This is a genomic window from uncultured Shewanella sp. (assembly GCF_947501665.1).
Taxonomy (GTDB): Bacteria; Pseudomonadota; Gammaproteobacteria; order Enterobacterales; family Shewanellaceae; genus Shewanella.
In genome coordinates, this window is sequence record NZ_CANMWS010000030.1 from 1 (window position 1) to 57,671 (window position 57,671).

General features: G+C 39.9%; 54 protein-coding genes and 1 pseudogene (1 of these 55 running past the window's edge). 42 read left to right on the forward strand and 13 right to left on the reverse strand.

Annotated elements, in window-relative coordinates; all coding sequences use genetic code 11:
- Both Q0976_RS19650 and Q0976_RS19655 read left to right on the forward strand, forming a co-directional pair.
- On the forward strand, positions 1-193 hold a 193-nt coding region (locus Q0976_RS19650), incomplete at its 5' end, for a hypothetical protein (protein WP_299495590.1).
- An 88-nt stretch (positions 194-281) separates the two neighbouring features.
- On the forward strand, positions 282-1,187 hold the full coding sequence (locus tag Q0976_RS19655; protein ID WP_299495591.1) for a hypothetical protein: 906 nt from the start codon (positions 282-284) through the stop codon (positions 1,185-1,187).
- Between the two features lie 63 nt (positions 1,188-1,250).
- Here Q0976_RS19655 and glaH read toward each other — a convergent pair whose 3' ends face one another.
- On the reverse strand, positions 1,251-2,168 hold the full coding sequence (glaH, locus tag Q0976_RS19660) for a glutarate dioxygenase GlaH (RefSeq protein WP_299495593.1): 918 nt from the start codon (positions 2,166-2,168) through the stop codon (positions 1,251-1,253).
- An 88-nt stretch (positions 2,169-2,256) separates the two neighbouring features.
- Entirely contained in the window at positions 2,257-3,327 is a 1,071-nt protein-coding gene (locus Q0976_RS19665; protein WP_299495595.1) for a porin, read from the reverse strand.
- Between the two features lie 219 nt (positions 3,328-3,546).
- Here Q0976_RS19665 and gdhA point away from each other — a divergent pair, with 219 nt between their 5' ends.
- Positions 3,547-4,887, forward strand: coding sequence for an NADP-specific glutamate dehydrogenase (gene gdhA, locus Q0976_RS19670; protein ID WP_299495596.1), 1,341 nt, complete (start codon positions 3,547-3,549; stop codon positions 4,885-4,887).
- 70 nt (positions 4,888-4,957) lie between these two features.
- On the opposite strand, the gene Q0976_RS19675 is transcribed toward gdhA, so the two are convergent.
- Positions 4,958-6,274 carry an NAD(P)/FAD-dependent oxidoreductase gene (locus tag Q0976_RS19675; protein ID WP_299495598.1) on the reverse strand — a complete coding sequence of 439 codons (1,317 nt, stop codon included), beginning with the start codon at positions 6,272-6,274 and terminating at the stop codon, positions 4,958-4,960.
- Positions 6,275-6,953: 679 nt separating this feature from the next.
- On the opposite strand from Q0976_RS19675, the gene eat reads away from it, so the two are divergent.
- The 5 genes from eat (at position 6,954) to Q0976_RS19700 (ending at position 13,218) form a co-directional block, all read left to right on the forward strand.
- Positions 6,954-8,402: an ethanolamine permease gene (eat, locus tag Q0976_RS19680; RefSeq protein ID WP_299495600.1), complete on the forward strand. Its 1,449-nt coding sequence runs from the start codon at positions 6,954-6,956 to the stop codon at positions 8,400-8,402.
- Between the two features lie 26 nt (positions 8,403-8,428).
- On the forward strand, positions 8,429-9,799 hold the full coding sequence (locus Q0976_RS19685; protein ID WP_299495602.1) for a glutamine synthetase: 1,371 nt from the start codon (positions 8,429-8,431) through the stop codon (positions 9,797-9,799).
- A gap of 44 nt (positions 9,800-9,843) precedes the next feature.
- The gene (locus Q0976_RS19690; RefSeq protein ID WP_299495604.1) at positions 9,844-11,271 is read left to right on the forward strand and encodes an aldehyde dehydrogenase family protein; all 1,428 of its coding nucleotides are present in this window, start codon (positions 9,844-9,846) and stop codon (positions 11,269-11,271) included.
- Positions 11,272-12,438 carry an iron-containing alcohol dehydrogenase gene (locus tag Q0976_RS19695; protein WP_299495606.1) on the forward strand — a complete coding sequence of 389 codons (1,167 nt, stop codon included), beginning with the start codon at positions 11,272-11,274 and terminating at the stop codon, positions 12,436-12,438.
- A gap of 66 nt (positions 12,439-12,504) precedes the next feature.
- On the forward strand, positions 12,505-13,218 hold the full coding sequence (locus tag Q0976_RS19700; RefSeq protein WP_299495607.1) for a GMP synthase: 714 nt from the start codon (positions 12,505-12,507) through the stop codon (positions 13,216-13,218).
- Between the two features lie 25 nt (positions 13,219-13,243).
- On the opposite strand, the gene Q0976_RS19705 is transcribed toward Q0976_RS19700, so the two are convergent.
- From Q0976_RS19705 to Q0976_RS19720, 4 genes are all read right to left on the reverse strand, one after another.
- A complete protein-coding gene (locus Q0976_RS19705; protein WP_299495609.1) occupies positions 13,244-13,639 on the reverse strand; it encodes a hypothetical protein in 396 nt (131 codons plus the stop codon).
- A gap of 189 nt (positions 13,640-13,828) precedes the next feature.
- The gene (locus Q0976_RS19710; RefSeq protein ID WP_299495611.1) at positions 13,829-16,450 is read right to left on the reverse strand and encodes an MlaD family protein; all 2,622 of its coding nucleotides are present in this window, start codon (positions 16,448-16,450) and stop codon (positions 13,829-13,831) included.
- The gene (locus tag Q0976_RS19715; protein WP_299495612.1) at positions 16,428-17,069 is read right to left on the reverse strand and encodes a paraquat-inducible protein A; all 642 of its coding nucleotides are present in this window, start codon (positions 17,067-17,069) and stop codon (positions 16,428-16,430) included. The genes Q0976_RS19710 and Q0976_RS19715 overlap by 23 nt, the downstream gene beginning before the upstream one ends.
- Positions 17,056-17,688 carry a paraquat-inducible protein A gene (locus tag Q0976_RS19720; protein WP_299495613.1) on the reverse strand — a complete coding sequence of 211 codons (633 nt, stop codon included), beginning with the start codon at positions 17,686-17,688 and terminating at the stop codon, positions 17,056-17,058. Before Q0976_RS19720 ends, Q0976_RS19715 begins: the two co-directional genes overlap by 14 nt.
- A 284-nt stretch (positions 17,689-17,972) precedes the next feature.
- Here Q0976_RS19720 and Q0976_RS19725 point away from each other — a divergent pair, with 284 nt between their 5' ends.
- From Q0976_RS19725 to Q0976_RS19755, 7 genes are all read left to right on the forward strand, one after another.
- A complete protein-coding gene (locus Q0976_RS19725) occupies positions 17,973-18,284 on the forward strand; it encodes a YebG family protein (RefSeq protein ID WP_299495614.1) in 312 nt (103 codons plus the stop codon).
- A gap of 346 nt (positions 18,285-18,630) precedes the next feature.
- Entirely contained in the window at positions 18,631-19,089 is a 459-nt protein-coding gene (locus tag Q0976_RS19730) for a GAF domain-containing protein (protein WP_299495615.1), read from the forward strand.
- Between the two features lie 295 nt (positions 19,090-19,384).
- Positions 19,385-20,026 carry an RNA chaperone ProQ gene (gene proQ, locus Q0976_RS19735; RefSeq protein WP_299495678.1) on the forward strand — a complete coding sequence of 214 codons (642 nt, stop codon included), beginning with the start codon at positions 19,385-19,387 and terminating at the stop codon, positions 20,024-20,026.
- 29 nt (positions 20,027-20,055) lie between these two features.
- Complete coding sequence (prc, locus tag Q0976_RS19740) at positions 20,056-22,095, forward strand: carboxy terminal-processing peptidase (RefSeq protein ID WP_299495616.1); 2,040 nt, start codon at positions 20,056-20,058, stop codon at positions 22,093-22,095.
- Positions 22,096-22,185: 90 nt separating this feature from the next.
- Positions 22,186-24,753, forward strand: coding sequence for an aminopeptidase N (gene pepN / locus Q0976_RS19745; protein ID WP_299495618.1), 2,568 nt, complete (start codon positions 22,186-22,188; stop codon positions 24,751-24,753).
- Between the two features lie 147 nt (positions 24,754-24,900).
- Entirely contained in the window at positions 24,901-25,545 is a 645-nt protein-coding gene (locus Q0976_RS19750; protein WP_299495619.1) for an SGNH/GDSL hydrolase family protein, read from the forward strand.
- A 177-nt stretch (positions 25,546-25,722) separates the two neighbouring features.
- The gene (locus Q0976_RS19755; RefSeq protein ID WP_299495620.1) at positions 25,723-25,848 is read left to right on the forward strand and encodes a hypothetical protein; all 126 of its coding nucleotides are present in this window, start codon (positions 25,723-25,725) and stop codon (positions 25,846-25,848) included.
- Between the two features lie 16 nt (positions 25,849-25,864).
- On the opposite strand, the pseudogene Q0976_RS19760 reads toward Q0976_RS19755, so the two are convergent.
- Positions 25,865-25,945 (reverse strand): annotated as a pseudogene (locus tag Q0976_RS19760) (hypothetical protein); the annotation flags it as partial.
- A 788-nt stretch (positions 25,946-26,733) separates the two neighbouring features.
- Between Q0976_RS19760 and Q0976_RS19765 the strand changes: the two are divergent.
- The 5 genes from Q0976_RS19765 (at position 26,734) to Q0976_RS19785 (ending at position 32,368) form a co-directional block, all read left to right on the forward strand.
- A complete protein-coding gene (locus tag Q0976_RS19765; RefSeq protein WP_299495621.1) occupies positions 26,734-27,492 on the forward strand; it encodes a glycosyltransferase family 2 protein in 759 nt (252 codons plus the stop codon).
- Entirely contained in the window at positions 27,489-28,199 is a 711-nt protein-coding gene (locus Q0976_RS19770; RefSeq protein WP_299495622.1) for a VTT domain-containing protein, read from the forward strand. Before Q0976_RS19765 ends, Q0976_RS19770 begins: the two co-directional genes overlap by 4 nt.
- A 76-nt stretch (positions 28,200-28,275) precedes the next feature.
- Positions 28,276-29,994 (forward strand): glycosyltransferase family 39 protein, encoded by a 1,719-nt coding sequence (locus Q0976_RS19775; protein WP_299495623.1) that lies wholly within the window; start codon positions 28,276-28,278, stop codon positions 29,992-29,994.
- 22 nt (positions 29,995-30,016) lie between these two features.
- The gene (locus Q0976_RS19780) at positions 30,017-31,024 is read left to right on the forward strand and encodes an NAD-dependent epimerase (RefSeq protein WP_299495624.1); all 1,008 of its coding nucleotides are present in this window, start codon (positions 30,017-30,019) and stop codon (positions 31,022-31,024) included.
- A 723-nt stretch (positions 31,025-31,747) separates the two neighbouring features.
- Positions 31,748-32,368, forward strand: a complete 621-nt coding sequence (locus Q0976_RS19785; protein WP_299495626.1) for a hypothetical protein — start codon at positions 31,748-31,750, stop codon at positions 32,366-32,368.
- 203 nt (positions 32,369-32,571) lie between these two features.
- Here Q0976_RS19785 and Q0976_RS19790 read toward each other — a convergent pair whose 3' ends face one another.
- The gene (locus Q0976_RS19790; RefSeq protein ID WP_299495629.1) at positions 32,572-32,916 is read right to left on the reverse strand and encodes a helix-turn-helix domain-containing protein; all 345 of its coding nucleotides are present in this window, start codon (positions 32,914-32,916) and stop codon (positions 32,572-32,574) included.
- Positions 32,917-33,075: 159 nt separating this feature from the next.
- Between Q0976_RS19790 and gstA the strand changes: the two genes are divergently transcribed.
- The 14 genes from gstA to Q0976_RS19860 all read left to right on the forward strand — a co-directional run bounded on the left by gstA (position 33,076) and on the right by Q0976_RS19860 (position 46,597).
- Positions 33,076-33,690 (forward strand): glutathione transferase GstA, encoded by a 615-nt coding sequence (gene gstA, locus Q0976_RS19795; RefSeq protein ID WP_299495631.1) that lies wholly within the window; start codon positions 33,076-33,078, stop codon positions 33,688-33,690.
- Positions 33,687-34,094, forward strand: coding sequence for a nuclear transport factor 2 family protein (locus Q0976_RS19800; RefSeq protein WP_299495632.1), 408 nt, complete (start codon positions 33,687-33,689; stop codon positions 34,092-34,094). Before gstA ends, Q0976_RS19800 begins: the two co-directional genes overlap by 4 nt.
- Before the next feature lie 76 nt (positions 34,095-34,170).
- Positions 34,171-34,374 (forward strand): 4-oxalocrotonate tautomerase family protein, encoded by a 204-nt coding sequence (locus Q0976_RS19805; RefSeq protein ID WP_299495633.1) that lies wholly within the window; start codon positions 34,171-34,173, stop codon positions 34,372-34,374.
- 865 nt (positions 34,375-35,239) lie between these two features.
- On the forward strand, positions 35,240-38,752 hold the full coding sequence (locus Q0976_RS19810; protein ID WP_299495634.1) for an Ig-like domain-containing protein: 3,513 nt from the start codon (positions 35,240-35,242) through the stop codon (positions 38,750-38,752).
- 191 nt (positions 38,753-38,943) lie between these two features.
- Positions 38,944-39,978, forward strand: a complete 1,035-nt coding sequence (locus Q0976_RS19815; protein ID WP_299495635.1) for an outer membrane beta-barrel protein — start codon at positions 38,944-38,946, stop codon at positions 39,976-39,978.
- 28 nt (positions 39,979-40,006) lie between these two features.
- The gene (locus Q0976_RS19820; RefSeq protein ID WP_299495636.1) at positions 40,007-40,603 is read left to right on the forward strand and encodes a hypothetical protein; all 597 of its coding nucleotides are present in this window, start codon (positions 40,007-40,009) and stop codon (positions 40,601-40,603) included.
- A complete protein-coding gene (locus Q0976_RS19825; protein ID WP_299495637.1) occupies positions 40,590-42,821 on the forward strand; it encodes a hypothetical protein in 2,232 nt (743 codons plus the stop codon). Before Q0976_RS19820 ends, Q0976_RS19825 begins: the two co-directional genes overlap by 14 nt.
- A complete protein-coding gene (locus tag Q0976_RS19830; RefSeq protein WP_299495638.1) occupies positions 42,818-43,147 on the forward strand; it encodes a hypothetical protein in 330 nt (109 codons plus the stop codon). The genes Q0976_RS19825 and Q0976_RS19830 overlap by 4 nt, the downstream gene beginning before the upstream one ends.
- Positions 43,144-43,401, forward strand: a complete 258-nt coding sequence (locus tag Q0976_RS19835) for a hypothetical protein (RefSeq protein WP_299495639.1) — start codon at positions 43,144-43,146, stop codon at positions 43,399-43,401. Before Q0976_RS19830 ends, Q0976_RS19835 begins: the two co-directional genes overlap by 4 nt.
- Entirely contained in the window at positions 43,394-44,029 is a 636-nt protein-coding gene (locus Q0976_RS19840) for a MotA/TolQ/ExbB proton channel family protein (protein ID WP_299495640.1), read from the forward strand. The genes Q0976_RS19835 and Q0976_RS19840 overlap by 8 nt, the downstream gene beginning before the upstream one ends.
- Positions 44,030-44,039: 10 nt before the next feature.
- Positions 44,040-44,513 carry a biopolymer transporter ExbD gene (locus tag Q0976_RS19845; RefSeq protein WP_299495641.1) on the forward strand — a complete coding sequence of 158 codons (474 nt, stop codon included), beginning with the start codon at positions 44,040-44,042 and terminating at the stop codon, positions 44,511-44,513.
- A gap of 2 nt (positions 44,514-44,515) precedes the next feature.
- On the forward strand, positions 44,516-44,965 hold the full coding sequence (locus tag Q0976_RS19850; protein WP_299495642.1) for a biopolymer transporter ExbD: 450 nt from the start codon (positions 44,516-44,518) through the stop codon (positions 44,963-44,965).
- 29 nt (positions 44,966-44,994) lie between these two features.
- Positions 44,995-45,942: a hypothetical protein gene (locus Q0976_RS19855; protein ID WP_299495643.1), complete on the forward strand. Its 948-nt coding sequence runs from the start codon at positions 44,995-44,997 to the stop codon at positions 45,940-45,942.
- Between the two features lie 472 nt (positions 45,943-46,414).
- Positions 46,415-46,597 (forward strand): hypothetical protein, encoded by a 183-nt coding sequence (locus Q0976_RS19860; protein WP_299495644.1) that lies wholly within the window; start codon positions 46,415-46,417, stop codon positions 46,595-46,597.
- A 163-nt stretch (positions 46,598-46,760) separates the two neighbouring features.
- Here the strand turns inward: Q0976_RS19860 and Q0976_RS19865 are convergent, their stop codons facing one another.
- From Q0976_RS19865 to Q0976_RS19880, 4 genes are all read right to left on the reverse strand, one after another.
- Positions 46,761-47,651 carry an ABC transporter ATP-binding protein gene (locus Q0976_RS19865; RefSeq protein ID WP_299495645.1) on the reverse strand — a complete coding sequence of 297 codons (891 nt, stop codon included), beginning with the start codon at positions 47,649-47,651 and terminating at the stop codon, positions 46,761-46,763.
- Positions 47,648-48,478, reverse strand: coding sequence for an ABC transporter permease subunit (locus Q0976_RS19870; RefSeq protein WP_299495646.1), 831 nt, complete (start codon positions 48,476-48,478; stop codon positions 47,648-47,650). Before Q0976_RS19870 ends, Q0976_RS19865 begins: the two co-directional genes overlap by 4 nt.
- Positions 48,479-48,547: 69 nt before the next feature.
- Entirely contained in the window at positions 48,548-49,267 is a 720-nt protein-coding gene (locus Q0976_RS19875) for a YceH family protein (RefSeq protein ID WP_299495647.1), read from the reverse strand.
- A gap of 191 nt (positions 49,268-49,458) precedes the next feature.
- Positions 49,459-50,292 (reverse strand): S1-like domain-containing RNA-binding protein, encoded by an 834-nt coding sequence (locus Q0976_RS19880; protein ID WP_299495648.1) that lies wholly within the window; start codon positions 50,290-50,292, stop codon positions 49,459-49,461.
- A gap of 750 nt (positions 50,293-51,042) precedes the next feature.
- Here Q0976_RS19880 and speA point away from each other — a divergent pair.
- From speA to Q0976_RS19920, 8 genes are all read left to right on the forward strand, one after another.
- Positions 51,043-52,956, forward strand: coding sequence for a biosynthetic arginine decarboxylase (speA, locus tag Q0976_RS19885; RefSeq protein ID WP_299495649.1), 1,914 nt, complete (start codon positions 51,043-51,045; stop codon positions 52,954-52,956).
- A 114-nt stretch (positions 52,957-53,070) separates the two neighbouring features.
- Complete coding sequence (locus Q0976_RS19890) at positions 53,071-53,994, forward strand: adenosylmethionine decarboxylase (RefSeq protein ID WP_299495650.1); 924 nt, start codon at positions 53,071-53,073, stop codon at positions 53,992-53,994.
- Positions 53,995-54,087: 93 nt separating this feature from the next.
- Entirely contained in the window at positions 54,088-55,023 is a 936-nt protein-coding gene (speB, locus tag Q0976_RS19895) for an agmatinase (protein ID WP_299495651.1), read from the forward strand.
- 38 nt (positions 55,024-55,061) lie between these two features.
- Positions 55,062-55,700: a pyridoxamine 5'-phosphate oxidase gene (gene pdxH, locus Q0976_RS19900; protein WP_299495652.1), complete on the forward strand. Its 639-nt coding sequence runs from the start codon at positions 55,062-55,064 to the stop codon at positions 55,698-55,700.
- A 109-nt stretch (positions 55,701-55,809) separates the two neighbouring features.
- Positions 55,810-56,394, forward strand: coding sequence for a YceI family protein (locus Q0976_RS19905; RefSeq protein ID WP_299495654.1), 585 nt, complete (start codon positions 55,810-55,812; stop codon positions 56,392-56,394).
- 69 nt (positions 56,395-56,463) lie between these two features.
- On the forward strand, positions 56,464-56,823 hold the full coding sequence (locus tag Q0976_RS19910; protein WP_299495655.1) for a DUF3802 family protein: 360 nt from the start codon (positions 56,464-56,466) through the stop codon (positions 56,821-56,823).
- Positions 56,824-57,033: 210 nt separating this feature from the next.
- Positions 57,034-57,522, forward strand: coding sequence for a RimK/LysX family protein (locus Q0976_RS19915; RefSeq protein WP_299495656.1), 489 nt, complete (start codon positions 57,034-57,036; stop codon positions 57,520-57,522).
- A gap of 24 nt (positions 57,523-57,546) precedes the next feature.
- On the forward strand, positions 57,547-57,671 hold the 5' end (the start) of the coding sequence (locus tag Q0976_RS19920) for a hypothetical protein (RefSeq protein ID WP_299495657.1). 223 nt of this gene lie beyond the right edge of the window; 125 of the gene's 348 nt are visible here — the first part of the coding sequence; its start codon is at positions 57,547-57,549; the stop codon falls past the right edge of the window.

Genomic DNA, 57,671 nt, shown 5'->3' on the forward strand with positions numbered 1-57,671 from the left:
GCCAGAGCCAGAGCCAGAGCCAGAGCCAGAGCCAGAGCCAGAGCCAGAGCCAGAGCCAGAGCCAGAGCCAGAGCCAGTACCTGAGAACAGTACCGATGAAGGGGCATCTGGTGGCGCTATTTGGGGGGGAAGTTTATTTTTGTTTGCTGCTGCTTTTTACAGAAGGGGCCTGAAAAGATTTAAAGTATCATAAATTAAGCGGGAGATTGCATTGTAAATGCATCGTTTGAGGGAATTGTGCCGTTACTTTAAATTTTTAATGGAATAATACCAATAAGGCAATGATGAAGATATTCAATTTAGTATTAATGTTACTTGTGGTGTGTATGGGGCTGTCCGCTAACATAATGGCGAGCAGTGTTAACCATTCTAGCATCATCATCACTGAGCCTAGCTCGGCACCTGAAATAAAAGCGACACTCAATGAAGTTAGGCGGTTAGAACGACTGCTAAAAGAGCAACACAGCCTCTTGGAGTACGCTCAGGCTGATTTATTCTCTCTGCTAGAGTCGGCCAGTCAGACTCTAGCAGAAATATTGCCCAGTCACATACCTCAAGAGCTGGGAAGTGCTTCCATTAGGCCTTCATATTATAATTATGATTTATCCATGGAAACACCATTAGATTGGCGCTCAAATCACGGTAATGGATCATCAGATGGTTATATCACCATTTGTTTATATAGTTATTCGAATGTTTGTGACTACACGACCCATGATCCTCAAGATCCCGGTGGGGATAGTGAATTATTACGCATTCCTTTTCGAGGAAGGTTGACCCTTTATGGCGAAGTGACACAGATCTATAAGCCCACGGATGAGTTACCAGATGTGATTTCATTACCGACCAACATTTATTTACAAACTAAAGAAGAAGTGGGCACCACGCCTGTGGGGGATGCCCATTTTACCCATATTGGTAATGTGTTTGCTGATCACATGACGATTGAGTATGATGCGTTCATAAATGTTACCGTGTTGCGTTGGAATATCCCTAAATCTCAAGCGGTCTTTGGTGAAAGTGCAAGCTTTAATGATGGTGATGAAGCCCATTGGTTTATGAATTTTGCATTTGAGTTTAAGAGAAGCGCATTTAGACCCGCATTTACAACGCTTTTGGTGGTTGGGTCCATTGACCCATATAGTAGTTTTTATTTCTCTCAGCCTATGATGCGGATTGTGTATTGAGGGCTTGATAAAAGGATCGGTAAGGGCGATGATTTAATAAGTTAAATTATCTATTTATAGTGGCTAATCAAAAAAATGTCCTCGTTGACGCAGTAGCTCCCTTGATAATTTAGGATTGGGTGTAAATGCTTCTCGACCATGAAGCCAATAATGATTATTAATCACCAATATGCTGCCAACAGGAAGCGAAAAAGATAGCTTATTTTTGTCTTGTTCTAATGAGGTTTGCAGTTGATATAAAAACACGGCTTGTTCTTTATTTTGAGGATGAACAAATTGATCGATAAAGGCGATTTGTGGTTTACCTTGCCTGTCTTCTTCAATGAAAATAGGGTGAAAAATACTGTCCGGAATACCTTTACTGGGAGGCGATTGCCACTTGAGTGGTGTTTTAGCGATTTTGTGGTGATAAAAATGTTTTAAATCATGCCAGTCATCAATGTGCAGTAATGTGGATTGCCCACCTTTGGCGTGTTGTTCAGCCATTTTCATTATTAATACAAAATCGGTTTTTTCGTCAGTATAGGTGCCATCATTATGTAAGGTTAAGGGGTGATAGGCCTTTCTTAAATAGCTGTCGCTATTATCGGTATGATTAATGGTAAAGCGTGCGTAAAATTTTCCTGACATGGCATCGAAATTGGGCAGTCCGACCAAATGAGAAATAGCCGTGGACAGTTTGATGCAGTCATCATCACAGAGATTGTCTGGTGATCCGAACTGCAATAAAAAGGCGCCTTTATGACGTGAAGTGATGATATTTTTTAAGCAATAACCTAATTGATTGTCACAGAGATTATCGAGGGTATCGGCGATTAAGTATCTTATATAGGGGGTGTATTCTATGGCTTGAACAGGCCACTTTGTGGTTTGTTCAATGAAGCTGGTGACTATTTCACTGTTGAGGGTGATAATTTGTATTCGCTGAGATTGACGATATTCGCTTAGTGTAAAAGGCTGAGTGTCAGGGAGTGGGGCCATTAAAGGATCCGTTTTCTGAAGGCGTATGTTTATTATAGAGTAAATACGCAAAGGTACTTTTGATTTCCAAAAGACATTCAGGTTTTTATTAAAAATGATAGTCAATGCCAATACTGACGATATTATCATTTGTTAAGGTGACAAGTTTATTGGTTTCTTGATCATTTATATTTTGGTAATGACCTCGATAAAGCACATCCAAGCAATACAGCTCGGTGGATGGGGAGAGCTGATATCGTGCCCCTAACGTCAGTTGATTAACGTGGATATTTGAAAAAGTGCTTCTATCAGTATCACTTCCCCCAGTGGCATGCTCAAAATAATCCCCAAGTCCTGATGTGTCTTCACCATATTCTGCATTGAATTGCAGCTTGCCTAATGTGTCACTGAGGCTGATGACATAACTGTTGCCTGCCATGTTTTTCTCTGTGCATATTTCACTCTGGGTATATTGGGCCAATTCGCTGAACGTTAGGTTTTTCGATTTTATTTGGCCAATCCAACGAATGGCATCAATATGACTAATTCCTTGGTTATAGGAAAGCGAAGAGTAGTAAGCATGAGAGTGTAAGTGTGGATCGCCTATGTTGGCTGAAAAAGCAAACCGATTGTGCGTATTCAATTGTGATTGAGTATCTTGGCTGGCTGCCATTAAATAGGTGCTGTTGAGAGTAAATGTTGAGTCAATGAGTGCAGAGTAGTAGTTAATACTATCAGGGCTTCGAGTTTGACCTGCGACCAAGTGTGATAGACTGGCATCGGTACTATTGAAAATATCCATATTTGTTGCTGTTGATTTAAAGACGGTATTGTTACGCCCAATAAGCAAAGTACCTAATAATGGATTGCGAATGCCTAAATAAGTGCTGCTAGCTTTTACTGGCGTTGTATCACCCGATTGTGTGGCATTATAAACTTTAAAGCTGACTTTATAGAGTAAATGCGTATTTTCGGTGATAGCTTCTTCTCCTCTAAGACCTAATTTTGTTGTATTTTCAATTGAACTCCCTTGTTCTTTGCTGCGGCTTGCAAAAGCCTGACTGGCTTCGGTGATATTGGTATTCATACTACCAAAGAGCGCCATATTGTTGGCATATGTCGAGAAAGAAATGAATGCACATAAACAGCAATAAATGGTATTTTTATTGTTTAATATCATGATGTTGGTTTTTATTTTCAAAGAAAGGTATTGATCTTGCTCTATACTTTATTGATCGTAACACAAATGAGAATGATATTTGTTTTTAATCTTGCGGTATAAAGTAAAATTAATCTTATAGCTGCTGTTAGGTTTTTTGTCCCCGCTTTTTCTTTCTCCTTCTATTATTAATACACTATTTAGCGGCGGCTGTTTCAAGCAGATATCGGTGGAGGGGATATGTACAGTGACTTATCTTTAGCGCATTTTATGGATGGATTGAAAAAACGTAATCCAGGTGAGTTGGAATTTCATCAAGCAGTATATGAGGTGGCAGAATCAGTGATGCCGTTTATTTTAGATAATCCCGTTTACCAGCATGCGGCTATTTTACAACGTATGACAGAGCCGGATAGAAGTATCATTTTTAAAGTGATTTGGGAGGATGATGCTGGAAACTTGAGGTTAAATCGCGGCTATCGTGTCCAGTTTAATAATTCGATTGGGCCTTATAAAGGGGGTTTGCGATTTCATCCGTCAGTTAATCTTAGTATCTTGAAGTTTCTAGGCTTTGAACAAACCTTTAAAAATAGTCTGACAACCTTGCCTATGGGGGCAGCGAAAGGCGGAGCGGACTTTAATCCAAAAGGCAAGTCCGATAGAGAAGTGATGCGTTTTTGTCAAAGTTTTATGACAGAATTATCTCATCATATTGGACCCGATACTGATATTCCTGCAGGAGATATCGGGGTTGGAGCAAGAGAGATAAGTTTTATGTTTGGCCAATATAAGCGATTGCGCCATGAATTTACGGGGGTATTAACCGGAAAAGCATTGGAGTTTGGTGGCAGTCTCATTCGTACCGAAGCGACGGGGTATGGCGCGGCGTTTTTTATGGAAGAAATGCTGGCGCATCGAGGTGACAGTATTCGAGGGAAAACATGTGTGTTATCAGGCTCGGGGAATGTGGCACTGTATTGTGCAGAGAAAATCATACAACTCGGTGGCAAGGTGGTTACCTTTTCAGACTCGACAGGTTTTATTTATGATGAACAGGGGATTAATGCTGAGAAACTGGATTATTTGATAAAACTTAAAACGTTTCAAAGAGGGCGTATTTCAGAATATGCCGATAAATACCAGTGTGATTTTTTTGTTGATGAAAAACCTTGGGGAGTGCGTTGTGATTTGGCTTTTCCGTGTGCAACACAAAATGAAATAGATAAACAAGATGCCCATACATTAGTGTCAAATGGTTGCATGGCTGTTGTTGAAGGTGCCAATATGCCAACGACGATTGAGGCCATAAAAGTATTGCAACATGCGAAATTATTATTTGCACCCGGTAAGGCAGCTAATGCGGGAGGCGTGGCACTATCAGGGCTTGAGATGACGCAAAACAGTGTTAGGATGTCTTGGAGTGCTGAAGATTTAGAAGCTAGATTAGCGAATATTATGAAAGATATCCATCAACAATGTGTGAAATATAATGAGGATGGCGATTATATTAATTATGTTAATGGTGCCAATATTGCGGGGTTTATTAAAGTGGCTAACGCCATGCTGGCATATGGTGTATAGGCGAACGAGTATGAGAACTGCGTTTTCCCAATTGAAAACGCAGTTAACGCATTAAGTTAACGATTTAAGGTTAATGTAATTTCATTCTCGGTCTCACAGCACGCATAAGTTTTTCTGTTAACCACAGCGCAACTGTTTTGGTTGTGCCGTGAACAGCTCTTTGGTGCATTCGATAGAGGGATATATACACAAGACGCGCTAATTTTCCTTCAATAAACATGGTGTTTTTGGTGAGGTTGCCCATTAAGCTGCCCACCGTACTGAATTTTGATAAGTTGACTAACGAGCCATAATCAACATAGGTATAGCTTTCTAGTGGTTTACCTTTTAGTTCATTAATTAGGTTCTTTTCGACACATTCCGCCATTTGATGGGCAGATTGAGCGCGCGGAGGGACGAATTTACCATCGGCTTGCTTACAAGCACAACAATCGCCAATAACGTAAATATCATCGTTAACGGTACTGACTAACGTGTCTTTTACCATAATTTGATTGGCGCGGTTTAATTCAAATAAATCAATTTCTTTAATAAAGTCTGGTGCTTTTACACCTGCAGCCCACAGCATTAAGTTCGCTTCAATGTGGGTGCCATCTTTTGTGGTAAAGCCTGTCGCGGTTGCTTCACTGACGCAGGTATTTTCAAGGACATTCACACCGAGTTTGACCAACTCACGCCTTGCAGATGCTGCAATGCGATCAGGAAGAGCAGGTAATATACGAGGGCCAGCTTCAATCAAATGAATATGTAACCTATCGGCTGTCATTTTGCTTAACCCATAGCTTTTAAGCAGTTCAGTGACATGATATAGCTCAGCTGAGAGTTCAACGCCCGTTGCACCTGCACCCACAATAGCAATATCCAGTCTCGTATTACTATCTGATTGGTGAATGCGGGTGAAGCTATCGAGTAATGCATGATGAAAGCGGTCGGCTTGCTGATGAGAGTCTAGAAAATAACAGTGATCTTTTACACCTGGCGTATTAAAGTCATTGCTGACACTGCCAATAGCGATGACAAGCTTGTCATATTGAATATGACGTTCTGGAAGAATGGCGGCGTTATGGTCGTTTAAAATTGGGGCTAAGGTGACTGTTTTATCATCACTGTTTAATTGGCAAAATGTACCGAGTTGAAATTGGTAACCATGTTTTGCTGCATGGGCTGAATAAACCACACCATCGAGGTTAGGATCGAGTGAACCGGTTGCCACTTCATGGAGCAGAGGCTTCCAAATATGAGTGCGATTTTTATCGATTAATGTGATGGTTGCTTTGCCTTTCTTACCGAGTTTATGGCCGAGTTGGGTTGCTAATTCTAATCCTCCCGCACCACCGCCAATGATCACAATATTTGGGATTGTTGAATTAGGGGTTCTTGAGTCCATATCTTCATTCTCACGTTGACTAACACTAGCGTGTACATATTGATGACAGGGCACTTAAATTCAAACCGTTAAAATGCTAAACGAAGTTCTACATTTGTTTCAATGTAAAATACTGATTAATAATGAATATTTCACATATTTAGGTTTTGTATGTTGAAAAGCAGAATTTAAATGTCAAATCCTAGATTAATATTAACTCATCATTGTGAGCGAATACACCTTGATTGTAGGTGCATTGACAGATTTGAATAAGCAATATTGATTTATTGTTATCACGCACAACATTCACTCTAACAAAAGAGCAAGCTTAATAAATTTACTTTTGCATTTATGACTATATTTCACTTATTTACTCTATAAAAATGGTCACAAAACGATAAGGGTTATAGTGCTATATATTGTGCAAAGTGTCACGATTAATTGTTAAATATTCAGCAATGCTAAAGCATGAAATAATGTATTGTCGATTGCGATGGTTTTATCCCTATGTTCGGGATTTCTTCTATTATGGCTGTAAGGTCAGTGAGATTGGTTTTATGACGTGTTTATTTTCAATTGTGTCTTTTTAGAGCAAATGGCTAATTGTTTTTAGGGGTGGCTTAAGGCTAAATAGTGACAAGAAACGTCTTTATTTTGCGGTTAGGGACAATAGACTTTATTGCAATGATAAGGGGCTATTATGGCCGATAAAGACATTATTATCAGTAGATTATCTAGTACATCGAGTGAGATTGATTCTTCAAAACCAGAGGCTCAATATTTATCTCGACGACAATTAAAAAGAGGCGTCGCAGGCTGGGTATTATTGGCCAGTTTAGGAGTGTCTTATGTGATTTCTGGTGATTTTGCTGGGTGGAATTTTGGCCTTGCCTCCGGAGGGTTTGGGGGGATGTTTATTGCGACCGTGATCATGGCGATAATGTATGGAGGTTTAGTGCTTACATTGGCTGAGCTGTCATCTTCATTGCCGACGGCTGGTGGTGGATACAGTTTTACGCGAAGAGCCATGGGGCCTTGGGGTGGTTTTTTAACGGGGACAGCGATTTTACTGGAATACGCCATTGCTCCAGCAGCAATTGCCATTTTCATTGGCAGTTACCTACAAACATTAGTAGGCATTGATGGCCCCATTGTTTATGGTATTTTTTATTTTATTTTTGTGGGGATCCATTTATGGGGAGCGGGTGAAGCACTACGGATCATGATGGGGATCACTTTACTCGCTGTCATTGCTATTTTGGTTTTTATTGTAGCGATGCTGCCTCATTTTCAGTGGAGATTATTATTTGATATTACACCGGATCCTCAAGCACTGGGGTCAAGTGCTTTTTTGCCTGAAGGTTTAGTGGGGATTTGGGCTGCTTTGCCCTTTGCAATGTGGTTATTTTTAGCTGTTGAAGGTGTGCCATTAGCTGCTGAAGAAGCTGAAAACCCAGCCAAAGATCTTCCTAAAGGCATTATTGTTTCAATGGTAATATTGACTTTCTTTGGTTTTTCTATTTTATTTTTAGCCTCTGGCGGTGCAGGTGCTGACTTAATAAAAAACCATGGTGCGCCACTTGTCGGTGCCTTAAGTGCTATTTATGGTAGTGATTCATGGATGGTAACATTTGTTAATATCGTTGGATTATTTGGCTTAATTGCTAGTTTCTTCTCGATTATCTACGCTTATTCTCGGCAACTTTTTTCTCTATCTCGTGCAGGGTATTTACCTCGTTTTTTATCGCTATCAGGTAAACGGAAAGTGCCTGTTTGGGCGCTTATTATTCCAGGTATTCTCGGTTTTTTATTGTCGTTAACAGGGCAAGGTGATTTGATGATCACTATGGCTGTTTTCGGTGCAACACTTTCATACGCAATGATGAGTTTGTCTCATATCATATTACGTTCTAAAGAACCTGAACTCCCTCGCCCTTATCGAACGCCTGGGGGGCGTTTTACATCGGCATTAACGCTTGTTTTATCTCTAGTGGCGCTAGCGTCAACTTTTGTTGTCAGTTTACAAGCTGCACTTTGGGCTGGTGTGTTTTATTCAGTGATGTTGCTATATTTTATTTTTTACAGTCGCCACCATTTAGTGGCATCGGCACCTGAAGAGTTGTTTGATGATGTTTTAGGGAAGTCATAAGAAAAAGCAATCGAAAGGGAGTTGATATGAAAAATGCTAGGCAAGTTAAAACGATTGTGGATGCAAAAGCCATTGTTGAAGAGCGACATTTAAGCCATGTTAAAGTTGGATTGTTTGATATCGATGGCGTGATGCGTGGAAAATATATGGCAAAAGATAAATTTTTTTCAGCTTTAGAAAAAGGATTTGCTTTTTGTGATGTCGTGCTGGGGTGGGATATCAAAGATCAATTATTGGATAAAACGCAATATACAGGATGGCATACCGGTTACCCTGATGCGCCCGTGCGTATTTTACCGGCCAGTTGCCGTGAGGTGTATGGTGAAGAAGGGATGTTATTGTTCATTGCTGAATTTGATGAACAGGCGGCGATGGTTTGTCCAAGACAAACCTTATCTCGAGTGATTAAACAAGCCGGTGACATGGGCTTTAATGTGTTTGGTGCGCTTGAATATGAATTCTTTCTCTTTAACGAGACTCCTGAGTCGGTAAGGCAAAAAAATTATCGTGATTTAAATACCTTGACCCCAGATTGGTTTGGGTATTCGATGATCCGTAATTCTGTTCATGCAGAGCTGTATCACGATATCCTTGCCATGGGCGAGCAGATGGATTTCTCTATTGAAAGTTTGCACACAGAAACCGGCCCAGGTGTGATTGAAGCTGCGATCACAGTGGATGCATTGTCAGCGGCAGCCGATAAAGCGGCGCTATTTAAAACCTTTATTAAAGTGCTTGCTCAGCGCAGACAGTTAATAGCCACGTTTATGGCGAAGTGGTCAAGGGATTTTCCAGGACAAAGTGGGCATATTCATCTTTCGCTGCAGCATCAAGATGGTACGTCTGCTTTTTTCGACCCAGAACAAGAACACAACATGAGTCAAATTCAGCGACACTTTCTTGCGGGTCAGCAAAGGCTGATGCCCGAATTCTTAGCGATGATTGCGCCAACGGTTAACAGTTATACGCGTATGATCCCTGGCTTTTGGGCGCCGACGCAAGCCACATGGGGGGTTGAGAATAGAACCACGGCGTTGAGAGTGATTAAGGGCTCACAAAAATGTCAACGGATTGAATATCGTTTGGGCGCGGCAGATGCGAATCCTTATTTGGCTTTATCGGCAGCATTAGCCAGTGGATTATACGGCATTATGGAACAATTAGAGCCCTATCCACAGGTTAAGGGTAATGCTTATGAACAGCCTCAACCCGATGCGCTTAATTTGCCCTGTAGTTTGTGGGATGCTGCTAAAAATTTACGGCAATCTGCAGCGGCAAAATTGTTTTTTGGTGAGGCCTTTGTGGAACACTTTGCGACGACCCGTGAATGGGAAGAGCGAGAATATCGAAAGCATGTTTCTGATTGGGAAATGATCCGTTATTTTGAAATTATTTAACTCACCACTATTTTTTGAGTCATAAAGAAATCAAGGAATGCGTTATGCCGCACCATAATGATGCTTGTAATACATCCGTGCAAGAAACGATTTCACCTATTAATCAACAGGTTTATGTTACTCGACCTATTGCGTCACTCATTGATATACATGCTATGGTTAATTGTGCCAATAAGGCGCAATTAGCTTGGGCTGCATTGCCACTTATTGATAGGAAACAGTTATGTGTTCGCGCCATTGATTATTTGATAGCGCAGAAAAAAAACTTGGCTAACGAGCTCTGCTGGATGATGGGTCGACCCATTCGATATTGCGAATGGGAGTTCAATGGTGTCGACGAGCGGGCGCAGTATTTATTGAACGTCTGTGAGCAGGCATTAGCATCGCTTCCCATTGCCGAAAAAGCGGGAGTGACACGCTATATTAAGCGAGAATCTTTGGGGGTCAGTCTAATAATTGCCCCCTGGAATTACCCTTATTTGACCGCGATCAATGGCTTGCTTACCACATTATTGGCGGGTAATAGTGCCATCATTAAGCATTCACCTCAAACGCCCCTATGTGCTGAACGTTTGGTTGAAGCCTTTGAAGCAGCGGGGGTGGAAAAAGGGGTCGTACAATGTCTTCATACGAGTCACGAAAATACCTTGGCTTGTATTGCTCAAGAACCTATTCATCATGTGGCGTTTACGGGGTCGGTATTGGGTGGTCAAAAAGTAGAACAAGCGACAGCGGGACGGTTTATGCATCTTGGACTTGAGCTGGGTGGGAAAGATCCTGCTTATGTACGCAGTGATGCTATTATTAGTAAAGTGGTTGATGTGTTAGTCGATGGTGCTTTTTTTAACTCAGGACAATCCTGCTGCGCCATTGAACGTATTTATGTCCATGAAAGTCTTTTTGATGGATTTGTGACTGCATTTGTGCAAAAGGTGTTGGAATATCAGCTGGGTGCCCCAAATGAGGCGACGACAACTTTAGGTCCTATGGTGAGTGAGAGTGCTTCGCAGCGAGTACGGGATCAAATACAAGAGGCCATTGCATTAGGGGCGATAGCTCACATAGAAGAGCAGTTATTTCCCTTAAGCCAAGTGGGTTCAGCGTATCTAGCACCACAGGTATTAACCAATGTGAATCATCATATGAAAGTGATGACAGAAGAATCTTTTGGTCCTGTTATTGGCATACAAAAAGTTAAAGATGATGATGAAGCAATTGGCTTAATGAATGACAGTGATTTTGGTCTGACGGCGGCAATTTTTACTCAAGATATTGAAACGGGTATTCAGTTAGGGGATAGGGTCAATACGGGGACTTTTTTCCTTAATCGTTGTGATTATCTTGATCCTGCACTGGCTTGGACCGGAGTGAAGCTGTCTGGAAGAGGCTGCAGTTTGTCGATATTCGGTTTTGAGTCTGTGACTCGGCCTAAGTCGTATTATGTTCAGCATAGGATGTCACAAGGAGATTAAATGGCACTTGAGGCTCATTGGCATTATCCTACCGATATTCGAGTGGGAGCGGGATGTTTATCCTTGATTACTCAATGTTGCGAGTCCTTGAATATCACAAGAGCCTTATTGGTGACTGATAGCCAGCTTGCGACTTTTCCTATGGTGAGACAAGTACAAGATTTATGTCAAGCTCGCCAGATCCACTGTGAAGTCTTTTCCCAAATAGCGTCAGATCCGACCGATGATGATGTGGCTCTGGGGGCTGAAAAAGTCAATAAAGCAGGAAGTGATGGTATTATTGCATTGGGGGGAGGGGCGAGTTTAGATGCCGCGAAAGCGATTGCGTTAAGTGCGAGGCAAACCTTACCTTTGTGGGATATGGAAGATGTGGGTGATAACTGGCTGCGTATTGATACCGATAAGATTTTACCTGTTATTGCTGTGCCGACAACTGCAGGGACAGGTTCTGAGGTGGGACGAGCGGCTGTGATCACCGATTTACAAGGCCAGTATCCTAAAAAGCGAATTTTATTTCATCCTAAATTGATGCCTCTCAAAGTGTTACTTGATCCATTATTAACGCTTCAATTACCGCCAAATATCACGGCGGCAACAGGCATGGATGCCTTATCACATTTACTCGAAGCCTATTGCTCGCCCCATTTTCATCCTATGGCTGAAGGAATCGCGGTCGAAGGAATAAAACGAATTAAGTCCTATTTACCCATTGCATTTGAGAACGGGGATAATATTGAAGCCAGAACACAGATGCTGGTGGCTTCAAGTATGGGGGCGACAGCCTTTCAGCGAGGTCTCGGCGCCATGCATGCGTTAGCCCACACATTAGGGGCGCTTTATCATAAACATCATGGATTGTTAAATGCGATTTTGATGCCCTATGTGCTAAAGCATAATCAATCTGCAATCGAAAGAAAAATAATTTATTTAGCCACTTGTTTAGAGTTTGAACATCCCAGTTTTGATGGCGTATTAGCTTGGATCTTAGCGATGAGGAGGCGTCTTCATATTCCTCATACCTTAGCGCTTATTGATATCGATATCGATGATGCAAAGCGGGTTGGTGAAATGGCTGTTTGTGATGGTGCAGCGGCAACAAACCCGATTTTATTATCGGCTAAGCAGTATACGGCTTTATTTATTGATGCCGTTGAAGGTCGGTTATAGCCATATAATCACTGGACACCTCTGGCTCGCTTCAAGGTGCATGTTTTTGGCATTAAGGAGATGAAAATGAAAGTTGGTTTGTTACTGTGTGATGATGTTCGGGAACAATTGCAGGTAAAGTATGGTGATTATCCACACATGTTTTCAGCATTATTTGCGCCTTGTGAGCCAAGTGGGGGAGTAACACTTGTTTTTTATCGTGTGTTGGATGGTCACTTTCCTCAGGATATTGATGAGTGTGATGGGTATATTATTTCTGGCAGTCGAGATTGTGTGAATGATGATCTAGCTTGGATCCATGCTTTAGAAGATTATGTGCGTCAACTCAATGAGCGTCAAAAAAAATGTGTCGGGATTTGTTTTGGGCATCAAATGATAGCCAAGGCATTAGGTGGCACTGTCGCGCGCTCAAAGAAAGGTTGGGGACTGGGGGTGATGACAAGTCAGTTATCGAAAACGATGCCTTGGATGGCCGACGCGGCAGATGGAATATCGACATTATCGTTAGTCATGAGTCATCAAGATCAAGTGATCAGTTTACCACCATCGGCAAACATATTAGCGTCAAGTGCATTTTGTCCTTATGGCATGTTTCAAATGGGGTCTCATTTTGTCGGTATTCAAGGACATCCAGAATTTAGCACTGATTACTGCCATGATTTAATTACACTGCGTTCAGAAATAATTTCAGCTGAATTATTAAAGCAAAGCATCTTGTCATTAAATACTCAACCAGATGCATTGTGGATAGCACAGTCAATAGTAAACTTTTTTAAGTGAGTGAGATAAAGGATTTTGGCGCGAATTATGGTTCCCGTTTGGCGTAACCATGGCCTTTTTCTATTCCTAAGCAGTCCTCGCCGACAAACATCCAAGTGAGCTGATCACCATTTAGGGTATATTCATAAACATATTTTCCTGGGCATTTTAGCGCCGTATTTCTCCAGCGTATTTTAAAGGTTTTGGGCGTCGTTTTCATGCCTTTTCCTTCTTTTGCTACCCCTGTCGCTGCTAAATATTTACCCATCACCATTTGATCCGTTTGTTTGAGGGTCATGGTGACTTGAGTCGGCCCTTTAATTTTACTGGCATAGTTAACGCCGACCCAACGACCAGAGACATTGACTGGATTAGCAATAACACTACTTGAGACAAATAAGATTGATAGCCCTAGACTTATCGCAATGTTTTTTATTGGCATAACAATATCCTTAATGGATTAAAAAGAAGGGTAGCATACCTCCATCAAGCTGTTTACTGACTTAATGATGAATAAAAAATGAAATGAAGTGAGTATATTGAGTCTAGTTAAGAATATGACAGTATACAAATGGTCAAATGAGAGAGGGCTCACTCCATGCGTTTTGGCTAAGGAGTGAGCGACAAGCGTTTAAGGGGTGGCTTGAGCGGGCGACCATTTATCCCAAGCAGGATTTTTCTTATCATGAAGCGTGAAACTGTCACCGCTTTTTAATGTATTATCGTTAACAGTTGTCTCTTTTGTGACGATACCGATCCCGCCTGCCAGAATGGTTTCTAAGGAGCCTGTATCAACTTGAGCACCCGAAAATAGTCCCACATCCACTTTTATACCTGAGAGGTCCCAAAATTGACTTGAACGATTAACTAAATTGCGATACTGGGGTTCAACATGAGCATAAAGTTTGACGTAAGTTCCTTGACCTGACAGGGCATATTGGTCTATTTGTCCAACATGTATTCCTCTGAAAAATAAGGGAGTACCGACTTTTAGTGAGCCAAGTTGCTTAGTGGTAATCGTAAAGGTTAATGCATCAGGCTGTAAGTGAATTTGCCCATGCAATCGACCATTGAAGGTATGGGTTTCTCGTTCACTGCTTCCCGGACTGACTTTAATAAAGGCGCCAGTAAGCAAGGTTTCAGGGGCTTTAATGCCCGTTAAATTGATTTGTGCATCGACCAGTGAATATTGTGCATCAGTGCGTAAAAAAGGCTTAGCATATTCACCATAGAGGTAAGCTTTCACGGTTAAAGTTTTGAGGGAGCTATCTAGGCTCACTGTTTCAACTTCACCAATTTGGTATCCTAAATAACGAATAGCAGCATGTGCGGCTAACTTAGCCTCAGCGGGAAAGCGTAACGTGATGGACTTAGCTTGAGATAAAGCCAGTTTTTTGGTGGTATATAAATGAGAGCGATCTCCTGTTTGATTCTTATTCAGTAAATCGAGTGAAATACTGCCCTGTATTGCTCCTTTGAGTGGGGCAACGTTAACTTCGAGCCCACTGAGGCTGGCATTGACTGATACCGCACTATTTTGCCAAAAAACAGTTTGGCTATTGATCAAGCTTTTGAATTGTTTTTGAATTTGAATATTAACATCAAAGGCTTGTTTTTTTTCAGACCAAGTCACTTGCTTAACGCGGCCAATTTGCATTTTTTTGTAATAAATCGGTGAATTTGTAGATAAACTTGCACCATCAGGGCTTTGCAGGGTGAGTTTGACTGCACCTTGATTTGCAAAAAAATCACTTGCTGCCAGATCGGATGCAAAGAGTGTTAATTGTGCGTTATTACTTACTTGTTGACGTGAAGTACCTTGTACTAAACTGATCGCACCTTTGACAAAGGTGGTTAAATCGCGAGTTTTCACTTTGACTTGATCTAATGTGGCATTAATCGAGACGGCTGCTTCTGACACAAAATAACTTTTTTGCGTGATTAATTGTGCAAATTCGGGATAAATTTTCACTTGATAATTAACGCGAGTCAGCTTGTTGTTCAGGTTAACGGCAGTGACCTCTCCTATTTTTATCTGTTTATAGCGCACTTCCGCACCGACAGAAAGATTGGGGTTACTCTGAGAGTTGAGGGTTAAATATAAATTGTTAGTTTGTGCGTCGGGTGCCTTATCCAATAATGGATATTCCGAACTTGCAGGCCCTGTTCCGGCTTTAAAATTAATCACACTACCGGTGATTAAACGTTCAGGGTGTTGTATACCTGCGAGGGATATTTTTGCACCACTCACCCAAAATTGTGCACTTTGGGTAAGAAGTGATTTATAGGTATTATCTAATTTTGCCATCATGTTGACCCCTTTGGAGGTGAGATCAATATGAGTGACTTGGCCTATTTTTATGCCTCTGAAGACAATGTCTGTTCCTTTATTAATGCCGTAGGTATTGTCAGCCATTAAGGTGAAACTAATGCCTTCTAGTGCCTCTTTTTTACTGGCATATAAATTAAAGCTGTCATTGACTTCGGCCACTTGAGAATTATCGTTTGAATTAAAACTGATCCCGCCAGCTAATACGGCTGCTAGACTTTCAACATTGATTTGTAAATTAGACAATGAAGCATCGATGTTTAGCCCTGAGACATTCCAAAATAGCGAGTCGATTTTAACCAGTTGAGCGTATTCTTTTTGTATGAAGATACTGATTTGAATATTATCACTTTTATTCAGTTCGTAAGCGACCACTTGCCCGACAGGGATTTGGCGAAAATAAACGGGCGATCCCACTTCTAATGAACCTAATTTTTCCGTGTTTAATTTTAATATGATGCCTTCTGTTCCCGCTTGCATGACTGGGGCATTTTTTTCGGCTCTAAAGTTCATTTTGGGGCTGCCAGTACCGGGTAACATGCCGATGTAATTACCCGAAAAAATAGTTTCTAAACCTTGCACTCCCATGATGGAAGCTTTAGGTTTGACGAGCCAAAATTGTGTATTTGCACGCAAAAAGGGTTCTGCACGAGCATCCATTAATACATCGACATTGACCCCGCTTAAGTTTTTATCGATGCTGATATCAACGACTTTTCCCATATTGAGTCCTTGGTAACGGACTAATGTCTTGCCCACTTCCATGCCCGTCGCATTGGGAAAGTGAATTCTGACGGTAATACCTGCGTCTCGAATACTTTGTACTCCTAACCATGCTGCCAAAATGAGTGCTACAGCTGGTAGCAACCAAATAGGAGAGAAGAGCTTTTTCTTAACAATTTTAGGCTGTTCTATTTGTGTCATCTTGAGTGTCCAGTCGATCCCAAAGTAAACGAGTGTCTAAAACTTTTGCTGCGGTTTGTGTGAGTAAAATGACTAAGGCGAAAGGCGTTGCCGCAGGTGCAGGTTGTGCATCAAGTAGCTGGCCCATGTTGACCAAAGCCACAGTGAGTGAAATAACAAAAAGATCGAGCATGGACCATCGGCCAATGGTTTCAATTATATGAAAACCGAACATGAGTTTCTTTTTGGATAAAGGTAAGTTGAAAGTAATGGCACTTAAATACAAGGTTAAGCCAATAATTTTTAACCAAGGTACTAATATACTAGCAATAAAAACAATGATAGCAATGGGTAGCATACCTGTTTGAACAAGATGAATGATACCAGAAAAAATTGTATCGTAACGCACATTTCCTTGTTTGGTTAACATGGTAATTGGGTAAATATTTGCAGGGATCAGCAATATTGCCGCAGTAATTACTAATGCCCAGCTTTTTTGAAGACTGAGTGTGTTCCTTGCGCGTAGTGGACTATCACAACGTAAACAAACTTTGTCATGTAATGAAGCGATTTGTTTGCAAGTTGGGCAGGCTGTTAACTGGATATCCTTTCCTTGCAGTAAGGTCTCAGCTTTTTTCATCTAACAGACTCCACATGTGTTCAATATCGTATTCTCTGAGCAAAAACAAAGTCGATAGAAATAGCATAGTAAAACAAAATGTGCCCATACCGAAAGTAATGGTTGCAAAATCAGATAGCTGAAATGATGAAACCAGAAAACTGATAACATAAATCTCAAGCATAGTTAATTGCGTCAGTAATGTATGTAACATCAATAACTTTTTGAGTACTTTTCGGTGAAAAGGTGATGATAGTCGGTGCTTTACAATGATAATTTGGCTCAATATTGACAGTAGTAATAGAGCCGGACCGAACACGGCGGTAGTCATGACGGCAAGACTGACCACCCAATAACCTTGTTTGCCGACCGCCAATGCACCTTCTAATACTGTCGTCGTTCTAACACTGCCAAGGAAATGTAATTCAAGCATAGGAAATACATTAGCAGGAAGAAAAAAGATCAGAGCGGTGAGACATAACGCTAGCATGCCATTGATGGAACAATAGGGGGTGTGATAGAGAGGAGAATGGCAACGGGGACAAAGGGCTCTTACGCCTGTGGGCAGGGCTCGTTTTCTGATGGCTAAGTCACAAGAGTGGCATAAGACAATACTCTCATTCTCGGCTTGTGATCCCATAGTGTTATTAACCTACTTAATGATTAATGAAGATAATGACAATGCATTGATATGTAATATTTATATTTTATGATACTTATGGTAAAAGCCCTGTGGCTTGAAAATGCATATTGAGTAATGAGAGATATTCATACATTAGAGCAAAGTTATTAGATTATATACCTAAAAAACCTGAAAAGGCGAGTGTAGGCATTCAGGTAAGAGGACTGATGGTTTCTTGGCTTGCATATTGGGTGAATTATGGCAAAATAGGTACTGTATATAAAAACAGTATGGAGTGACACATGGCCGTTATCACACAATTTGTTGTGGTTAGAGAAGGGGTAGAGAAAATGACATTTACATCAAAAAAAGATGCGGATGCCTATGATAAAATGTTGGATATCGCTGATAACCTTCAGCCTTTATTAGCCGAGTCAGCACTGGAAATTGATGATGCGACCTGTGAAAGCTTGAGCTTTTATCTGGCTAAAAATAAAGATGAATTTATGAAGGTATTAAAGGGAGGCTCAAGTACAAAAGAAGAACCGCTTGTTGAAAAAACAACCTCAAATAAGAAAAAAACAGTGAAAAAAACTGGACAAGAAGCGGCTTAATATTATGATCACAGTGTACCAACACCATTGGAATGTTGTATTTTCAAGTGCTGTTGGTGCGCTCGTTGTTTTCTTTTTATAAAGGACATTGTACGCTCATTTTTATGGTCATCTTAGGTCTTTGGATGAGTATTTAAATTAGTCATAAATTGCCGATAAAAACACCGTTAAAATTTAACCCCATCTCATCTTTGAGTGATTGACACGTCTCAACCTTAACTTGTCATAGAAAAGTCACTAGGATTTTAAGGCATTTATTTGTTAAACTGCCCGGCTGGTAATGGTGCCATTATTTTTATTATGGTGCTTTATCAATTCTTTTAGTGATGTCGTGTTAGGGTATGGGATGAGTGTTGAAGATTATGATGTATTGAATCGTCAAGTTCAGGCATTGTTTGCTGGAGAAGATGATTTAATTTGTGCGATGGCGAACTTTTCAGCTTTATTAAATGAACATTTAAGTGATATTAATTGGGTTGGATTTTATTTGATGAAAAATAGCCAATTAGTATTAGGTCCTTTTCAGGGGAAAGTGGCTTGTACTCGTATTCCATTAGGAAGAGGAGTGTGCGGTACAGCGGCGAGCAAAAATGCCACTCAACGTATAGAAAATGTACATCAATTTGAAGGTCATATCGCGTGTGATACTGCCAGTAATTCAGAACTTGTGATCCCACTTTGTCGTGATGGAAGGGTTATTGGTGTGTTAGATATCGATAGTCCTTCGTTAGGAAGATTCACTAAAAACGATCAAATAGGGCTCGAAGCCGTGTTAAAAAGCTTCGAAAACGGCTTATTTGGTTAAATGCTAGCCTATTATCGTTAATTGGTGGTCGCATTCATGGCTACTGTGCTTATAATAGGCGGTTTGATAAATTACAAAATTCAAGTAGGCTATTAAACTTGATTGAATGAATGTTTGGCGTTTATTCTTTGTAATTGCTAAGGTATGTCTGTAGAAAGAACGTTAAGAATAAAAATAATGACCAATTTATGCTTTATTTTTACGTGGATTCAGATAAATATAAACGACACTTAAAAATTGTATGTTCGTGTATGATTTTTTTTATGTGCCCTTTTTTAAAACTGTGGAAGTAATGATGGAATCAACAGAAAAGTTGACCGACACCAACGCAATTCTTGCGTATTTGTATGAAACATTTCCTTTATGCTTTGTTGCTGAAGGTGAAACTAAGCCATTAAAGATTGGATTGTTTCAGGATTTGGCTGAAAGGTTATCTGATGATTCTAAAGTCAGTAAAACTCAATTAAGAATCGCTTTACGTCGCTATACCAGTAGTTGGCGTTATTTGAAATGTATTAAGCCTGGCGTCCAACGTGTTGACCTAGAAGGGCAAGCTTGCGGGGAGCTAGAGCAAGAGCATATTGAGCATGCTCAAACCACACTTAAAGCCAGTCAAGAAAAAGCTAAAGCGAAGCGATTAGCACAAGCGGCTAAACATGCTGAAAAGGCGCCTAAAGTTAACAAGAAGCCTGTTAAGAAAACCGCCCCAAAACGTGCACCTGCTGCAAAACCAAACAAATTAGAAAAGAAACCTGCTCCTAAGGTTGAACTTGTGCCAGCAGTGCTTACTGAACTAAAGCAAAATCAACGTGTTAATGTAAAGCTAGGGCAATCTCCTGTCGCTGGCATTATTTTAGATATCAAAAAAGAAGATGTGAGTGTTCAGTTAGATTCTGGTTTAACGGTTAAAGTACGCGCTGAACATATAATGCTGTAATGGCGAAATAGTAAAGGAGTAACTTGTTGATGCGAAAACTCATTCTGGCTGCAACTGTCGTCAGTATTTTTGTAGGATTTTCTGCCTGGGCCGTTAGCCCTTCAATCCCCTTCAGCGAGTTACCCGCTTTAAAGCAGGAGCCTCAGCATAAGGTAGCGAGTAAACGGGTGACCGATTTGTTTAGTCGCTCTCACTATCGTCGATTTGTTCTTGATGATGTGTTTTCAGAGCAAGTTTTTGATAGTTATTTAAAGCAATTAGATTATCGCCACAATGTTTTGCTGCAGTCAGATGTTGATGGTTTTCAAAAGTATGCAAAGCAATTTGATACTATGTTAGAAACCGGTGACTTAAAACCTGCTTATGATATGTTTCAAGTCACCGAAAAAAGACGTTATGAACGTTTTGCCTATGCGTTGTCTTTACTCGATAAGAAAATGAATTTTGACTTAGCGGGTGATAAATACCAATTTGATAGAGAAGATGCCCCTTGGCCAAAAACAGAAGCTGAGCTTAATGAGCTTTGGCGAGAGCGTGTCAAATACGATGCATTAAATTTGAAATTAGCGGGTAAATCTTGGGACGAGATTGTAACGGTTCTGACCAAGCGCTATAACAATGCGATTAAACGTTTAAGTCAAACCAACAGTGAAGATGTTTTTCAAGCGGTTATGAATGCATTTGCTCGTACGGTTGAACCCCATACCAGTTACCTTTCTCCTCGAAATGCTGAACGTTTCCAAATGGAAATGAATTTGAGTCTTGAAGGGATTGGTGCTGTGTTGCAAATGGATAATGATTATACGGTGATTAAGAGTTTAGTTGCCGGTGGTCCAGCTGCAAGTAGTGATAAACTGGCACCTGAAGATAAAATCGTTGGCGTGGCACAAGACGGCAAAGACATGGTCGATGTGATAGGCTGGCGTCTCGATGATGTGGTTGAATTAATTAAAGGCCCTAAAGGTAGCAAAGTCACGTTAGAAATTTTGCCTAAGAAAGGGGGATCGTCTGCTAAAACCTTTAATGTCACGATTACTCGCGATAAAATTCGATTAGAAGATCGCGCTGCAAGCTCGAAAATCATTGAGCCTGAAGAAGGCATTTATGCTGGCCGTAAAGTGGGTGTGATAAAAATTCCTGGTTTTTATATGGGATTATCAAAAGATGTATCTAACGAGCTGACGCAATTAAAAGAAAGTAAAGTCGAAGGTGTGATCATTGATTTGCGCGGTAATGGTGGTGGTGCATTAACGGAAGCGTCATTACTAACTGGGTTGTTTATTGATCAAGGCCCAGTTGTGCAAATTCGTGATGCCAATGGACGAGTGACTCAAAATCGTGATAATGATGGTAAAACCACTTATGCAGGGCCGTTAACTGTGATGGTTGATCGTTACAGTGCTTCTGCATCGGAAATTTTTGCCGCAGCACTGCAAGATTATGACAGAGCGTTAATCGTGGGTGAGTCAACCTATGGTAAAGGCACAGTGCAGCAGCATAAAAGCTTAGGCCGGATTTATGATTTATACGATAAGCCTCTTGGTCATGTACAATACACTATTGCGAAGTTCTACCGTATCAATGGTGGCAGCACTCAATTGAAAGGTGTCACACCGGATATTAAATACCCGAGTGCATTAGAGCCTGGAGAGTACGGTGAAGCAGAGTCTAAGAATGCACTGCCTTGGGATAAAGTACCAGTGGCGAAGTACAAGACCTTGAATGATATCACTCCCGGTATGATTGCTCAGCTTGATGCTGCCTATAAACAACGTATTAAGACAGATGTTGAATTTGGTTATATTAACAGTGATATTGCTGAGTTTAAGAAGCATCATAATGAGAAAAGTGTGTCATTAGTCGAAAGTGAGCGTTTAAGCGAGCGTGAAGAAAATGACAAAAAGCAGCTTGATAGAATCAATGAGCGTCGTGTTAAAGCGGGCCTTAAGAAAGTGAAGTCTCTTGATGATGTCGATGATAAAGTTGAGCCTGTGGATGCATTTTTAAATGAAACTGTCTACATTACTTTAGATTTAGCAACAGCAGAAAAAACGGCTAAATCAAAGTAGTGGTTATTGTTTTCAATAAAAAAACGCGCTTATAGCGCGTTTTTTTATGTGTATTTTGAATTAAAATTAAGAGATTAAGGAAAGTATGTTATGTCTCAACTGGAACCTAAATACCTAAAAGATTATCAAGCTCCGCTATTTACGATTAGCCATATTGATTTAGCCTTTGATTTAGCGGCGGCGAACACAAAAGTCAACGCGACCAGTCAAGTCATTAGGCAAGGTAAGCATCAAGAAGCGTTAATCCTTGATGGTGACGATATTCAAATCCAGTCCGTTAAAATAAATGGCCAAGAGACAGATTATCAGATCCTTGATGGCAAGCTGGTCATAAATACCGCCTTAGATCAATTTGAATTAGAGATAGTGACCTTACTGGATCCCCAAGCGAATTCCAGTTTAGAAGGGCTTTACATATCAGATGGAGCTTATTGTACCCAATGTGAAGCTGAAGGATTCAGGCGTATTACTTACTTTCTTGATAGACCAGACGTATTAGCAATTTACACGGTAACCATTACGGCGCCCAAACAGGGTTTTCCTTATTTACTCAGTAATGGAAATTTAATTGAACAAGGCGAAGTGGATGAATTGAATCACTATGTGAAATGGCACGATCCTTTTCCCAAACCCGCTTATTTATTTGCCTTAGTAGCTGGGGATTTTGATCTCTTAGAAGATAGCTATCAAACCAAGAGTGGCCGACAAGTAACATTACAAGTGTTTGTTGATAAAGGTAACCTTTATAAAGCTCATCATGCTATAGCGTCATTGAAAAAATCCATGCAGTGGGATGAGGAACGATTTAACCTTGAGTATGATCTCGATATTTACATGATTGTCGCCGTTGATTTTTTCAATATGGGGGCGATGGAAAATAAAGGCTTAAATGTCTTTAATACCAAATACGTGTTAGCAGATAAACGAACGGCAACGGATGATGACTACCATGGTATTGAGTCGGTTGTGGGTCATGAGTATTTTCATAATTGGACAGGCAATCGCGTGACTTGCCGTGATTGGTTTCAGCTGAGCTTAAAAGAAGGGTTAACGGTTTTTCGCGATCAAGAGTTTAGCTCTGACTTAGGATCGCGTGCCGTTAATCGTATTCATGCTATTCGAGTCATGAAAAACCAGCAATTTGCAGAAGATGCAGGTCCGATGGCGCATCCTATACGCCCAGCTCAAGTGATTGAGATGAACAATTTCTATACAGTGACTGTGTATAATAAAGGCGCAGAGGTGATCCGCATGATGCACACCTTGCTAGGTGAAGCGCGTTTTCAAGCAGGAATGGCTTTGTATTTTGAACGTCATGATGGTCAAGCGGTCACTTGCGATGACTTTGTGAGTGCAATGGAGTCAGCATCAAATGTGGATCTGACTCAATTTAGACGTTGGTACAGCCAAGCCGGTACGCCAGTGGTGACGGTTGAGGAGACATTTGATGATGTCGCGGGACGTTATCAGTTAACTTTATCGCAAATGACGCCGCAAACGCCCGATAAGTTGGATAAATTACCGTTACATATCCCTTTTGACATTGAGCTGTTAAATGCCGAAGGTGAGTCGATTTTATCACAAGTGATCGATGTCAAAGAGTCGACACAAACACTCAAGTTTGAAGGGCTGTCCCATAAACCTGTTGCATCATTACTGCAAAATTTCTCAGCACCTGTGCGGTTAAAGTTTGCTTATAGTATTGAACAATTGGTGCATATTATGGCCTTTGCCAGCAGTGAAGTCGCGCGCTGGGAAGCATCGGTGAATTTATTTAGTCATGCTATTTGGGAGAATGTGGCTCATTTGCAGGCTGGTACAGCTATGGTGCTGGACCCTCGTATTATTGATGCGTTTAAAGGGGTTATCCTTAATGAAACACTGGATAAAGCGTTAGTGGCAGAAATTTTAACCTTACCAAGCTTATCGGCATTAATAGAGCAAGTGGAACAAGTTGACTTGGATAAGTTAAGTTTAGCAAGAGCCTTCGCCATTGAGCAAATTGCTGAAGGTTGTGAGGATGAACTTTTAGCGCGCTATACCGAACTTAATCTGATTGATGATGCAGGGGCTCGAGCGTTTAAAAATAAATGTTTAGCATTACTCATTGACTGTAATGATGAGTATCAAACCTTGGCGGCGACTCAATTTGAGCAAGCTGATAATATGACTAATAGTTTAGGGGCGTTGCTTGCCTTGAATGTGCAAGGGTCAAGTGTGCGTCAAGACTTGATGAGTGCATTTGAACAAACTTGGATAGATACGCCGCTGGTTATGGATAAATGGTTTAGTTTACATGCCCAATGGCATGATGAAGCTTGTATTGAGCAGCTGTCATCACTGCTTAATCATCAAGCTTTTAGTTTATCAAACCCGAATCGTGTCCGTTCATTAGTGGGCGTATTCGCGGCTGGAAATATCAATGAATTTCATCGCGTCGATGGGAAAGGCTATCAATTTGTGACGGATATTTTAATTCAGCTCAATAGTGTTAATCCTCAAGTGGCTGCTAGAGTGATAACGCCACTCATTCAGTTTAAAAAGTTTGACGAAAAGCGTCAGAGCTTAATGAAAGCGGCACTACAACGACTATTGGATTTACCGGATCTGTCTAAAGACTTATTTGAGAAAGTCTCTAAAGCGTTAGATGTTGCATAACATTGACCTAATGTCATGATGTGACGTTAATTGATGACTCAACAGGCTTTCCATATTCAGGAAAGCCTTTTTTATGCCAATCAGTGGATCATTATTTTATTTTGTCTTAGAATTAAAACCTATGTTGTAACAGGAAGTTAAGTTATTATGGACAATATTTTAGTGTATTCTGATAGTATTTCATGGGGGATTATCCCGAATACGCGAAAGCGTCTCGCCTTTGATGAGCGCTGGACAGGCGTAATGGAAAAAGTGTTACTGGAGAAAGGTAAGTCAGTCCGTATCATTGAAAATTGCTTAAATGGTCGTCGTACGGTGTGGAGCGATCCATTTAGGGCGGGCCGTGATGGCTCTGAAGGTTTGGCGCAAGTGATTGAAATGCACTCTCCTCTGAAATTGGTTATTGTGATGTTGGGCAATAATGATTTTCAATGTACTCACGACAATAGCGTTGCGCTTTCAGGTCAAGGCATGGTTAAGCTCATTAATATTATTCGTCAAGCACCGATCGAACCTGGCATGCCTGTGCCGCAAATTATGGTGGTCGCTTCCCCTAAATTAAAGCCAGTTAAAGGGACTATTGCCTATAAATTCGAAGGGGCTGTTGAGCGCAGTCAAGGTCTAGCTGCAGAATATTCAATTATCGCGAAAGCTTACCAAACCTTGTATTTCGATGCCGCCTCTGTTGTTGAAATGAGTGATATCGATGGCCTCCATTTAGATAAAGACTCACATGAAATCTTAGGTAAAGCATTAGCCAATCGAGTATCTGCAAGCGTGCTGGCAAAGTAGTATTTCTTTTAAAACAACCAGTTGATTACACTTAAAGCAAAGTGTTAACATGTTTATGTTGTGGGGTATTGTTCTCCACTTTAAGCATAAAACACTGGAGTTGTATTTCTATGGTTGGATCGTTAAAAAATGTTTTTTGTTTAAGCTTGATGATGTCATTAAGCGCGGGCGATTAAGTTGTCGCAAGTCCCATCAAAAGATGTACCGTTTGTTGATTGGATGTTAGATGAGAGTTGGGTACTCAATCAAATTGGCAATATTTTGCTGCGTCATAGCTTTTTTGAATATGATCGCCAGCAATAGTATCAAAGATGGTATCAAATCCCAGACCTTGAGTGATGTCATTGACATATTGTGAAACCGACGTTGTGGATGTATCAATAATATGATCAGCGCCGATAGTCTTAGCCTGTTCATAATTGTTTGCTAGGCTAGGCTAGTCGCGGAGACTGTCGCGCCTAAATGTTTTGCGAGTTGATGGCAATATGACCCACTCCACCTGTTGCACCATGAATAAGGACATTGTCACCCTGTTTGATTTTTCTTTTGTGTGCTAGTGAAGCGTATTTAAAAGGACGTAAGCCATTATCATTGCCGTTTGAATTAACTGAGCATCAATGTATTTTATACCGTTATTCTGGTTGGCAAGATTGGTTTCTTATGCAATAAAAAGCCGTTAAGTTTGATATTAAACATGGTTCATCGGTCAATTCAGTTAATGGACAAAAACAATTATTGCTCAGCCATGCAGGCTTATCACTTATGCCATATTGGGCAGTGAAGCAGGAATTGGAAAGTGGGGCATTAGTCCATGTATATTGTCTGAACATCATTTTAGTCCCTATGAGCGATTAAGTTTGACCTATGCTGTGTATTTAAAGTGGCATTTGAGGCCCCCCTAAAAATAACGCTTTTATTCATTTTTTGAATGAGAAATTGAATAATCGATAATCTTGTTTGAGTTATTACTAATATAACTCATAGCCTATTAGTATTATTTTTTAAATTTAAACACCATGTCAATAGGGGTTAATCATACTTATTGCTATATATTTTAATGCCAAAGCGTTAAATACTAGTTGTATTTAATAAGTAATTACACTAGGTTACTATTATTAAAATGTTAATCTAATCGCTGTTCATCTTCCTAATTTTTATTTGATAATGTGAAATAGGTGTGAGTATTCAATGTCTTTAATTTCCGTGGTGTTACCGGCAAAGAATGAGCAAGGCAATATTGGTCAGTTAATTCAAGAAATTCATCAGAGTTTGCATCAGCAATATTCATTTGAAATTGTGATCACTGATGATGGCAGTGATGATAGAACGGTTCAAGAAGCCATCGATATGGCACAGTTTTGTGGTTGTGCATTGCAAGTATTATCCCACTCTCATAGCTGTGGTCAAAGCACTGGTGTGTATAGTGCGGTTTGTTACGCTAAGGGAGATTGGATTATTACCTCTGATGCAGATGGGCAAAATGATCCGGCTGATTATCCCAAACTGATCATGCTTGCACAGCAACAAAGACAAACTCACTTTTGTATTGCAGGCTTTAGACATCAGAGACTTGATACACCTTGGGTAAGATTTCAATCTCGATTTGCTAATGCAATACGCCAATTATTATTAGGTGATGGTGTACCTGATTCAGGTTGTGGGTTAAAGCTTTTTCCTAAAAAGACATTCATGTTATTGCCCTATTTTGATCATATGCATCGTTTTTTACCTGCGTTAATTAAACGATTAGGAGGAGAGGTTGTGATATGTCCGGTCAATCATAGAGAGCGAAATGCAGGTGCATCAAATTATAATGTTTGGAATCGATTATGGGTGGGGGTAGTTGATTTATTAGGGGTTATTTGGTTGAGGCAAAGAACTAAATACCCAAGCTCTGTGACTGTTCGTTTTGATTCAAACGATGAGAGCTCAGTGAATAATCCATGAAAGTACTATTTATTAACGTACTGTCTTTAAAAGCGCTATTCTTGAAAGTACTCTCCTTGAAAGTACTTAGACTTCTCTTATTTGTTGCTGTGGTTGGCTTGTTATTAAGTGATGTGATCGAGCCTATTTTAATACATTTATCCGATAAGAATTGGATCGCTTTATATCTACAACAAGAAGGCATAACAGGTTATGCCTTCTTGTTTTTTGCGACATTCATGTTTGTTTTTATTGGTGGACCTAGGCAAATCAATGGCTTGTTATACGGCTATTTATTGGGGGCCTTCAATGGGATGCTTTTTGCTGTTGTGGTGAGTTTAGTGGCGGCAAGTATGAATTATTGGCTTGCTCATTATCTGTTTTCTCATTGGTTGCGAACACATTTTACTCATAAAATATACACCTTCCAGTTATTTTGTCAGCGAAAACCTTTTTATAAGATTTTACTCTTACGTCTCTTTCCTGTGGGGAGCAATTTATTGACTAATGTGTTTTGTGGTGGCATTGGTATTAAGTATTTTCCTTTCATTAGTGCGAGCGCTGTGGGTTATATACCCCAAACCCTTATTTTTAGTTTAATTGGAGCGGGGATTAATACGCTTAATAACCAGTTGGTATATTTAAGTTTAGTGTTATTTGGGATGAGTCTACTCATCACACGTTACCTTTATCGTGATCATATGAAATCAATCCGTCCTGAAATATGATTGAGCATGATTTAGGAATTCGATTCAATTGAGAGTGAATTATCACAGGTATCTATTTTAAAGGATGATATTGTCAATGAATGATGAGCGCGCGTTGCAGCACAAAGAATATTATCAGACGTTATTTTGGTTAATGATGATAGGGTTTATTGTGATCTTTGCAGGGATAGGATTACGGGATCCTTGGCCAGCCGATGAACCCCGTTTTGTTGAAGTTGCACGAGAAATGGTGGCATCAGGTAATTGGTTTTTTCCTCAAAGAGGTGGAGAGTTTTATCCTGATAAACCTCCAATCTTCATGTGGTCTATGGCTATTTTGTATCAGTTGACCGACTCTATATCTTGGACGTTTTTATTACCCAATGCCATAGCGAGTTTAATCACCTTATTGTGTGTTTATGATTTAGGGGCACGCCTGTGGAATGTTAAAGTGGCAAAAAAAGCCGCGATATTATTACTTATTGCACCACAATTTGTTATTCAGGCTAAAACGGCCCAAATTGATGCTATGGTGGCTTGTTGGATAACGATAAGTATGTATGGCTTGATTCGACATTTTTTTGTTGCGCCGTCACGTCTGTGGTATTTACTCGCTTGGTTTTTTATGGGGCTGGGCGTATTGACTAAAGGCGTTGGATTTTTGCCTATTTTTTTCCTTATCCCTATCTTGGGATTGCATTACACCCACAGGCACCGATTTGAAAGTCAAATTAATATTCAGCTGTTTTTGGGGCCATTGGTATTATTGGCTGTATTGATAGCATGGCTTATCCCCATTTTGTACTTTTCTTATACTAGCGATAATCCTGATTTTGCGGCTTATAGGGATAATATTTTATTTAAACAAACTGCTGAGCGTTATGTTAATTCATGGGGACATATTAAGCCGTGGTATTTCTTTGTTATTAGTGTTATTCCTCTTTTGTGGTTTCCATTGTATCTATTGATGGTCAATAAAGATTTTTGGCGAAAACTGACCGCTTCTCCTGTCACATTATCGTTATTAATATGGGTCGTTTTAGTGATCGTGTTTTTCAGTTTAAGTCCGGGTAAGCGTAATTTATATATTTTACCTGCTTTACCTATGTTTGCATTATTGGTTGGGGCTTGCTGCTCGTTATCTCAAGTCAAAAAGTGGTTTAATAAAGTATTGGCATCAACCGGTATCCTATTAGCATCGGTGTTAGTTGTTGGTGTGTTTTTATGTCTGTTCAAATTACCGGCTATTACCCGTCAAGTCGGGGAAACAACATGGCCACTGGCTTTACTTTGTCTAATGGGCGCGGTCATTTGGATAGGTGTTTTGTATAGTGGTATTCGTCAACAAAAGACAATGAGTTTAAACCTTGTTCATTATGGTGTGGGGATCGGCCTCACTTGGGTACTTTATGGATTAGTGGCGTATCCTGTGATGAATGAGGTACGAACACCAGCAAAAGCAATTATGGCTAAGGTTCAATCCGATATTGCACCTGGTAGTGAAGTCGGTTTGGCGCGATTTAAAGAGCAGTTTTTACTCTTTTCACCGATGCCTTTAGTGCATTTTAGTTATCTTGCCTCACCGCAAGAGCAAGATAAAAATGCGTGGTTATGGATGAAAGAGAACCCTAATCGCTATGTGATTACGCAAAAATCAACAGATTTATTGTGTTTTAATCTTAAAAAAGCCGTAGACTTAGGCATTGCTCATCGTCGTCATTGGTTGTTATTTGGGCATGATGCGTTGTCAGACACTTGCCCAAAACCTCAGCGCGTTCAGCGCTATGTACAGGCCATGAAACAAATTTATCAATAGATTGTTTAAGGATAAGGTAGCAATGAAGTATTTAGTCACAGGTGCTGCAGGGTTTATTGGCGCCGCTGTTGTAAACAAGTTGTGTTTAGAGGGCCATCAAGTGGTCGGTATTGATAACCTTAATGATTATTATTCGGTGAGTTTGAAAAAAGCACGTTTGGCGAATATTTCGCATCCTTTATTTTGTTTTGTTGAGTTGGATTTAACGGATCGAGAAGGCATAGATGCGTTGTTTGCTAAAGAGAAATTTGATAACGTAATTCATTTAGCTGCGCAGGCAGGAGTCCGCTATTCTATTGATAATCCAATGAGTTATGCTGACAGTAATTTAGTGGGACAGCTAACCATTTTAGAAGGGTGTCGCCATTATAATATTCAGCATTTAGTGTACGCTTCTTCCAGCTCAGTTTATGGTTTGAATAAAAAAAGTCCTTTTCATACATCGGATAATGTGGATCATCCTATTTCACTTTATGCCGCTACGAAAAAGTCAAATGAATTAATGGCCCATACTTATTCACATTTATATCAATTACCAACAACTGGGCTACGCTTTTTTACGGTTTATGGTCCTTGGGGGAGACCCGATATGGCATTGTTTAAATTTACTCAAGCCATGTTTAAGGGAGAAGCGATAGATGTTTATAATCATGGGGATTTACAACGTGATTTTACTTATATTGACGATATTGTTGAAGGTATTATTAAAATTAAAGACATTATTCCAGATTGCGATGCTCACTGGACTGTCGAGTCTGGTTCGCCTGCAAGCAGTTCAGCGCCTTATAAAGTCTACAATGTGGGGCATGGAAGCCCAGTAAAATTAATGGATTTTATCGACTCTCTTGAGAAGGCTACCAAGATAGTGGCTAAGAAAAATTGGTTGCCTATGCAATCGGGTGATGTCTATCAAACTTATGCCGATACAGAAGATCTTTTTAATGTGATTAATTATCGCCCTCAAGTTAAAGTGGATGAAGGGATTAACCATTTTGTTGAGTGGTATAAGCAATTTTATGCCATCGATTAGTTAACTTGAATGTCGATTAAAAGCCTTTTTCAATAGGAGTTGTGACTCCTACCTCTGTTTTGCTTGCTACTGAAAGTGGGCTATTTCTACTTTGATATAAGAAAAATACCATTATTTAACCTGTAGAGAGGGAGGAGATCATCACATCTGGCTGCTGATATAACAATGAAATTTATATCTGTGGAATATAAATTAGGGTTTGTTTATCTTTAGTGATGAAACGATGTTCAGATAAACGTGCTTTAATCACGGCGAATGGGGGGACGCTTAGTCATTTTAAGCCTTTTTTCAAGAGGGGCTCTCATCAAAGAGCAACCCTCCTAGCATAATGTAATATGAGCTGACTGAATTGCGAATATAAAATAGACTATTTTGTTAAATATGACATTTCTTAGCCTTGTAAAACAATTCTATTAGTGATTATTTTAGCTTATTAATATGTTAATGATATTAATAGTTAAGGTGTCTTAAGTGGTTTTTTATGTTTCCAATATTATCATGTTTTATCTTTTCTTTTGTCTTTTTTGATTGAGAATTTCATTGTCATATAACTGTCATTTATTACTGGTAAAAATGCACCGAGTTTATTTTGTTCTGATTAACAACATCAAGATAGGGTATTTTTAACAGAACTTAATAACAGGGCTCAACGTTTTTGAGTGTTAAATAACAAAATAACAGTAAATGGATCCTTTGGAATATTTCGGTTAGTGAGGCGTTAAAATGTTAGCTATGGGAAATGTCGCAGAAAACAGTTATTTAAAAGTTAAAAAGGCGATACCAGGACTCAATATTGTAGCAGAAAACAGTTTTTCGATGATTAAAGGTACGAAAAATTCGATTGTATTTGGTCAGTCTTCATCTCAGTATGTTGGGGCGTACACTAAGGTGAACTTGGGACTAAACTCAGCGGTTACCTTAGGGGCTAAAACGGAAGCAATACTGGGGTATAAGGCTGAGTTTTTAGTCAGAAAAAAATCGATAAACCTTGAGGACTATACCGCCAAAGCTCAAGAAAAAAAGTTAATTGCCGAACAAAAAGCAGCTTTGGCATCAAAAATGTCTGTGGTATTAGAAGAGCTAGATCTTAAAGATCATCAAATGACAGCTATCAGTGAATTCATTAATGCGACTAATACTCGTATTGATTCTACAAATACGCATTTAGAGCAAGTGAGTGCTAAGGTATCGAAGAATACACTAGAAATGAGCGAAGTGGCGACAAAAGTTGAGGATAATGAGGCAAAAGTGCAAACTTGTGGGGCCGTATTGGCCGACCATGAAGTGTCGCTTGAAAATGCTGGGATCAATATTGTTGATGCCGAAGTAAGCATGTTTGGATAAAAATTCCATTTATCACATTGATAAATGGAATATTAGTGGGAGTGAATGCTAGTTTCTCAGGTTTTTAGTAACAGGTCTTTAGTAACAGGCTTTGATGGCAATATATTGATTTAGCAATAGATAGTATGGTCATGATGTCTAAGCAAGTCTGCTCTGCGTGATTGAATAACGACACTGCTCATACGATGAGTGTGTATAGTATTTTATTGTTTAGTACTTTTTAGTTTGTGCCCTACAGCAACAATGGCTTCGATAGCAGGTTTTAATTCTAGTCCCAACTCCGTTAGCCTATATTCTACCGAAGGGGGAGAGGTTGGCATGACCTCTCGAATGATGATGCCATCTGTTTCCAGTTTTTTCAAACGGGTTGTTAGCATTTTTGCCGAGACTCCTTCTATGTCGTCTTTTAATTCGCTAAAACGTCTAGGTCCTTGGCTTAAATACCAAACAACAGCAGGTGCCCACCTTCCACCTATGATCCCCATACAAGTATGTATTGGACATTCTTCTGGGGGTAAGATCACTCCGTTTTTTCTTCTTGGTAGCATGGTATCTCTCTACTCGCTGATGGCTTATCTAATTGCTTATATTGGTTACCAAAAGGTAACTTCTCATTTGGGTAACATTAACATATTAGGTATACAAAGGTAACTTGCTGTGACTAAAATATTCCTGAAAACTAAAGCGCTTAAAAAGAAGGAATTGACATGAAATTGTTTTATAAACCGGGTGCCTGCTCGCTGGCTTCACATATCATATTAAAAGAAATTGGCTCTGATTTTGAGATTGAAAGGGTCAATACTGACAAGATGCTCACTGAACATGGGGCAGACTTTAATGCGATAAACCCAAAGGGATATGTGCCTGTATTAAGCTTAGGTAGAGGGGAAACATTAACCGATGACACAGCCATTCTTCAGTATCTTGCGGATTTAAAGCCTGAGAATTCTCTTGTTCCTGCGTTTGGCGCACTGGCTCGGGCGCGCTTGCAAGAACATTTAAACTTTATTTCAGCAGAGCTCCATAAAGCCTTTTCCCCTTTGTTTTCATCTCATGCTGCAGCTGCAGAAAAACTTCAAGCAAGAAAACAAGTAAAGAAAAAAATGGCCCACTTTGAGTTTATTTTTGATGATGGACGACCTTATTTATTAGGGGACAGGTTTTCCGTTGCTGATGCTTATTTGTTTGTGGTATCCAACTGGGCAACTCCATTAGGGGTTGCGTTATCACAATGGCCAAATATAATCGCTTTTTCCAAACGTGTGGCAGCTCGAGAAAAGGTACAGGATGCTATGCGTGCAGAAGGATTATTAATCAAATGAATGCTCTTCAAGGACAAAATATCGTTTCCCAACAGAAAGTGGTAACTCAAGTTTTGTTCCACTATTTTGATGGACTTTATCATAGTGATACGAGATTACTCGCGGCGGTTTTTCATCCGCAGGCACATTATGTTTGTGCAACTGAGGGGGCATTAGTCTATCGCAATATGGATGAGTATTTACCCATTGTGAATAAGCGGCCTTCTCCCGCGAGTCTAAAAGAGAGGAGGCAGGATCGCATCGTGTCTATCGAGTTTGCCGGTCCTGTTACAGCCATCGCGCGGGTGGAGTGCGCTATCGGGAATCAATTTTTTACCGATTTTTTAACATTGATTAAGCTCAATCAGCAATGGCGGATTATTTCAAAAGTATTTCATTATGAACGTTTAGATTTGAACGTTTAGAGATAAGGAAATAGCCTGATTTAAATGATGGAACAAGCCATTAGCGTGCGCTTGATAAAGCCAAATGGAGAATGATATGCCCTATGTAAATATTAAAATTACTCGAGAAGGCACTACACCAGTACAGAAAGCTGAGCTTATCAAAGGCACAACGGAGCTGCTTGGGAGGGTGTTAGATAAAGATCCTAACACCACATTTGTGGTTATCAATGAAGTGGACTTAGAAGATTGGGGGATAGGTGGTCTTCCGGTAGCTGAGTATCGAAAGAGACAAGATTGAATAAATCGCATGTTGCAAGTCTATCGTTTTTTAAAAGCGGTAGATCTTTTGATTGCTGGCCGCAGGATAAGGTTGCTAGTTCCTGCCCAGATAGGGGTTATAACCACTTATACTTTATGGCGTTTTCGGATTTGAATCCTTTGTCATGTTCACTAATAACAACGTATCCAACTTAAGATCCCGGCTTTTTGTTTGTAGTATTTAACTTCTTAAAACCTTATTTGAGATCAGGTTAATGTTGTTAGTTTTCCACTTCTCTTGTTGTAAAGAGTGGGGTCTGGTGGGATTAAAAAAACGCAAGCTATTTGGCCTTAGAGGGATGGTCAATTACCTCATGAGCTAGATTGTCATTAATATTTTTTAATTTTACATTGAACAAACTAATTTGGAGCAATAAGTTCAAATCAATAGGTAATCGATATCAAAAAATTGATAGTGTTAATAAATTATAACGCCTGGTTTTGCAGGGGAAGCGTTGAATGGGGGATGAGGTTGTTCGTATTATTGAAGCTTGTTTTGTTCTTAAAGTCTCAGTCACAGGCTATTTGCATAATAAACTTTAAAATTATCTATTAATTTTTGTGACAAGTATGGCTGAAGGACAGTAAGAACTTATTGCGTACTTGATAGAAATGAATATAAAAAAAGGTTAGAGAATTATAAACGTAATATAAAAGTAATAAAAAAAATTTATGATGTTTAAATATAATTAAATACAACATGTAGAATTAAATAATGTTTATTTATTTAAGATTGTTCTTTATATTTCAGACCATTAATTTCATGTGAAGTTTCATTAAATAATAATGGGGAATTAAAAATTGTTCATTATTGGTTTTAATTCACATATTACGGTCTATTTTATATGCTTTTAAAGAATATTGTTTTTATTGTTTTTATTGTTTTTATTGTTTTATTATCTGGTTGTGGAGATGCTAAAAATGACAATACAGATACAATCATAGCTATACAAATAACACCAACAACAATAAGCCAATATGGGACGAGTGAATTAACGCTTCAAGTCGGCAATACTCAAGCTTTTACTGCTACAGCGGTATATTATAATGGAGATGTAATAGATATAACGTCTAGTGTAATTTGGAGCAGCCAAGCGCCATCATTATTGTCAATAAACAGTAGTGGCTTAGCGACCGCAATAGCGGTGGGTAGCACAACCGTGTCTGCCACTAAAGATGGCATTAGCAGTAATAATATCAGCGTGACCATCAGTGACGCCGGACTGACTGCCATTCAAATTACCCCTGCAAGTATCACACTTAATCAGGGAAATAGTCTGCAATTAACCGCTATAGGCACATACAGTGACGGCTCTTCAGCCGATATTACCAGCTCTGTTAGCTGGCTTTCTGATAATATGTCGACGGCAACGGTGACCCCCGCTGGCCTGCTGACTGCAGAGGCCACGGGGAGTACATTCGTGTCTGCCACCCAAGATGGCATTAGCAGTAATGACAGCAGCGTGACGGTCAGTGACGCCACATTGACTGCCATTCAAATCACCCCAGCAAGTGTCATACTTAATCAGGGAAATAGCCAGCAATTAGCCGCTACAGGCACCTACAGTGACGGCAGCACAGCGGATATCACTAACTCTGTTAGCTGGGTTTCATATGATACCTCGGTGGCAACAGTGAGTACCGCTGGTCTGATTACTGGAGTGGCTACGGGGAGCGCAACAGTGTCTGCTACTCAAGATGGCATTAGCAGTAGTGACAGCAGCGTGACTGTCAGTGATGCCACACTAACGGCCATTCAAATTACCCCTGCTAGTGTCACGCTCAACAAGGGAAATAGACAGCAATTAACTGCAATAGGCACCTACAGTGACAGCACAACAGGTGATATCACCAGTGCTGTTAGCTGGCTGTCAGATGATATGTCGGTAGCAACGGTGACCCCCGAAGGCCTGCTGATTGGAGAGGCTACGGGTAGCACAACAGTGTCTGCCACTTTAGATAGCATTAGCAGTAATGATAGCAGCGTGACGGTCAGTGCCGCCGAATTGACTACCATTCAAATTACCCCTGCAAGTGTCACGCTCAGCAAAGGAAATACTCAAGAATTAATCGCCACTGGCACCTACAGTGACAGTACCACAGCCGTTATCACCAGCTCTGTTAGCTGGGTTTCAGATGATACGTCGGTGGCAACGGTGAGCACTGCGGGACTGCTTAGTGGAGTGACGACGGGGAGTGCAACAGTGTCTGCCACTTTAGATAACATTAGCAGTAATGACAGCAGCGTGACGGTCAGTGATGCCACACTAACGGCCATTCAAATTACCCCTGCAAGTGTCACGCTCTATAATGGAAACACTCAAGAATTAATCGCTACAGGTACTTACAGTGATGGCACAACAGCGGATATCACCAGCGCTGTTAGTTGGCATTCTGATGATATGTCGGTGGTAACAGTGACCCCTGCTGGTTTACTTACTGGAGAGGCTACGGGGAGTGCAACAGTGTCTGCCACTTTAGATAGCATTAGCAGTAATGATAGCAGTGTGACGGTCAGTGATGCCACACTAACAGCCATTCAAATCACCCCTGCAAGTGTCACGCTCAGCAAGGGGAATACTCAAGAATTAATCGCCACTGGCACCTACAGTGACAGTACCACAGCGGTTATCACCAGCGCTGTTAGCTGGGTTTCAGATGATACGTCGGTGGCAACAGTGAGCACCGAAGGATTGATTACTGCAGTTGCGGTGGGTAGTGTAACCGTGTCAGCCACTCTCGATAGCATTAGCAGTAATGACAGCAGTGTGACCGTCAGTGCCGCGACACTGACTGATATTCAAATCACCCCTGCAAGTGTCACGCTCAGCAAAGGAAATACTCAAGAACTAATCGCCAAAGGCACCTACAGTGATGGCACAACAGAGGTTATCACCAGTGCTGTTAGCTGGCTTTCAAATGATATGTCGGTAGCAACAGTGACCCCTGCTGGCCTGTTGACTGCAGAGTCAGTGGGTAGTGCAACAGTGTCTGCCATTCTAGATAGTATTAGCAGTAATGACAGCAGCGTGACGGTCAGTGCCGCCACACTGACCGCCATTCAAATCACCCCTGCAAGTGTCACGCTCAGCAAGGGAAATACTCAAGAATTAATCGCCACTGGCACCTACAGTGATGGTACCTCATCCGATATTAGCAACGCTGTTAGCTGGGTTTCAGATGATACGTCGGTGGCCACGGTGAGCATTACTGGCTTGGTTACTGCAGTTGCTACGGGTAGCGCAACCGTGTCTGCGACTCTAGATACCATTAGCAGTAATGACAGCAGCGTGACGGTCAGTGCCGCGACACTGACTGATATTCAAATCACCCCTGCAAGTGTTATTCTCAATAAGGGAAATACTCAGCCATTAACCGCCACAGGCACATACAGTGACGGCACCTCAGTCGAGATCACCAACTCTGTTAGCTGGGGGTCAGATGATATGTCGGTGGCAACAGTGACCACCGCTGGCCTGCTTAGTGCAGAGGCAGTGGGTAGCACACAAGTGTCTGCCACTCTCGATGGCATTAGCAGTAATGACAGCAGCGTAACGGTCAGTGCAGCCACACTGACTGATATTCAAATCACCCCTGTAAGTGTGATACTCAACAAGGGACGTATTCAACAATTGACCGCCACAGGCACCTACAGTGATGGTACCTCATCCGATATTAGCAACGCTGTTAGCTGGGTTTCAGATGATACGTCGGTGGCAACGGTGACGACCATTGGTCTGGTTACCGGAGTGTCGGTGGGTAGCGCAACCGTGTCTGCCACTCTAGATAGTATTAGCGGTAATAGTAGCGTTACCGTCAGTGCCGCGACACTGGCTGCCATTCAAATCACCCCTGCAAGTGTTACGCTCAACAGGGCAAATAGTGAACAATTAACTGCCACAGGTACCTACAGTGACGACACAACAGCCGATATCACCAATTTGGTTAGCTGGCTTTCAGATAATACGTCGACGGCAACGGTGACGACTGCTGGCCAGGTTACCGGAGTGTCGGTGGGTAGCACACAAGTGTCCGCCACCCTCGATAGCATTAGCAGTAATGACAGTAGCGTGACCGTTAATAACGCTGAACTGATTTCAATAAAAGTCACCCCTTCAACTTTCACTTTAACGAAGGGTACTGACAATTATTCTCAACAATTAACCGCCACAGGTACCTACAGTGACGGTAACAAAGATGAGATCACCACTTCTGTTACTTGGGTTTCAGCTAACTATTATATAGTGCGCTTTACAGGCGCAGGCTTAGCTACTGTAAGTTTAAATACGGGTAAGACTTACGTTTATGTTACCAAGGATGGTGTCACAAGTACTTCCAGTAGCGCCACTGTTGAGTAGGAGTTGTAGTGAAGTTATCAGGTATCTTGTTTGATTTTTAAACTGTACGGATATGCCGTTGACTTGATAATACAATTTGTGCTTTCTAAAGGGCTAAATTCAACTTATGAAAGCTTTTATAAGCACTTGGTAATCAATAATTAGGGTTTTGTGAGTATATGGATAGCATGATGATGAAAAAGGCACGATTAATGAAAAAGACAGTGGATTACAGTAGGCATTTATCATATGTAAATATTATTTCGTTGAAGAAGGTGTTTTATGTTGCTCTGTTGCTTCTATTCTCTGTTGCTATTCATGCTCAACAAGCTGATGATTTTTATATTGGTTTAGATGCCGGGGTTTCAAAGGGGGACAGTGGTTGCCTTGGCATTCAGGGGAGCTGTGATACGGTGAATGGGGTGAACCAACTTTCTTTAGGTTATAACATTTCTCCTTGGTTATCTGCTGAAAGTGGTTTTATCATTTATTGGCCTAAAACGTATAATAATGGTCAAGGTTCTTCTGCTGTACAAGGGTTCAATTTTGCTGCTAAATTTGATTACGACCTCCCTTATAATTTATCTTTATATACTAAAGTTGGTGGCGTTTTTTGGAGCAGTAAATATGACGGTTACTTACTCAATTACACTAAAACAGGGCTATCTCCTTTTATTAATACGGGTGTTACCTATAAGCTGACAAATGATTTTACGTTTAGATTAGGGGTTCAGTATACCAGCGGGATAGGAGGCGCAGGGATTAATGACACAAGTTTGATGTTTGGCTTTGTGAAAATGTTTGGTGCTAATCAAGCAAGGTTGACGCCTAAAGTGCCTATCCTCAGTGAAGAGGATATCGATGACACAGTTAAAGCGCTTCGAGCCCAAAGTTTGAGAAATACTCAAGCAAGCTCGGCGGTTATCGATTCATATGGCTTGAGTAAAACAAGTTCAGAGCTTTATATTGATGAATATGATTCATTAGTTTATAAAAAAATTACATTCATCGTTAATGGCATAGAAACGAGTTTACCGTTAAAAAATAATTATGCGAAAACGGCTTTTATGTTTCCTAAAGGGGAGTATAACGTCAAAATAAAAATAGATGCTATATCGTCATCGGGTCAAAGTGTTTCTCTGAAAGATAGTGTGCAATTAACACTTTATCATTCACAAGGGATGAGCTTTTTTATACAAGTAGAAAAGACATTGTTTGGAGAAAAGTTAAATGTGCAAGCCTATTAATCAATTTATAGTGATGTGTTTGTGCATTATGATGTTCCCTATTCAAGTGATGGCCGCGGGTGATGAAGTATGGCTTAAATATGATGGATACATACCTGACCAATTTTTAAATGAAAAGGCATTTGAATTAAGTCCTTTACTTAACGATGAAAATCATCGCTATATCCTAGAGGACGAAAAAGGGTTCAATTTTGATTATATTCGTGATCTTTATATTAAATCCTCACAAGGTGGGACGTTAACGAGTGAAGAAGTTAAAGGCGCGGTGAGTGAGCTGGAGTCCGATCTCCATGAGCGTGAAGTACTTTATGGTGCGATTAATATTGGTACGATAGAGATACCGAATAATTTTTCCAGTATTGAATTGCAGTACAAGTACAAACAATATAAATACATTCATGCTTTTTCTCTTGAAAATATTCGAGAGAAAAAAGTGATCAAACAATTAAGTCAGTTTAAAGTGAGTGCAGAACTTATTCATTTGAATAAGCAGTTGAACATTCAGTCTGAAAATATAGAGCGGGCAACAGAAGCCATTAAAGCGTCTTTATCAAAAGATATTCAATTAGAAAAAAGTTTAATACATTATTTTCAAAGTGTGGGAGAGAGTAATGAAAAAAAATAACAATAGATTACTTTTATCTATATTCTTATCATTACTTTCTTTTCAGGTATTTTCACAGGCTAGTCCTGTTTTATATACAGAATATAAAAGTGTATTAGAAGGAAAAAAAGAACCTCAACCTGAGTGGTTTTCGCGTAAAGATATTCCAGCTGATCGATTGGTGAATATCATTATTTATCAAGAAAAAACGATTTCAAAGGACAATGTTGATACTTTCATAAAAAATATAGATTTATTGTTAAACCAGAAGCGAATGGCTTCATTTACTTCAATTCTTATACGTTCAAAGATCAATGCGCTTATCATAAGCGGTCGTTATGAAGAAGCGCTGAGTATTATTGATACAGGAATTGGCACAGGAACGGATGAATATCAGCTTGCTAAAATCAGGACGTTGATGATGTTAGGTCGATATGATGAAGCATTATTCAGTTACAATAACATCTCAGCATCACAGTGGTCAAAAAATGAAAAGTCGCTGATTAAATTCGGAAAAGAGTTTCTATTTTTGGGGCATATTGAAAGAGTAAATTTATTGATCCCAATGCAGATGCAACAAAAGTTTTCTGATGAAGTGATAAAAATTTACCTTTCTTTTAATAGTTATCGGCAAGCTTATGCAGAGTATAAGTTTATGGCCTCAAAATCTTTGACGGTAGAAAGTAAGCGTGAACATTTAGCGTTTAATATGAACTTTGCTCACAAACACAAATTATATTTGGAAGAAGTGGAGTCTATAGAGAGCTATTTAAAAACCTTTGATGATGCTTATCCTGTGACGCTCAAGGATCTCACTTTAGTGAATGATAGCACCAATACATTAGTTCGCTTGCGCTATGAGCTAAGTGGTTATAATTCTTTATCGTTTGCCTATATTGAACCGTATTTATTGGCTCAATCTCAAGCGGCGAAAATAGATATTAAATCACGTGAAATGTACCTTAAAAATCGAATAATGTTAAATAAAGATAATAAGGGATTATCTTATTTTTCAGATATTACTGAACTGGCAGTTTTGATGAAAAATAAGTCTATTATTGTTTCAAAATTTGATAAAAAACAGCTTTCCTCTCAAATTCAAGAATTATTATTGAAAGGGTATTTTTCTATATTAATGCCAGATGATATGGATGTTTATATGGCTTCCGCTTATTTACCTTTCATTGACAAGTGTAGTGATGTTCAATCGCTTCAACTCGTTAGAGCATTGAAAGGAGATTATTTTGTAAATAACAATCAATTAAATAAGGCGTATTCGTGCTTTAAAGATATTGAATGGAATACTATTCAGCTTCCGAATAAGTTAAAAAGTGCATTGGTGAAAGAACAGCTTCAGGTGCGGTATTTATATGCCAAGCAACAGAATGATATTCCTAATGTAATAGCATTATCTATGCAGTCAAAAGATGGAGATATGGTTTTTGATGCAACAAAAATATTAATTGAAAACAGTGCAAAATCGGTTGATTTGAATACTGTGGATAGTGCAATAACCCAAGGGTGGATGACAAAAGCACAGATTGATGTAGTGAATGAAATGGTTCTGGCAGATTTACGTAATAGTGGTAATAAAGAAGCATTAAAAACTCGTTTATTAAAATCTGAGAACGAACATGCTTTTGAGTTGGCTTGGCTTTATGCTGATGATGATAATTATCAAAAAGCGATTAGATTTATAATTAAAGGGTTAAAGTCGAATCAATCAGTGGATAGCTTTACAGAAGTGAAAGCTATTCGATATTTAGATAGTCATTATAGCGCTATATCTAAAGAAGAGTTGCAACGTTTATCAGCACTTCAATCTCACTATTTATCTATCAAGTACCTGTTTAATCTACAGGATATTGAAAAGACCTTAGTAAAGGGATTTCAGCTTTCAAATGAAAAAGTCATGATCCAAGTTAAGTCTCTTTTAGCGCATTATAAAGCCATAATGAAAGCGCTTAATAGACCAATGAAAAGAGCCAATGATACTGCAAAGTTATATTTGGAAATGAAGTCGACTGTGTTGCTCTCCCAACAATTAAATGCCCTTGCGCAACAAACAGAGAATACAAAACTGAGCATGGTTTTAGAGAAACAAGTGGCTAAATTTATGCAAAAGCTGAATGTCATTTATAAGCAAGTTATGTCTGAAAAACAGCAGAATATATATGATGTTAGGGTGTTACAAGCATTTCAACTGCAGTTGCAATTGAAAAAAGGTAAAACGTCATGAGAAAAGTACTGTTATATGTCTGTCTTTTTGTTGGCACCTTAAGTGGTTGCAGTTTGTCTTCTTTGTCGCCAGAAAGTTCGTTGCCAGAAAAGAAGTCGTGCATAGCAGCTGTTGAAGATATTAATGCTAAAAATGCACCTTATCAATATATTGCGACTTTTGAACATTGTAATGAATATAAAAGTGATTACCTTATTCAAGAGTATATTTTTTCACTCATAACCATCGGTGCATTTGAAAAGCTTAATTCACCCAATTTACTTGATGATAATGTATCAGATGAACAGAAAAAATATTGGCAAGTAATATTAAAGGATAACTTATGATGAGGTTTTTTCTATTTTTGGTATTGATATTGAGTCTGAATGCTTTTGCTAATCAGGCTGAAAAAAAGAAAATTGAGTCTCCTAAAGAAAAAGAAAATATTAATCAGACTGTTTTTTTTTCAGGGGCTCTTTCTATGGAAAATGACATTAAAAGTTATTTACCCGTAAATAAATTAATAGCGGTCCATGATAAATCGGATCCTGTTTTAATTAACTTTATTAACAGTAAAATTAGGTGGGAAAACAATGATTGATATTTTTATGACTTTCTTTAAAGATGGCGGCGTATTCATGTACCCAATTGCAATAATTGGTGCCGTAGGAGCAGGTGTTGTTATTGAAAGGCTTATTTCTTTGATGATTAATAGTAAACAAATTACGGCATCGACTGATTTATTTGAGAGAAAAATAAGTAAAAATAAAGGGGAAGCGTTAAAGTCATTAGTGGGAGATAAGTCTTTATTGTCATCGACCTTATCGGAAGCGGTTAAATCTTATCAGTCTCACTCAGTGTCTAAAGAAGAGTTTGAAGAATTGACTGGGATTAAGGCTGTTCATTCGTTGCGTAGAGTGACTCGGCGTACAACCGTCATATCTACGTTAGCTAATGTCGCCACATTATTGGGACTGCTTGGGACTATTTTTGGTCTTATTCAAAGCTTTGCTTCTGTTGCACAAGCCGCTGCGGAAGATAAATCAGCGATGTTATCAGCATCAGTCTCTATTGCGATGAACACGACCGCTTTTGGTTTAATGGTGGCCATCCCTTTATTATTGGTTTACCTTTTTATTGATAATCTTTCTAATAAAACATTGGAACATCTTCAAGTTGGCTGTGCAACGGTGATTAATAGACTTTATTCTGCTCAGCATAATATTTAAGGTATTACCAATGAAACTAAAGTCTTTATTTGGACGTGCAATCCCAGGGAGTAAAGAGCCAGAAGAGTTGGACATCACACCTTTTATGAGCCTGATGATAGTGCTTATTCCTGTGTTGTTAGTTAGTTTGAAGTTCACTTTACTGGCTAATTACGATATCAGTAATAATGTACCGCCTCAAAATGTGACCAAGCAAAAGTCAAATACTGACAAAAAAATGATTTTGTATCGCTTATTGGTAAAAAAAGATAAAGCGCTTTTACAACAAAATAGCCGCACATTATTCGAGGTGGGTGTTGAAGATAGGGATGCTATTGAAGAGCAGTTATTAAATCTACTTGAAAGTCAAAAAACAAAGCCTTCTATCGTACTGGATATAGAATCGGATCATTCTTATCAAACCATAGTGAATTTGTTGGATATTTTGAATAAACATGGTGATAAGTTCAGTTCGATTTCACTATCAGTAAAGGAAGGTTTATAAATATGTTGAACACTAATCAGTTTACTATTAAGCCAGTGAGAGCGACTAGGAAAGCTGGAATAAGTTTAGTTGCTTTAATGGATATCTTTACCGTGCTTGTTTTTTTTCTGATTTTTAACGTCCATGAGGAACAAGCACTGCAAATAAAGAATGTAAAGGATTTACCCGTTTCTTCCGTGATGAAAGACATGGATTCGTTACGGAAGAAAGAGATTGCAGTGCTTGAAGTTATTGATAAAAAGAAGGCCTTTTTAAATGACAAAGAGCTGGATATGACAAAGGGGTTAACGGTTATAAAAGAACATTTTCAGAATCTCTGCAATGAAACTCAATGTCCGGCTTTGGCAATAGAGGCCCCTAAAGCAATGAGTTACCCGTTTATAAACCAATTTGTGAATATGGGCTATGAGATTGGCTTTAATGGTGTGTTTTTAATCGTCAGTCAACAATGATATAAAAATTGTAAAAGAGATGAACATAGATGCAAATACAGAGTGAAGATCGTGAAAATATTCTCTTATTATGTTTACTAATAGCCTTAGGATTGATCTTGTGTATTTTTTTTTATAATGTTGCACAATATAAAGTGCCTGAAATAAAAAAGAAACCAGTTCAGAAAACTCATCTTAAGTTAGTAGTTATTCCTAAGCCTAAACCTGAGGTAAAACCAGAGATTAAACCTAAGGCTAAACCTAAGGCTAAACCCAAGGCTAAACCCAAGGCTAAACCCAAGGCTAAACCTAAGGCTAAACCTAAGGCTAAACCTAAGGCTAAACCTAAGGCTAAACCTAAGGCTAAACCTAAACCTAAACCTAAACCTAAGGCTAAACCTGAAACTCAATCTAAATCTAAATCTGTGACTACAGCTAAGGCTAAATCAGTGGCAAAGCCAGTTCAAACAGATGAAGATGTGAATGATTTATTTGATGACTCACTATTTAATACCAATGACGATATATTACCTAAACAGGCGCTTAAAGCGAATAAAAAAGAGCATACAAGTTCGATAAAGACTGCTGGAACGAGAGGGGTAACGATTAATAGCGCTGAAAATTTAATTAATGAAGAGCTAAAAGGTGAGCCTCTCACTAAGTCGACAGTCGATGTTGATATATCGAATAAAAATTCATCTGTTGATTCAGAAAAGTACTTATTAGATCTTGCGGAGAAACAAATTGCAGAGCTTATAGCAAGTAAGAAAAGCTCAATATTAAAATTAGTAAAAGCTAACGAAATGAGTCAAGTAACGCTTTCATTTAATTTTCAGCTTAAGCAGGGGAAAATTATGCAAGTAAATATCAGTAAAGTCTCATCGACTAAGGCACTTTCTGATTTTCGACATTTATTTAACGGGTTGCGCATTAAAGTCGCATATTCTGGTGTTATTGAGCATACAATAATAGTCAAAAACATCAATGGGCAATTTTAATGGGCAGTGAACACCTCGAGGATCCCTAGTTCTTTGTTATATGAAACGCAATAGCTTATGGCCTCTTCCTGCAGAGTTTAAATACTGCAGGAAGAGGCCATAAGGTGAATAATGATTGAAATCAGCTCTTTTCGGTAAAAAGCATCTAATCAACCGTATGCGTGCGGTACATTATTTTTTGTTTGGGTTTTGTTGCAATCCTATTTCATCACAACGGCCATCGCATAGCTTTTCTCATTCATCGAGATTATGTCAGCTTATAAAAAGAAAACTTGCTAAGTGGGTAGAATAATACAATGAGATTATTTTTAATAATTGATATATTTGTCAATTAGTTTGCACAATATTCAAGGTGATATTAAAAATATTTTCTTACAAACCTGTATCTAAGCTAACTTAATCTTCATTAAATATATAGATTAATAATAGGTAAACTATAATTAATTTTCGTTAAGTTAAGAGGAAATAAACCATGAAATACTTAGCTGTTATCCCATTAATTTTAGTATTATTCAGTACATCAAGTATCGCAGTGCAAACTGATAATATAATGACTACTCAAAAATCATTATCGATTCAAAGTCAAGGTGATTTAATCACTAATTCAACTGCTCAATATACAAAAGGGCCATGTCCTGCGCCGTTGAGTTGCTAAACAGGAGGTTTTCGTTATTATATAGCTATGTCGGTGTAATAATTGAGACATTATATTCAAAAATCAAACCGTGCAGTAAAGCTCATTTAGTTTAACTGCACGCTTAATGATAAAATGTCATCGGCCTTCATCATATAGAAGGCTGTGACATCTTATGACGAGGTTAAGAGAATAGCTTCTCTTCTAAGCGGCGGCCTTTGAGCAAGGATTTATATTGCCAGTTATGCTCATCAAATAAGGTGAATAAGGCGATTTCGATATTGGCTTTATTATGTTGAATAATAAATTCATTGTCTTGTTTTTGCTCGACACTATTGACTCCAGCTAAGGCTTTGATGGAGTCAATGAGTAAGGCAGCCTCACATTGACTCATGGTGAGTGTCAGGTAATTTTGCTGCTGGCTGTCATTCATGGAAACTGATTGACTGAGCTGGCCATTATCAAGATAGAGCACATGATCGCATAGTTTTTCCAGCTCATCGAGATTGTGAGAGCTGATCACAAAGGTGGTCTTGCTTGATTGCGATTTGACTAAATGGCGGATCACTTTGGCATTAGCCGGATCCAGTCCTGCTGTTGGCTCATCTAGCAAAACCAGCTCAGGTTCGCCAATTAAGGCTTGTGCAATAGACACGCGCTTGCTCATACCATGGCTTAAGGCTGTGGGCTTTTGATTGGCGCTGTCTCTTAGCCCCACGAGATCAAGCACGCGCAGTGCTTCTAGCTCAGCGGCAGTTTTGGAAAAACCTTGCAAGCGTGCAAATAAACTCAGCTGGGTAATAATACTTAGGTTGGGATCTAAGCTGGCATCTTGGGGTAAAGAGGCGACTTTACCCAGTAAAGCAGGGCTACCCGGCGCATGACCTAACAGGCTGATCTCACCGCTGCTTGGCTGAATATAGCCACATATGAGGCTAAAGAGTGTGGTTTTTCCTGCACCGTTAGGGCCAACAAGGGCAATGGGCTGACCTGCTTTTAGGTTGAGATTAACCTGATTAAGGGCACGTTTACTGGCATATTGTTTGCTGAGGTTATGGCATTGGATCAAGCTCATATTGCACTCCGTTTCATATAAAGGCGACCCAGAGTCAATAATACTAGGGTTTGTAATAACGGCATGGGCGCATAAACAAAACTCCCCACGCCATGCGTGTTGATCATCTGTGAGAGTTGAGCGCCAGGCAGAACCCATTGCAGTGCAGCAATGATGTTGGGACTATCGCTGAAAAAACTGCTAACAATGAATAATAAGGCCCACAGGAGAATGGCGTAAATTGTGGCCTGTTTTGATGAGTTGGCATAGAGGGATAATATCCCCATTAAGGCTGTGTAAGGCATTAATACAATAATGATATTGATACTGGCGAATAGCCCAGACGTGAGTGCGGGAAGCAATAAACTGGTATCACGGCTCACGCTGAGTAAAATGGTTGCCGCCACAGTGATGAGCAGCAAAAGGACTTGGATTAACAGGCTACCTAAAAAACGCCCAAAGTAGAGGCTGTCGCGACTGGTGCGAAGGGCCAAAAAGCGAAATCCCCCTCGGCTCTTATCTGATGCGAATTGATCGGCAGCCACAGAAATACTAAACAGAGGAAAAATAAACAGCGCGATGACCCAAAAAATGGCCATTTCGGCAACTTTCCAACTAAAAAGTTGATCTAATGAGCCTTCACCGAATAAATTAATGAGTAACTGCCTAATACTGGGATCGAGTAAATAATCTGATGCATCTTTAATTGGATACAATAAAATCAGTAACCAGATTAAGGAAAAGGCGGCAATGGCGATAAGACCTCGTGTATTGAAGAGCATTTTCTTGACTTCAAATAAGGCAATAATGGCGGTATTGTGTACCTGACTGGGAGCGGCATTATTCAAGGTGAGACTCTCTTCTTATTTAGGGTTAATAGCATGAAGTGGCCTATGTTTTTGTGTGAATTGATAGAGTCAGTCAAGAAGATCCGCAAGGGCGGTTTTCAATCTATCGACTTCTTGTTCTAATAAACTGACACGTTCAACTAACTGCTTGTATTCAAGATTGCTGTGTTGGCTGGTGTTTACTTCTTTTTGATGTGAATCGGGGCCTGTATTGGGTTGCCCGTCTATTTGAGCCTGATGTTGTGACTGAGAGGAAACTTGATGACTTGTTTGTTCAACGGCATGATGAACAGGCGTAAAACATTCATCAAAGCGGGCTTCGCGTTTTCCTGGCTCTTTGGCTAATTGTGTGACTAATGTGGGGCTGTGCTGAGCCAGCAGGCGTAGGGTATGTTCGACTTCAGTAACATCGCTAAAAGCGTGTAATCGATTACTGCGGGTTCTCAGCTCGCCTGGGGTTTGAGGGCCGCGTAATAATAATAAACAAATAATGGCCACTTGCGCTGGACTGAATTGCAGATCGCTAAATTCAGTATTACAAAAGCGATGTTTATATTTTATTACTCTGCTTCCAAAGCCGGATTGCTCAGAAATAAGACGTTTTTTGTTGAGACTATCAATGCCTGCTTGTGTTTCTGTTTCAGTCAAAGCAAGCACAGGTGAGCGGCTGGATTTTTGGTTGCAGCCTAAGGTGAGCGAGTTTAATGACAGTGGGTATTGCTCAGGTGTCGTGATTTCTTTTTCTAACAGTACCCCAATAATCCTCGCTTCAAGTGGCGTGAGTTCCATATATCGCTCCTATTTATCGCTATCGCATTTGGGATGTTAGCTTGTTTATAGCAGAGCTATGAATGAAATCCTAGTAAGAATTGTTAGTCGGCGTCGTTGTGGTGGTTTTGTGTGCTTTAAATGAAGGGAAGACATTGTGCGTTACAAGCACAATGTCAAATAGGTAAAATAGGCTCTATGAAGTATAAGCCTTATTTAATCAGCCTAATACCATCGCTATCGAGAGTAATTTGTTGCTGTTTATATAAAGCACCAATACTCTTTTTAAAGGCTTTTTTACTCATGGCTAATTGCGCATAAATGTCTTCAGCTTGGGTTTTATCGGTGAGTGGCAAAAAGCCATCAGCTTGTTTTAACTTAAATAAAATGGTGGTGGCATGCTTATCTAATTCTGCTTTGGCCCCTTTTTGTAAAATAAGGTCAATCTTACCGTCACTGCGTACGTGTTTAACAAAACCTTTTAGCTTTTGGCCAAATTTTAGCGGTTGAAACACTTCATTTTTATAAATCACACCCCAATGGGCATGATTGACAATGGCTTTATAGCCTAGATCGGTGGTGCCGCCGATGATCAAATCCACTTCTTGTCCTGTGCCATAGCGAGGCTCCGTTAAATCAAGAAATTTATCGACTTTGGATGAGGCGACAATGCGCTCATCAACACTGCTTTGATAAACATGCACTAAATAAGAACGGTCTGCTTCAATTTCTTTGTGTTGCTCACCAAAAGGCAGCAGCAGATCTTTTTCGAGTCCCCAATCTAAGAAGGCACCAAACTGACCGATTTCAACGGCTTTTAAATAGGCAAATTGACCCACCTGTGCACGGGGACGTTTGGTGGTAGCGATAATCATATCTTTAGAGTCTAAGTAAAGAAATACACTCACTTTATCGCCTATCTCACACTCCTTTGGCGTGACCTTGCGAGGAAGTAAAACCTGACCGAGTTCTTGTGCATTTAAATAGACACCGAAATCGACTTTTTTTACGACTTCAAGGGTGCAGGTTTGACCTATTTGGATCATGGGATTCTCAACTTTAAAAAAGGGATGTAAAAAGATACAGTTTATTTGGAGCGAGTATATACCCAAGCCTCTTGAAGATCCATGTTTTCTGAGCCAGTAAAAATGCGCAATTTAAGGTGCGTTTTCTTTAAAATAAGGGATCGGAATGACGATTGTTTTATAAGATGGTGCAACTTCGATGCAAACATTTTTACGGACTCCCAAAGGGCAGGTTTAAAACACATTTATACCGCGTTATTGAACATTAACTGAGAATAACTAAGCTATCAGTTCAATGCCTTGCCTAAACGCGTTTTAATTCCTACAGAACCTCGCATCTTCAAATGGCTTGGGTATAAAAGAAAAGTAAGGTGCAAGTCTTGTTTTAAGCTTGCTTTATTTGACATTGCGAGGTTTAATTGCGTTTTTTTGTCAGTGTCGTGTTTTTTCGAAATATTTGACGGAGGATGGGATGGGCTCCGTTATACTGAGTACCGCCTATTACACGGCATCGTCATTCGCTAATCATCGTCCGTTAAATGAGCTTTTATGTTGAAAACGTGTGTTGGATGATGTGGTTGATGAACGCTGAAAACAGACATCTTGAAGTGGCGTATACTGTAATTTATTGAGCGCTTGAAAGGCGTTGATTAAGAATAAAGAATAAAATGAGGTCTCTTTGGATTACCGCCATAGAGAGAAAAGGCCAGTGATCTGTTTGTGTAGAGTAGAGAACTGAATTGAAGTCGGCAATAGTCAGGTTAGAAGAATATGAACAATTGGTCCATTGATGATGCGCGGTCCTTGTATAACGTCAATTATTGGAGTCAAAGCTTTTACGGCATAAGCGAAACAGGTGAAGTGACAGTGTCGCCGGATCTGGCCCATCCTGAGTTTAAAATTGGGTTGAATGAGCTGACTCAAAATTTAGTTAAAGCGGGGGTGGCGTTGCCTGTTTTAGTCAGGTTTCCACAGATTTTACATCATAGGGTGCACAGCTTATGCCAAGCCTTTAATCAAGCCATACAAAAATACCAATATGATGCTGATTATTTGTTGGTGTATCCCATTAAAGTCAATCAGCAACAAGCGGTTGTAGAAGAAATTCTGGCCAGCCAAAAAAGTAAAGAAGTGCCACAATTGGGCTTAGAGGCTGGCAGTAAGCCTGAGTTGATGGCGGTATTGGCCATGGCACAAAAAGCCAGTTCGGTGATTATTTGTAATGGCTATAAAGATAAAGAATATATTCGTCTGGCTTTAATTGGTGAAAAGCTTGGCCACCAAGTGTATATCGTGCTTGAAAAAATGTCAGAGCTTAAAATGGTGTTGGAAGAAGCGAAAGATTTAGGTGTCACGCCGCGTTTAGGGTTGCGCGTTCGCTTAGCCTTTCAAGGAAAAGGTAAGTGGCAAGCCAGCGGAGGAGAGAAGTCTAAATTTGGCTTATCAGCCGCCCAAGTACTCAACGTGATCAATGAGCTGAAAACACAAGACATGTTGTCTTCGTTACAACTTTTGCATTTTCATTTAGGCTCACAAATCGCCAATATTCGTGATATTCGCCAAGGCGTGGGTGAAGCGGGACGTTTTTATTGCGAGTTGATGAAACTGGGCGCGCAGGTGCAGTGTTTCGACGTGGGCGGTGGATTGGCTGTTGATTATGATGGCACTCGAAGCCAAAGTGCAAACTCGATGAATTATGGTTTAACTGAGTATGCGAATAATATTGTCAGTGTGCTGACGGATATTTGTAATGAATATGAGCAGCCCATGCCACGAATTATTTCTGAGTCTGGCCGATATTTAACGGCGCATCATGCTGTGCTTATCACGGATGTGATTGGTACAGAAACTTATCAGCCAGAAGTCATTGAGCCGCCACATCCTGATTCACCGCAATTATTACACAATATGTGGGAGTCATGGACTGAGGTGAGTGGCAAGGCCGATCAACGGGCTTTGATTGAAATTTTTCATGATTGTCAGAGTGATTTAACCGAAGTGCATTCCTTGTTTTCACTGGGGCAAATTGGTTTGATTGAGCGGGCTTGGGCAGAGCAAGTTAACTTGCGAGTGTGTCATGAATTGCGTGACAACATGAGCACTAAGTATCGTTTTCATCGACCGATTATCGATGAACTTAATGAGAAATTAGCCGATAAATTTTTTGTGAACTTTTCGTTGTTTCAATCCTTACCGGATGCGTGGGGAATTGATCAAGTTTTCCCTATTTTGCCCCTAAGTGGACTGGATAAAGTGCCAGAACGGCGAGCGGTTATGTTAGATATCACCTGTGATTCTGACGGCACAGTCGATCAATTTGTGGATGGTCAAGGCATTGAAACCACCTTACCTGTACCCACATGGAGTGAACAAAGCCCTTATTTTATGGGCTTTTTCTTGGTCGGTGCTTATCAAGAAATTTTAGGAGACATGCATAATTTATTTGGTGATACTCATTCTACCGTCGTACGTCTCGATGATGCAGGCCAAGTGGATATTGAGTCAGTATTGGCAGGAGATACTGTGGCGGATGTTTTAAAATACGTGAATCTTGATCCCTTATCTTTTATGCAAACTTATGAAGATTTAGTCCATCAGCATATCGATGAGGCTGAGCGCGTGGATATTTTAAAAGAATTGCAGTTAGGGCTTGAAGGTTACACGTATTTAGAGGATTTTTCTTAAACAAATCTCTTGGCCATTTTTCGATGCTGATGACCATCGATATTCAAGGGGCAAATTAATTCTTGTGCCCTTGAATAAGGTGTATCAAGCTAAAGGGAGTGAATAACCTGCAATATGTTTTTTGAAGGAACAGAGAAAAAGATAACGGTTAGAGTGTCTGATAAGTCTCCCTCATTGCGACGGTTGGACTGCTGTTTTTGGGCTCGATTGGTGTCCTTTGCAGGGGCAAATATACTGTCTCAAATCAGTACCACTCAATGTGATGCTTACTTACTCAGTGAGTCGAGCTTATTTGTATGGGATAAACACTTTTTAATGTTAACTTGTGGTGACAGCACCTTAGTTGACAGTTTGAAGCATTTTATCACCCAAGTGGATGCAGATGCTGTGATCAAGGTGCGCTACTTTCGTCGCAATGAATTTATGCCAGCGTTACAACAGCAACATTTTTTTGAAGATGTTAAGCATATTGAACAAATAATGGTGGGTCAATCCTATCGCATTGGCCATTTAGACAGTCATCATCAATATGTTTTTAGTGCCAATCAGGCTCTTGAACAACGTCCTGTTATGGGCTGTGAACTGGTGATGTATCATATTCAAGGGGAGTTTGCGACTAACCTTCGCAGTGGTAGTGTTACTGCTGAAGACATTCGTGCTCGGCTGGGGGGGGCGCAACTCTTTATTGATTTTGAGATTGACGATCATTGCTTTTCACCTAGTGGCTATTCCATCAACGGAGTGTGTGCTGCGCACTATTTTACTATACACATTACCCCGCAAGCGCAAAGTTCGTATGTGAGTTTTGAGACCAATCTTGACGATACTCATTATTCGGTGATGGTGGCGCATTTATTATCGCTATTTTCACCTAAAAAATGGGACGTGTTGACTTATAATGTGGAATTTGCATTGCAGACGAGAGAGCCCGCGTTTTGTGTGATGCAAAGTCAATTAGCTCTTTCACACAACGAAAAGCTATTTTTTTATCAATATCAAGTGAATAATACTGAAGTCTTTCGGCCCTACGCGCTATAATAGTGAGGCCGATATTGAGGCGGAGCCCTTTATTTAAGGACGCTGTTTTTATTCCAAAGCTTGATATGTATTTGTATTATTTTTGGAGATGTTATGACCACCATTGCTGATAAAGCAGATTATTCTTTGTATTCAAATGCATTTGGCTATTTACGGCAACCATTAGATTTTAATCCTCTTGCGAGCCATGCTGATGTGGTGGTGCTAGGGCTACCTTTTGATATGGCGACAACTGGGCGTTCGGGTGGGCGAATGGGACCAGGTGCGATTCGTCAAGCCTCAGTGAATTTGGCTTGGGAAGAAAAGCGTTGGCCATGGCATTTTAATTTGTGTGAACATATTAATATTGTGGATGCAGGTGATTTGGTTTATGACTGTGGTGATGCGGAAGATTTTACCACGCGTGTGGAGCAGTTTGCGTCCAATATTGTCGATTCTGGCAAAGCGTTATTGAGTTTTGGTGGGGATCATTTTGTGACCTTACCTTTGTTGAGAGCACATTATAAAAAACATGGAAAAATGGCGTTATTACATTTTGATGCTCATACCGATACTTATAGCCAAGGTAGCCGATATGATCATGGTACTATGTTTTATCATGCCCCTAAAGAGGGGATTATTGATGCAGAGCATTCAGTGCAAATCGGGATCCGTACTGAATACGATAAGCAAAATCATGCTTTTAATGTGATTGATGCGGCGATGGCCAATGATCTTAGCGTGGATGATATTGTTTCTCAAATTAAAGCGTGTATTGGCAATCGTCCTTTATATATCACTTTTGATATAGACTGTTTAGATCCGGCTTTTGCCCCCGGTACAGGGACACCTGTTTGTGGTGGATTAACCAGTGATAAAGCCCTTAAAATTATTCGCAGTTTAAAAGACATGAATATTGTCGGTATGGATGTAGTTGAAGTGGCGCCAGCCTATGACAGCAGTGACATTACTGCATTAGCGGGGGCGACATTAGGGTTAGAAATGCTGCATGTTTGGGCTTGCAGTAATGGTAAAGTGATTGAAAAATAATATCAATGTGACTGCGATGAATATGAGGGATTGGGTTAATGACTGAAATTAGTGATATTAGACGTGAATATACCCTAAGTGGGGATATTCATGAAGCGATGCCAGACGATCCTATGGCATTATTTACGCATTGGTTGGACGTGGTGAAGGAGTCGCAGATTGCTGATCCTACTGCGATGTCTGTGGCGACGGTTGATGACACTGGTCAACCGTTTCAACGTATTGTATTGTTAAAACGTTTTGATGAGCAAGGATTTGTTTTTTTTACTAATTTGGGCAGTCGTAAAGCCAAGCAAATCGCAGGAAATGCCAAAGTGAGTTTATTATTTCCTTGGCAATCGATTGACAAGCAGGTGGCAATCACAGGCCTTGCTGAACCTTTGTCAAAAAAAGAAGTATTCAGTTATTTTGTTAGTCGCCCTAAAGACAGTCAAATAGCGGCTTGGGTGTCAAAGCAGTCTAGTCCCATCAGTGCACGTCATGTATTGGAAAGTAAGTTTAGTGAATTAAAAGCAAAATTTGCCAAAGGGGAGGTACCATTACCCAGTTTTTGGGGGGGATATCGTGTTAAACCTTTGAGTATTGAGTTCTGGCAAGGTGGAGAGCATCGATTACACGATCGCTTTTTATATACAAAAGATGCAGGCTCGTGGGGCAAAGAGCGTCTTGCGCCTTAAAATTGAGTGTATATTTATCGTCACCGAAAAGCCTTGTTTCAATGGCCCTTTAAGGTGATTAAAGCCTAGACTGTTTTTCAGTATTATCATATAAGATATGGAGCTAAAAATGAGACATAATTTAAAAATAGGGTTAGCGGCTTTGCTACTGCCTTTAGCATTAAGTGCCAATGCCGCGACTTGGACGGTGAGTAATGAAGAATCAAATGTGAGCTACGTTTCGATTAAACAAGGACAAATTGCTGAAGTTAATCATTTTACGCAGGTTAATGGTCAATTAAATGATAAAGGTGAATTTACATTAGTCATTCCTTTATCCAGTGTGTCAACGGGGGTTCCTATTCGAGATAAACGCATGAAGTCTGTTTTTTTTGAGGTGGATAAATACCCTAAATTAACATTGAATGCGAAGATTGATCCTAAATCGCTTCAAGATCTGCAAGTAGGGGAAGTGGCCAAAATGGACGTGGATGCCACGATTGATTTGCATGGTGAGAGTAAAGGCATGATATTTGAAGTCAGTGTGGCCAAATTGTCACCAACCAGCTTGCTGGTGGCCAGTACTCAGCCTGTTATTGTCAATGCAGGGCAATTTAAGTTGGCTAAGGGAGTGAATAAGTTACGGGATTTGGCTGGATTAACTCAGATAAGTTATGCCGTGCCGGTCTCCTTTGTATTAAGCTTGCATCAGTAATGGTTCACATTGTGGTTTGAGGTGGTTTTTGATGGGAAGAGTATTGCTGAATAAAGGAGTTGGGTTGAAATGGTAACAGATACAGAAGGCTATATGCATTTGATACAGTATTTATCCCAGCATTTAGGCTTATTTGAAGATCCAACCTCAGAACGCATTGATGATACGGTTATGGAGCTATTTGAGTCTCAGTTAGCGGCTCAAATTATTATGGTATGTGGGCAAAACCCTGCTTTATCTTTTAGTCAACGTAATCAAGTGATTAGAGAAGTTGATGCTATTGTTTATGATCTTGAAGAGATTTTTGCAAATGTAGCCAACGAAAGGGCAACTCAAACACAATCAGTGTTTATCAGTGAATTTTCCGGTTTAATTAAAAATTTATTTGATCAGCAGGTCGCCTTGACACTAAGTGAAAAAATAGCCTAAAAAAGCACGAAAATAGTCGTTTTGCAGTGTATTAGTACAATGTTGCCATGTTTTAACACTGTTAGCGGCTTGTCACTATGATTAGACTTTATTCTTGGTTGAATGGGTTATTGGGTAAAAATAAGTGGGGGTATATTGCAGTTCAAAAAGTCATGTGGTATCACCTTGCTTTAATCTTATTGTCCCCGTTTTGTTGTCTTGGAGCATACAGTGAAAGTCAGTTTAAAATTAGGTCTTTTCGTCATGTTATTTTCGGTTGCGTTAGCAGGTTGTGCGTCAGAAAAAAAGATTATTGGTGCCACAGCGGATATGTCCGTTGAAGGAACGGGTCTCAATTACATTGCTCGAATTGATACTGGCGCTGCAAGAACGTCATTAAATGCAAAAGATATTGTTGTAGACGCATCAAATGGGAAAAGTATGCGTCATGATATCGGAAAAATGGTGTCTTTTACGACGGAAAATGCTGATGGTGAATCTAAGCGCATGACGGCTAAAATCGTGGGCGTGTCTAGAGTTGTGAATTCTCAAGGCGAAGAAAGACGTTATATTGTGAAACTCAATATTGTTTATCATGGTGACGCTCGTAATATAAGAGTCAATTTGCGTGATCGTAGCCGGATGGATTATAAGTTATTGATTGGCCGAGATTGGTTAAAAGGCCAGTATATGGTTGATGTGGAAATACCCAGAAGTTAGTTACTATTTACGATTAAAGAGGCAATGATGCCACAAATTGAACTGAAATATTCTGATGATATCACTCTTGATACTGAAGCTATTTTTAGTGCTATCGAACATACTATTAATGGTAAAGATAGCACTGCTGGCGTGTGTAAAAGCCGCGC

Bases quoted from the DNA above. Each gene is read 5' to 3' on its own strand.
- Q0976_RS19655 (WP_299495591.1), top strand. From the start codon at position 282: ATGATGAAGATATTCAATTTAGTATTAATGTTACTTGTGGTGTGTATG.
- glaH (WP_299495593.1), bottom strand. From the start codon at position 2,168: ATGGCCCCACTCCCTGACACTCAGCCTTTTACACTAAGCGAATATCGT.
- Q0976_RS19665 (WP_299495595.1), bottom strand. From the start codon at position 3,327: ATGATATTAAACAATAAAAATACCATTTATTGCTGTTTATGTGCATTC.
- gdhA (WP_299495596.1), top strand. From the start codon at position 3,547: ATGTACAGTGACTTATCTTTAGCGCATTTTATGGATGGATTGAAAAAA.
- Q0976_RS19675 (WP_299495598.1), bottom strand. From the start codon at position 6,274: ATGGACTCAAGAACCCCTAATTCAACAATCCCAAATATTGTGATCATT.
- eat (WP_299495600.1), top strand. From the start codon at position 6,954: ATGGCCGATAAAGACATTATTATCAGTAGATTATCTAGTACATCGAGT.
- Q0976_RS19685 (WP_299495602.1), top strand. From the start codon at position 8,429: ATGAAAAATGCTAGGCAAGTTAAAACGATTGTGGATGCAAAAGCCATT.
- Q0976_RS19690 (WP_299495604.1), top strand. From the start codon at position 9,844: ATGCCGCACCATAATGATGCTTGTAATACATCCGTGCAAGAAACGATT.
- Q0976_RS19695 (WP_299495606.1), top strand. From the start codon at position 11,272: ATGGCACTTGAGGCTCATTGGCATTATCCTACCGATATTCGAGTGGGA.
- Q0976_RS19700 (WP_299495607.1), top strand. From the start codon at position 12,505: ATGAAAGTTGGTTTGTTACTGTGTGATGATGTTCGGGAACAATTGCAG.
- Q0976_RS19705 (WP_299495609.1), bottom strand. From the start codon at position 13,639: ATGCCAATAAAAAACATTGCGATAAGTCTAGGGCTATCAATCTTATTT.
- Q0976_RS19710 (WP_299495611.1), bottom strand. From the start codon at position 16,450: ATGACACAAATAGAACAGCCTAAAATTGTTAAGAAAAAGCTCTTCTCT.
- Q0976_RS19715 (WP_299495612.1), bottom strand. From the start codon at position 17,069: ATGAAAAAAGCTGAGACCTTACTGCAAGGAAAGGATATCCAGTTAACA.
- Q0976_RS19720 (WP_299495613.1), bottom strand. From the start codon at position 17,688: ATGGGATCACAAGCCGAGAATGAGAGTATTGTCTTATGCCACTCTTGT.
- Q0976_RS19725 (WP_299495614.1), top strand. From the start codon at position 17,973: ATGGCCGTTATCACACAATTTGTTGTGGTTAGAGAAGGGGTAGAGAAA.
- Q0976_RS19730 (WP_299495615.1), top strand. From the start codon at position 18,631: ATGAGTGTTGAAGATTATGATGTATTGAATCGTCAAGTTCAGGCATTG.
- proQ (WP_299495678.1), top strand. From the start codon at position 19,385: ATGGAATCAACAGAAAAGTTGACCGACACCAACGCAATTCTTGCGTAT.
- prc (WP_299495616.1), top strand. From the start codon at position 20,056: ATGCGAAAACTCATTCTGGCTGCAACTGTCGTCAGTATTTTTGTAGGA.
- pepN (WP_299495618.1), top strand. From the start codon at position 22,186: ATGTCTCAACTGGAACCTAAATACCTAAAAGATTATCAAGCTCCGCTA.
- Q0976_RS19750 (WP_299495619.1), top strand. From the start codon at position 24,901: ATGGACAATATTTTAGTGTATTCTGATAGTATTTCATGGGGGATTATC.
- Q0976_RS19765 (WP_299495621.1), top strand. From the start codon at position 26,734: ATGTCTTTAATTTCCGTGGTGTTACCGGCAAAGAATGAGCAAGGCAAT.
- Q0976_RS19770 (WP_299495622.1), top strand. From the start codon at position 27,489: ATGAAAGTACTATTTATTAACGTACTGTCTTTAAAAGCGCTATTCTTG.
- Q0976_RS19775 (WP_299495623.1), top strand. From the start codon at position 28,276: ATGAATGATGAGCGCGCGTTGCAGCACAAAGAATATTATCAGACGTTA.
- Q0976_RS19780 (WP_299495624.1), top strand. From the start codon at position 30,017: ATGAAGTATTTAGTCACAGGTGCTGCAGGGTTTATTGGCGCCGCTGTT.
- Q0976_RS19785 (WP_299495626.1), top strand. From the start codon at position 31,748: ATGTTAGCTATGGGAAATGTCGCAGAAAACAGTTATTTAAAAGTTAAA.
- Q0976_RS19790 (WP_299495629.1), bottom strand. From the start codon at position 32,916: ATGCTACCAAGAAGAAAAAACGGAGTGATCTTACCCCCAGAAGAATGT.
- gstA (WP_299495631.1), top strand. From the start codon at position 33,076: ATGAAATTGTTTTATAAACCGGGTGCCTGCTCGCTGGCTTCACATATC.
- Q0976_RS19800 (WP_299495632.1), top strand. From the start codon at position 33,687: ATGAATGCTCTTCAAGGACAAAATATCGTTTCCCAACAGAAAGTGGTA.
- Q0976_RS19805 (WP_299495633.1), top strand. From the start codon at position 34,171: ATGCCCTATGTAAATATTAAAATTACTCGAGAAGGCACTACACCAGTA.
- Q0976_RS19810 (WP_299495634.1), top strand. From the start codon at position 35,240: ATGCTTTTAAAGAATATTGTTTTTATTGTTTTTATTGTTTTTATTGTT.
- Q0976_RS19815 (WP_299495635.1), top strand. From the start codon at position 38,944: ATGAAAAAGACAGTGGATTACAGTAGGCATTTATCATATGTAAATATT.
- Q0976_RS19820 (WP_299495636.1), top strand. From the start codon at position 40,007: ATGATGTTCCCTATTCAAGTGATGGCCGCGGGTGATGAAGTATGGCTT.
- Q0976_RS19825 (WP_299495637.1), top strand. From the start codon at position 40,590: ATGAAAAAAAATAACAATAGATTACTTTTATCTATATTCTTATCATTA.
- Q0976_RS19830 (WP_299495638.1), top strand. From the start codon at position 42,818: ATGAGAAAAGTACTGTTATATGTCTGTCTTTTTGTTGGCACCTTAAGT.
- Q0976_RS19835 (WP_299495639.1), top strand. From the start codon at position 43,144: ATGATGAGGTTTTTTCTATTTTTGGTATTGATATTGAGTCTGAATGCT.
- Q0976_RS19840 (WP_299495640.1), top strand. From the start codon at position 43,394: ATGATTGATATTTTTATGACTTTCTTTAAAGATGGCGGCGTATTCATG.
- Q0976_RS19845 (WP_299495641.1), top strand. From the start codon at position 44,040: ATGAAACTAAAGTCTTTATTTGGACGTGCAATCCCAGGGAGTAAAGAG.
- Q0976_RS19850 (WP_299495642.1), top strand. From the start codon at position 44,516: ATGTTGAACACTAATCAGTTTACTATTAAGCCAGTGAGAGCGACTAGG.
- Q0976_RS19855 (WP_299495643.1), top strand. From the start codon at position 44,995: ATGCAAATACAGAGTGAAGATCGTGAAAATATTCTCTTATTATGTTTA.
- Q0976_RS19860 (WP_299495644.1), top strand. From the start codon at position 46,415: ATGAAATACTTAGCTGTTATCCCATTAATTTTAGTATTATTCAGTACA.
- Q0976_RS19865 (WP_299495645.1), bottom strand. From the start codon at position 47,651: ATGAGCTTGATCCAATGCCATAACCTCAGCAAACAATATGCCAGTAAA.
- Q0976_RS19875 (WP_299495647.1), bottom strand. From the start codon at position 49,267: ATGGAACTCACGCCACTTGAAGCGAGGATTATTGGGGTACTGTTAGAA.
- Q0976_RS19880 (WP_299495648.1), bottom strand. From the start codon at position 50,292: ATGATCCAAATAGGTCAAACCTGCACCCTTGAAGTCGTAAAAAAAGTC.
- speA (WP_299495649.1), top strand. From the start codon at position 51,043: ATGAACAATTGGTCCATTGATGATGCGCGGTCCTTGTATAACGTCAAT.
- Q0976_RS19890 (WP_299495650.1), top strand. From the start codon at position 53,071: ATGTTTTTTGAAGGAACAGAGAAAAAGATAACGGTTAGAGTGTCTGAT.
- speB (WP_299495651.1), top strand. From the start codon at position 54,088: ATGACCACCATTGCTGATAAAGCAGATTATTCTTTGTATTCAAATGCA.
- pdxH (WP_299495652.1), top strand. From the start codon at position 55,062: ATGACTGAAATTAGTGATATTAGACGTGAATATACCCTAAGTGGGGAT.
- Q0976_RS19905 (WP_299495654.1), top strand. From the start codon at position 55,810: ATGAGACATAATTTAAAAATAGGGTTAGCGGCTTTGCTACTGCCTTTA.
- Q0976_RS19910 (WP_299495655.1), top strand. From the start codon at position 56,464: ATGGTAACAGATACAGAAGGCTATATGCATTTGATACAGTATTTATCC.